The following is a 55,658-nucleotide window of genomic DNA, read 5'->3' as shown; positions in this document are numbered from 1 at the left end:
TCGGGTGGATCGACGCCGTCGAGTGGTTGATGTAGGAGATCGAGCCCGTGGGCGGGACGGCCTGCAGGTTCTGGTTGAACATGCCGTGCTCGGCCACCTGGGCCTTGAGCTCGCGCCAGTCGTCCTGCGTGGGGATGTGGATCTCCGACTGGGCGAACAGCTCGCGCACGCGCTGGGTGGCCGGCAACCACTCCTGCTCCGTGTACTTGTCGAAGTACGAGCCGTTCGCGTAGTCCGAGTTCTCGAAGTTCACGAACGTGGAGCCGCGTTCCTTGGCCAGCAGCATCGAGGCCCGCACGGCGTGGTAGGTCACGGTGTAGAAGTAGATGTTCGTGAAGTCGACACCCTCCTCCGAGCCGTAGTGGATGCGCTCGCGCCCCAGGTAGCCGTGGAGGTTCATCTGCCCCAGCCCGACGGCGTGGGACATCTCATTGCCGCGACGGATGGAAGGCACCGAGTCGATCTGCGAGAGCTCGGAGACGCTGGTGAGTCCGCGGATGGCGGTCTCGATGGTCTGCCCGAAGTCCGGGGAGTCCATGGTCAGCGCGATGTTCAGCGATCCCAGGTTGCAGGAGATGTCCTTGCCCACCGTCTCGTAGGTGAGGTCGTCGTGGTACGTGGAGGGCTCTGAGACCTGCAGGATCTCGGAGCACAGGTTGGACATGATGATCTTGCCCTCGATGGGGTTGGCCTTGTTGACCGTGTCCTCGAACATCACGTACGGGTAGCCCGACTCGAACTGGACCTCCGCCAGGGTCTGGAAGAAGTCGCGCGCCTTGATCTTGGTCTTGGTGATCCGGGCGTCGTCGACCATCTCGTGGTACTTCTCGGTGACGTTGACGTCCGAGAACGGCATGCCGTAGACGCGCTCGACGTCGTAGGGCGAGAACAAGTACATGTCCTGGTTGTTCTTGGCCAGCTCGAAGGTGATGTCCGGGATGACGACGCCCAGCGACAGGGTCTTGATGCGGATCTTCTCGTCCGCGTTCTCGCGCTTGGTGTCCAGGAACTTGTTGATGTCCGGGTGGTGCGCGTGCAGGTAGACCGCACCGGCGCCCTGGCGAGCCCCGAGCTGGTTGGCGTAGGAGAACGAGTCCTCCAGCAGCTTCATGACGGGGATGATGCCCGAGGACTGGTTCTGGATCTTCTTGATCGGGGCACCGGACTCGCGGATGTTGGTCAGCGCGAACGCCACGCCGCCGCCGCGCTTGGACAGCTGAAGTGCGGAGTTGATCGAGCGGCCGATCGACTCCATGTTGTCCTCGATGCGCAGCAGGAAGCACGAGACCATCTCGCCGCGCTGCTTCTTGCCCGCGTTCAGGAACGTGGGGGTCGCCGGCTGGAAGCGCCCGGAGATGATCTCCTCGACCAGGTGCTCGGCCAGCTCGCGGTCGCCGTCGGCCAGGTAGAGGGCGACCATGACCACGCGGTCCTCGAAGCGCTCGAGGTAGCGCTGGCCGTCGAAGGTCTTGAGCGTGTACGAGGTGTAGTACTTGAACGCGCCCAGGAACGTCTTGAAGCGGAACTTGTGCCCGTAGGCGAGCTTGGACAGCTTCTTCACGAACTCGAAGTCGTACTTCTCCAGGACCTCGGGCTCGTAGTACTGGTGCTCCACCAGGTAGTCGAGCTTCTCCTTCAGGTCGTGGAAGAAGACGGTGTTCTCGTTGACGTGCTGCAGGAAGTACTGGCGCACGGCGTGGCGATCGGCGTCGAACTGGATGTTGCCGTCGGCGTCGTACAGGTTCAGCACGGCGTTGAGCTCGTGATAGCCCATGCCGCGGAACTTCTCGGGGACCTTGGGATCTTCGTGGCTCCAGCCGGAGACGCCGGCGTGGGAGGTATGGGTGGTCACTGCCACAGCTTCATCAGTCCTTCGTTCACATTGGCGACGTCCTGCTCGGTGCCCATCAGCTCGAATCGGTAGAGCAGCGGGGCATCGCACTTGACGGCGATCTTCTGGGCGGCGAGGCAGAAATGCTCGCCGAAGTTGGTGTTGCCGGCCCCCAGGACCCCGCGCAGCTGACGGCGGTTCTCCCCGAGGTTGAGGAACTTCACGACTTGCGGGGGCACTGCCCCCGAGCCGCCGGGGCGGCCGTAGGTGGGCACAGCCAGCACGTAGGGCTCCCGGACGACGGGGGCCTCCTCGTGGGTGCGCAGCGGCAGGCGCAGCGAGCGGGCGCTGAGCTTCTCGACGAACTTGTGCGTGTTGCCCGAGATCGACGAGAAGTAGACGACGAGGGGGTCGCCCGAGCTCGTCGACGTGCGATCGGTGGTCTCGGCGGCCAGCCGGTCGCGCTCAGCGGCCGCGCGGCGCAGATCAGCGATGAGTGCGGACAAGGCAGTCACTCACTTCTCAAGCGGTACGACGGGTCCCGGACGAGCCGGGGTGCGGGGGCGACCATGGTGCTCGACGGCCGGACCGGGCACCGATCCCCCTCTCGGGAGACGAGCGCCGCGCGGTCCGGCCGTCGTGGTCGGAGAGCTTCAGGCGGAGACGCGCACCGCGAGCTGGGAGATCATGTCCGGGCGGTAGCCGGACCAGTGGTCCTCACCGGTCTCCACGACCGGGACCTGCTGGTAGCCCAGGCTCACGACGTGCTCGTAGGCGGCCTGGTCCTCGGTCACATCGACGACGCTGTAGTCGATGCCCTTCTTGGCGAGCGCACGGTAGGTGGCGTTGCACTGGACGCAGGAGGGCTTGCTGTAGACGGTCACTGACATGTCGGTGATCCCTTCCTGTTCTTAGGGGTGAGTGGCGTGGGGAGAAGAGCCGCTCCGAGGCCTCCGGAAGGTGTCCGGTGCTCGGTGCAGGACCGCCGTTCCGGGGGCTCCGATCGGTCCGCGTCACCCGGGCCGCTCTGTTTCCTGCGCTGGATAGAGATACTACATCTAGTGCCGCGCCCACGGCACGACCCCAAGATGATGTGTGACGGTCAGATTCGTCACCATCGGGCCCCCTCCCCAGGATGTCCACAGACCGGGTGTCCTCACCGGCCGCTGCGGACCGCGTCCCCACGCGCATCGGGCATGACGAAGGGGGCGTCATCCACACCTGGGGACGCCCCCTTCGAGCAGCCTGTGCACCGGCGAAATCTCTTGCGGCGCGGCGTGTCATGACGTCATCGGACCTGATCGGCCCCTTCCGCCAGCTCCGCCCCGATCTCCCGGCCGATCTCGACCAGCAGCGTCCGGGACAGCTCGGTGTCCCGCGCGCAGTCGGCCTGTGTGCGCTCGCTCAGCGAGCGGATGCGCGCGATGCCCGCCTCCGGGGCGGTGTCCGCGCCCAGGGCGTTGTGCCCCACGACGGCCTCCACCCGCGCGGGGGCGGCTCGATGGGCGACGACGGCGGGCAGCTTGCCGGACAGGGTCTGGCTGTCGATCCGGCCCTCGCCGGTGATCACCAGATCGCAGCCGGCCGCGGCGCGGTCGAAGCCCAGCAGGTCCAGGAAGTGATCCGCGCCGGAGGCGATCCGGGCCCCGAGCAGCATGGCCGCGAACCCGAGCCTCGCCGGCGGCACCCGCCGCCGGGCGCTCGGCCAGCTCGGCGGCATCGGGGCGGATCCCGGCCAGCTGCCGGACCAGGTGCTGCAGGCCGGATTCGAGCTGCTGGACCTCCTGCGGGTCCGCGCCCTTCTGCGGTGCGTAGACCGCAGCGGCGCCGTCGGAGCCGAGCAGGGGGTTCTGGACATCGCTGGCGGCCACGAGCTCGATGCCCGTGAGATCCACCGCGCCCGTCGCCTCGATCCGACGGATCTCCGCCAGCCCCAGGCCGCTGGGGTCCACGGGGGCGCCGTCGGCGTTCAGGAATCGCCACCCCAGTGCGGTGAGCATGCCGATGCCGCCGTCGGTCGAGGCGCTTCCGCCCAGGGCCAGGACGATGCGCTCGGCGCCGAGCTCGAGCGCCGCACGCACCGCCTCCCCCAGGCCGCGACTGCTCGCCGCACCGGCATTGCGGCGGTCGTCGGGCACCATCTGCAGCCCGCTCGTGGTGGCCGCCTCCACGATCGCGGTGGCCTCCCGCACAGCGATGGCGGTGACGGCCGGATCCCCGAGCGGGCCCGTCACAGGCGCCTCATGCGCGGCGAAGCCCGCCGAGAGGCCGGCCTCCACGCTGCCGTCGCCGCCGTCGGCCAGAGGCAGCTCGCGCACCTGCGCCCGCGGCACGACGGCCCGGATCCCCTCAGCCAGCGCAGCGGCCACCTCGCGGGCGGTCAGGCTGCCCTTGAACTTGTCCGGAGCGATGAGCACGTTCGGCGATGGCATGAGGGGACCTCGGTTCTCAGTGGTGCGGTCGGCGGCAGATCCGGTGGGTGCGGCTCAGACCGTCTCGTAGGCGGCGTCGGCCTCGGGCTTGGACTGCGCGCTGGCCAGTGCCTCGATGATCGCCTGCGTGACCTCGTCCGTCGAGCTCGTGCCGCCGATGTCGCGGGTCAGGTGGCCGGCCCCCGTCGTGGCCTCGATCGCGGCCTCCAGGCGGCGCGCCTGATCGGAGAGGCCGAACTGGTCGAGCATCAGCGCCGCGGAGGCGATCGCACCGATCGGATTGGAGATCTCCTGACCGGCGATATCCGGAGCGGAGCCGTGGACCGGCTCGAACATCGACGGGAAGCGCCGCTCCGGGTTGAGGTTGGCACTGGCGGCCAGGCCGAGACTGCCCGCGAGCGCCGAGCCCAGGTCCGAGAGGATGTCGGCGTTGAGGTTCGAGGCCACCACGACCGAGAGGTCCTCCGGGTGCAGGATGAACTTGGCGCTCATGGCATCCACCAGCACCGACTCGTTCGCCACGTCCGGGTACTCGGCGGCCACGCGCTGGAAGACCTCGTCCCACAGGACCATGCCGTACTGCTGGGCGTTCGACTTGGTCACCGAGGAGACCTTCTTCACCCGACGGGTGCGCGCCAGGTCGAAGGCGAAGCGGATGATCCGCTCGCAGCCCTTCTCAGTGAACAGCGACGACTGGATCGCGACCTCCTCGCCGGGGCCGCGGCCCGAGAGGTTGCGTCCGCCCAGTCCGGCGTACTCCCCCTCGGAGTTCTCGCGCACCACGATCCAGTCGAGGTCCTCGGAATCGGCCTTGCGCAGCGGCGACTGCACGCCGGGCAGGAACTTCACGGGGCGGATGTTGGCCCACTGATCGAAGTTCTGCGTGATGTTCAGGCGCAGGCCCCACAGGCTCACGTGATCCGGCACGGACTCCCAGCCCACGGCGCCGAAATAGATCGCGTCGAAGTCGCGCAGCTGCTCCAGGCCGTCCTCGGCCATCATCACGCCGTGCTCGGCGTAGTAGGCCGAGCCCCAGGGGAACTCCTGCCACTCGAAGGCGAAGGATCCGTCGGAGGCCTCGGCCATCGCGTTGAGGACGCGGCGCCCGGCGGCGACGACCTCCTTGCCCACGCCGTCGGCGGGGATGGAGGCGATGCGGAAAGTCTGCTCAGCCATGGTCGGCCTTTCGTCGAGGTGCGGCGCCGCGGGAGTCTGCGGCTGGGATCCAGTAGAGACCGCGACGACTCGATCGGTCCAAGACCGCATTGCGATCCCCTCCATAGGAAGGGCCTATCCAAGTTCCGGGGTCGGGAGCTCGTCTCCGTCCGGGCCCTCCTCATGAGCGTGCTCGCGGGCATGGCCCAGGAAGGCGACGGCCAGCGGGGTCAGATCGGCGGTGCGGCTGATCAGCGAGATGTGCAGCGGCGGCCGCGGATCCAGAGGCAGCGCCGTCAGGCCCATCGCCCGGGCCATGGGCATCCACGACGACGGCAGGATCGCGTGTCCCGCATCGGCCATGACCAGCGGCAGGATCGAGGTCCGGTGCGCGGCTTCCACCACGATGCGCAGGTCGATGCCCTCGGCCAGCGCCTCGTCCAGGACCTGGCGCATGAGCGAGCCGCGCTGCGACGCGATCATCGGCTGTCCGGACAGCTTCGCCAGAGGCACGGCCTCGAGACCATCGAAGGCCCGCGAATGCCGAGACAGGACGATCACCAGGTCTTGCCGCGGCAGCGGCTGCACATCCACCGCGGCACTGCGGAACGGCTCGGGGGTGCCCAGCAGGCCGAGCTCGGCCGAGCCCTGGCGCACCGCGTCGACGACCTGCTCCGGGGTGAAGGCCGCCTCCACAGCGATCCGCACGCTCGGGCGCTCGGCGGTGAATCCCGCCACGAGCGTGGTCAGCGGCTCCATGGCCGGCGACGGCATGGCGATCAACTCGAGCCTGCCCGTCAGCGTCTCCGACAGCTCCGCGGCCGCCCTGCGCGCCACCTCGAGATCCCGCAGCACGATCCGCGCGGGTCCCACGAGCGCCTTCCCGGCCTCGCTGAGCACCACGCCTCGGCCGATCCGGTGGAACAGGGGCACACCCAGCTCGGACTCCATCCCCTTGATCGTCTGGGACAGCGACGGCTGGGCGAGGTACAGGTGCTCGGCGGCCCGGGTGAATCCGCCGTGGTCGACCACGGCCAGAAAGCAGGTCAGCTGACGGATGTCCATGGAAGCAGCCTCATCTCTCGGGGGTCGCGGAAACGACTCATCGGCCCTGCCTATGCGAATGGTAGCTATCCGGACTTGGACGTGGCCTGCGTCACAGGCGCAGAGTGAGGGGACCCTCGTGAGGAAGGACCTCCAGTGACCGACACCAGCCCCACCTCCTGGGCCCGGGATGCCTCCCGGCGCACGGATGTGCGCTCCGCCCTGCTCGGCGGCAAGACGTTCCGCAGCCTGAGCGAGCAGAAGCTCTCCCCGCGGGAGGAGAAGTTCGAGCGAGCCCGCCAGACGGCCGGCTTCTTCGTCGCTCCCGCCATCGCGATCCTGTTCGCGCTGCTGCCCGTGAACCTCGAGCCGGATCAGCATCTGCTGGCCTCCGTGCTGCTGGGCGTGATCGTGCTGTGGATCTGCGAGCCGGTGCCCATCCCCGTGGGCGGCCTGATCGGCGTCGGCGCGATCGTCGTGCTGGGCGTGGCCCCGGCCGGCGACGTGCTCGCGCCCTTCGGGTCGACCACGATCTTCACGTTCATCGGCGCGTTCATCCTGGCCCAGGCCATGCTCAAGCACGGGATCGCCCAGCGCGTGGCCCTGTTCGTGCTCTCACTGCCGGGCGTGGGGCGCTCGACCTACCGGGTGATCATCGCGTTCGGCGTGATCACCTGCATCCTCTCGGCCTTCGTCTCCAACACCGCGACGGTGGCCATGCTCATGCCGACCGCTCTGGGCATCCTGGCGGTGATCGCCCAGCTGATGCAGGACCGCGGAATCGTCAAGGAGGACTTCGATCCGCTGCGCCTGCGCGTGGGCGCAGCACTCATGCTCATGCTGGCCTACGGAGCCAGCGTCGGCGGCCTGCTGACACCGGTCGGCTCCCCGCCCAACCTGATCGGCCGCGGCCTGATCGAGGAGGCCATGGGCATCCGGATCTCGTTCGCGCAGTGGATGGTCATGGCCTTCCCGATCTGCCTGGGGATGTTCATCGTTCTCGCCGCGACCATGTTCCTGCTCAACCGGCCCGAGGTCCGTCGCCTGGACGGCGTGGAGGACTACGTCCGCGAGCAGCGCGAAGCCCAGGGCCCCATGGATCGCGCGGCCAAGAACACGATCATCGCCTTCGGCGTGACCATCACCCTGTGGCTGCTGCCGGCCGTGGTCAGCCTGTTCGCGGGCACCGACTCCGAGCTCTACATCTTCATGGACGACCGCCTGGACGAGGGCATCGTGGCGGTGCTCGGCGCCTCCCTGCTGTTCATCCTGCCCAAGGACTGGGCCAAGCGGGAGCCCACCCTCACCTGGTCCGAGGCCGCCAAGATCGACTGGGGCACGATCCTGCTCTTCGGCACGGGCATCATCTTCGGCTCCATGCTGGCCGACACCGGCCTGGCCGAGACCATCGGCACCGGCGCCTCCGAGAACCTGGGGGTCACGAGCCTGGCCGCGATCACGGTGTTCTCCGCAGTGCTGGCCGTGCTGATCTCGGAGACGACCTCCAACACGGCCGCCGCCGCGGTGATCGTCCCGATCGTCATCCCCCTGTGCCAGGCCATGGAGGTCGATCCGTTGGTGCCCGCCATGGCGGCCACGTTCGCGGCGTCGTTCGGGTTCATGCTGCCGGTCTCCACGCCGCAGAACGCGATCGTCTACGGCACCGGCGCAGTGCCCATGGTGCGGATGATCCGCACGGGCGCGGTGTTCGATGTCCTGGGCATCATCCTCATCGTGACCATGGTGCCGGTGATGGTGGGGCTGGTCGGGCTCTCCGGCTGAGGCCCCCGGTCTGATCCGCCGAGGGCGCGGCCCCCGAAGCCATCCCGGCTCGGAGGCCGTGCTCCTGCGGGGGCCGTCGTGGACGGCGGAAGGCTCAGTCCCGCGTGCGCCCGCCCCGACGGCGGCGCAGACGATGCACCAGCTCGGACGGCGTGGGCGCGGACATGAGCTGTCGCGCTGCCCAAGCCCGCGCACCGCTGTACGGCGGGAAGGTGACGCTGAGGGTCTCCGGGCTCAGGGGCTTGGCCAGCACCGAGCGGTGATGGCTGAACGTGTCGAAGCTGGCGCGCCCGTGATAGGCGCCCATGCCGGAATCGCCCACTCCGCCGAAGGGCAGCTGCGGGTGGATGAGATGGACCATGGGGGCCTCGAACGTCATGCCGCCGGAGGAGGTCCGCTCGCTGAAGTCGGCGCGCACCTGCTCGTCCCGGCTCATGACGTAGAGCGCCAGGGGCTTTTCCCCGACCTGGACGACGTCGATCGCCTGGCCGTGGTCCTCCACCGCCACGAGCGGCAGGACGGGCCCGAAGATCTCCTGCTCCATGAGCGGACCATCCGGTGCGCTGCGCACGATCGTGGGCTCCAGGTACCGGTCCTCGAGGTCGTGGCGCCCACCGGTCAGGACGTCCGCTGCCGGCACCCGCTCGAGCAGCTGCGTCAGGCGCTGCAGGTGCCGCGCGCTCACGATCCGCCCGTAGGAGGGGCTGGACTGCGGATCCTCGCCGTAGAACTCGCGGATGGCCTCCGCGAGCAGCGGCATGAGCTGCTCCAGCACGCTGGCCGGAGCCATGACATAGTCCGGGGCCACGCAGGTCTGCCCGGCGTTGACCAGCTTGGCCCAGGCCAGGCGCCGGGCGGCTGCCTGCAGATCGACGGTGGCATCGATCCACACGGGCGACTTGCCGCCGAGCTCCAGCGTCACGGGCGTGAGGTGCTCGGCTGCGGCCCGCATGACCACGCGCCCCACGGCCGAGTTGCCGGTGAAGAAGAGGTGGTCGAAGCGGTGCTGCAGCAGCCGCGTGGTCTCCGGTACACCGCCTTGGACCACGCCCACGCAGTCGGGCAGCTCCTGCTCCAGGGCCCGGCTCAGCGCCTGGGACACGTGCGGGGTGTGCTCGGAGGGCTTGACCACGGCGGTGTTGCCGGCCGCGAGCGCGCCCACCAGCGGAGACAGCAGCAGCTGCACCGGGTAGTTCCACGGAGCGATGATCAGCACGGTGCCCAGGGGCTGCGCCTGGACCCAGCCGCTGGAGGGACTCAGCACCGCAGCCGATCCCACGGACCGCGGCGCCATCCAGGAGGCCAGGCTGCGACGGACGTGGCGCAGCTCGGTGAGCGTCACGCCGATCTCGGTGAGCTCGGACTCGGTCTGCGACTTGCCCAGGTCCTGGGCCAGCGCCGCCTGCAGCGCCTCACGGTGCCCGGTCAGCACGCGCTCGAGCCGGTCCAGGCGCTCCAGCCGCAGCTCGAGCGGCGCCGGGGCGCTGAAGGCCGCCTGAGTGCGCTCCACGAGGCGATCGATCTGCCGGGCGCTGTCTGCGGGCAGATCCTCGACCGCGCTGAGCTGCGGCTCGCGCCGCCGGAACGAAGGGGCCGTGGGCAGGGACTCGGACTGGGTGCCTCGCTCGGTCATAGGTCCACGGTAGAGGCCCTCCCCGACAGCACAGCGTCCTGCCTCAGAGCAGCCCGTGCTCCTCGAGCTGCTCCGAGATCGAGGCACCGTCGTTCGCGCGGATCAGCGGGATCCCCTCCGGCAGCTCGGGGCCGTCGGCGGTGAGCAGGCGACCGGAGGCCAGCACGGCCTCGGTGGGCGAGAGCGTGCGGATCACGACGGCGGCCACGTTCTGCGGGTAGCGCTGCGCGAAGCCCCCGTAGATCTCCGGGTCGTGCTGGCCGTCGTCGCCGATCAGGATCCACTTCATGTGCGGGAACTCGCGGGCCAGCTGCTCGAGGTTCTCGACCTTGTGCCGGGGCCCCGAGCGGAACCAGCGATCCGTGGTGGGTCCCCAGTCGGTGAGCAGCAGCGTTCCGGGTGGGTAGGCGTTGCGGCTCAGGAAGCGGCGCAGCGTGGGCGCCACGTTCCAGGCCCCGGTCGAGAGGTAGATGAAGGGCAGGCCGCGGTGGCGGCGGCGCAGGCGCTCCAGCAGCACCGGCATGCCGGGGGTGGCGTCGCGGGCGTGCTCGTTGAGCACGAAAGAGTTCCAGGCCGCCAGCATGGGCCGCGGCAGGGCGGTGACCATGACGGTGTCGTCGATATCGGAGACCACGCCGATGCGCTGGGAGTCGTCGACCACCCAGATCCGGGAGGTGGCCCAGGCCGAGCCGGCGGTGCGCAGCCGCGCGGTGTGCACGCCGGGCTCCAGGCTGATCTCCACGTCGGCATCGATCACCCCGCCCTTGTCCGCCACCAGCCGGAACTGCACGCCCTCGATCTCGACATCCACGTGGGCGAAGCTGATGGGGATCGAGGTGAAGGAGCGCCAGCCGCGGATCGAGGTCTCGTCCTCGGCGGTGGGGTCCTCCGGCCCGTGCGTCTTGTAGAGGGCACGGCCCAGGATGCGCACGTGGTCGGTGGTTCCGTAGCAGTCGAAGGCGATCATGACGGGTCGGTCCCCGCGCCGCTCCGCGCTGCGCTGCCGGAACTGGGTGAAGCCCTGCTCGATCCGGTACCCGAAGTTCAGTGCATCCTGCGTGACCTGGTCCATGGTCTGGAGCAGATCGGTGGCCAGGTCGACGGGCTGCTGGTCCTGTTCCGGACGGGTCTGCGACATGGCGCTCAGTCTGGCACAGCCCTCCAGGCTCACCACGCACGACGCCGGCCCAGCCGTCGTCGTGCCGCAGCCGTCGGCTGCGCGGACTGTGATGCGGCGCCCGCTCCACGGCGGCGCCTGGAGGACGCGTCCAGCCTGATGCGGTGCAATGGGGGCATGTCGAGCGACCCGAACCCCCGCACCACCGGTCCGAGCACCGGCCCCACGACGGCCCCCGCCGCGCCTTCGCCGCACGCGGACCCCGTCACGCCGCACCGGCTCTTCAGCGTCCTGGCGCTGGCCGAGGCGGTGACCTGGACACTGCTGATCCTGGGAATGATCGGCAAGTACGCGCTGCATCTGGGCGACTGGCCGGTGTCCGTGGGCGGCGGCATCCACGGCTTCGTGTTCCTGAGCTACTGCGCGGTCGTCGTGATCGTATGGATCGACGCCCGCTGGTCCTTGACCGACGGGCTGCTCGCCCTGCTCAGCGCCGTGATCCCCTACGCCACGATCCCGGTGGAGCGCCGTGCCCTGCGCCGCGGTCTGCTCCCCCACCGCTGGCGCCTGCGCGGCGGGAACGACGGCGACGAGCCCGCGCGCGGACCGCTCGAGAAGCTGCTGGCCGCCCTGCTGCGGCATCCGGTGGTCTCGACGGTCGTGGTCATCGTCGTGGTGGCGGCTCTCTACCTGACCCTGCTGGCCATGGGTCCGCCCGTGGAGGTCTCCCCGGAGTGATCCTGCGCAGCGCTGAAAGGGGCGCCCGGTCCATATGGGCCGGGCGCCCCTTCGCGTGACGGCAAGTTGCCCGTCCCGACTGAGTGATCTGTTTCACAGCTGGCTATCGTCGTGGCATGACCAAGACGAAGCTCATGGACAAGTCCCTGTACGAGGCGGAGCTGCTGCGGCTGCAGGCCGAGCTCGTGGAGATGCAGCAGTGGGTGAAGTCGACCGGCAATCGCGTCGTGATCGTCTTCGAGGGCCGTGATGCGGCGGGCAAGGGCGGGGCGATCAAGCGCCTGACCGAGTACCTCAATCCCCGCACCGCCCGCATCGTGGCGCTGCCGGCGCCCACCGAGCGGCAGAAGACGCAGTGGTACTTCCAGCGCTACATCGAGCATCTGCCGGCCGCGGGCGAGATCGTGATCTTCGACCGCTCCTGGTACAACCGCGCCGGGGTCGAGCGGGTCATGGGCTTCTGCACCCCGGAGGAGCATCAGCGCTTCCTGCGCCAGTGCCCGATCTTCGAGCAGATGCTGATCGAGGACGGGATCATCCTGCGCAAGTACTGGTTCTCGGTCTCCGGCAAGGAGCAGGAGAAGCGCTTCCAGTCCCGGCTCTCCGATCCCATGCGCCACTGGAAGCTCTCGCCCATGGACCTCGAGTCGCTGACCCGCTGGGAGGACTACTCACGGGCCCGCGACGAGATGCTCGTGCACACCGACCTCCCCTATTCGCGATGGAACATCGTGGAGGCCGAGGACAAGCGGCGGGCGCGGATCAACATGATCGCCGACCTGCTGCACACCATCCAGTGGGAGCACATCGAGCGCCCGGAGCTGGAGCTGCCCAAGCGCCCGCCCTCCTCGGGCTATCAGCGCCCGCCGCGCGAGCTGCAGCGCGCCGTCCCGGACCACTCCGCCGAGGTGGAGGCCGAGGCCGAGAAGAAGCCCTCCCTGAAGAAGAAACGCGGGGCCAAGAAGGGCTGAGCCTCGTCGGACAGGCGGGGGTTCAGTCGGCGACGGCGGTGCTGACCACCATCTTGCCGACGTTGCGGCCCTGCATCATGCCCAGGAAGGCGTCGAAGGCCTGGTCGATCCCGTCCTCGACAGTCTCATCGGCCACGATCTCCCCTGCCGCGAGCCAGGGACCTATCTCGGCCAGGAAGTCGCCCATGGCCTCGGTGTAGAAGCCCTGGATGAACCCCTGCAGCATCAGCCGCTTGGTGACCAGCATCCCCATGTTGCGCGGACCCGGGGCGGGCTGATCGTCGTTGTACTGGCTGATCGCACCGCACAGTGCGGCGCGGCCGTCGTCGTTGAAGTGCTGGATCGCAGCCTCCAGGTGATCGCCGCCGACGTTGTCGAAGTAGACGTCGATGCCGTTCGGAGCGGCCTCCCCGAGCTGGCCCATGACGTCGCCGCGCTTGTAGTCCAGGCAGGCGTCGAAGCCGTAGCGCTCGGTCACGATGCGGTTCTTCTCAGGACCGCCCGCCGAGCCGATGACGCGGGCGGCGCCCTTGAGCCGGGCGATCTGCCCCACGGCCGAGCCGACGGTGCCGGCGGCACCCGAGACGAACACCGTGTCGCCCTCCTGCATGGCCGCGATCCGCGTCAGACCCAGCCACGCCGTGAAGCCGGGCATCCCGGCGATCCCCAGGAACTTCGAGGCGGCCAGCGGGCCGTCGGCATCGCGCAGGTCGGGCAGCTGCTGCGCCTTGGCCGCGGGCAGCTGGGCCACATCGCGCCAGCCCTGTCCGTGCAGCACGCGGGTGCCCTCGGGGACCTCGTCCGACCGGGAGGCGACCACGACACCCACCGCCGCGCCGTCCATCGGCTCGCCGAGCTCGAAGGGCGGGACGTAGGAGGGGCCGTCGTTCATGCGACCGCGCATGTAGGGATCCACGGAGATGGCCTCGTTGACCACGCGGATCTCGCCGTCGGACAGCTCCGGCAGCTCCACGGTCTCCTGGCGGACGTCGTCCTCGGTGGGCCAGCCGCTGGGTCGAGCGGCCAACACCCAACGGGTGCTGCGGGCGGAGGCGGCAAGATCGTTCACAGTGGGAATGCTCATGGACACCACTGTCCGCCTGCCGGCCCCGGTGCGTCCACCGCAGCGCTCAGCCCGTGGCGAAATGCGCTGTCAGCGGCGGATCGGGAAGACGGTGCGGGGGCGCTGCAGCTGCCACGGATCCTCCAGAGCATCGCGGGAGAGGATCTCCAGCCACTCGACCTCGCGGCGGATGCCGTGGTCGGTGTGCTCCCCGGCGCCGAGTCGACCCCGCAGCACCGGCTCGTGCAGACCCTCCTGCGCCTCATCTCGTTCACGCCCGAACGCGGGTCCCTCGGCGGAGGCCGAGGACAGCGGGATGAGCACCTCCTCACCGGGCTGGGCCTCGGTGCGCAGGCGCTCCAGCTGCCCCGGGCGGCGTCGACGCTGGGCTGCGGTGTCCCCGGGCGCGGGCTCGGCGGGCAGCAGCAGGGCATCGTGCTCCAGCACGGGACCGGCCACGACCCAGGCGCGCCGACCCGGGCCGGGTTCGAACGGCTTCTCGTGCGGACTGGGCGGACTCGGCCAGACGGCCTCCAGGCCCATGGGGGTCTCGGGCCACAGCGGGCGATAGTGCTGCTCGTCCTTGGCGATCAGCGACGAGCGGTGCGCCGCGTGGAACTCCAGGTCGCCCACCCACGGCGGCAGGGCCGCCGGGCTGCGGGCCGCCTCCGGAGCGAACTCGGCGATCTTCCAGCGCGTGGAATCCCGCCCGCCGCGGGCCTCCCACTCATCGACCATGGCCAGTCCGTAGGACACCAGCCCGGGCACATGTCCGGACCACATCAGCACGGCCGGGTGCGTGCCCCAGCCGTAGTCCGGCAGGCACAGCGCACGCAGGATCTGCAGCGTCTCGACGCGCTGCTTGCCCAGGCGACGGCGGTCCAGAGCGCGGGCGGAGTCAGCCGGGCTCGGCAGCGGGAGGAAGGTCTGCACAGCGGCTCAGCCTACCGGCGGGAGACGACGAGACAGCCCGACTGGCCCCGACAGCCGCGGCTCCGACATGCTGAGCCCATGACCGCCACCACCCCGATGAGCCCGTCCTCGTGAGCGCGCAGTCGACTGCCCGCTCCACCGGCCCCGGGGCCGCGATGGTCCTCTCCGCCTGTCTGTCGATCCAGGTCGGCGCGGCAGCCGCCGCCCAGCTCTTCGACGACCTCGGCTCGTGGGGCGCCAGCGCGCTGCGGCTGCTGCTGGCCGCCGGTCTCATGCTGCTGGCCGCCCGCCCGAGGATCCGGGCGTGGGACCGGCTGCAGTGGCGCTCCGTGATCGCCCTGGGACTCGCCCTGGCCGGGATGAACGGCTTCATCTACGCCGCCATCCAGCGCATCCCGCTGGGGACGGCAGTGGCCATCGAGTTCCTGGGCCCCCTGGTGCTGGCGGCGTGCCTGTCCCGACGCTCCCGCGATCTGCTCTGGGTCGCGCTGGCCTTCATCGGCATGGCCCTGCTGGGCGTCGAGTCCGCTGTCACCGCGGCTTCCCTGGATCCGCTGGGCGTCGTGTTCGGCCTGCTCGCCGGGGCGTTCTGGGCCCTCTACATCCTGGCCAGCGCGGAGACGGGCAAGCAGGTCCCCGGACTCGGCGGGCTCAGTGCGGCCATGATCATCGCCGCAGTCGTCGTGGTGCCGATCGGCGCCTCGGGAGCGGTGCGGGTTGTCGAGGAGCCCGGGCTGCTGCTCTTCGCCCTGGCGGCCGCGCTGCTGTCCTCGGTGCTCCCGTACTCGCTGGAGATCGCTGCGCTGCGCCGCCTGCCCAGCGACGTCTTCTCCGTGCTGCTGAGCCTGGAGCCCGCGATCGCGGCGGTGGTCGGCTGGGTCCTGCTCGGCCAGGGTGCTGGAGTGCTGAGCATCGCGGCGGTGAGCCTGGTGGTCCTGGCCAGCATGGGCGTCACCCTGGGCCAGGGGCGCACACGCGCCGACCCCGAGCCCTCGGCCGCCTGAGGCACCGGTCACAGCGGGTCCGCACCGCGTCACACACGAGTGAGGCAGCCGACCCTGTCGCCGGGAGATCTATGCTTACGCAACCACCCCCGACGACAGGAGCCCCCCGATGGCACTCTTCGCCTCCAACGGCACCCTCAGCAAGGACCTTCCCGCGCCTCTGGATCGCGTCCGCGAGGCGATCGAGTCCACGGCCCGATCGGAGGGCCACCACATCGACGCCGTCAGCAGCGATCGGCTGCGCTTCGACATCACCACCAAGCGCACAGCCCTGAGCTGGGGCACCCATCTGGCGATCACCCTGGAGGAGGCCGGCGGCGGAACGCGGATGACGGTCGACTACGACAACAGCCCGGGCTCCCCCAAGGCGCTGATGGACAAGAAGAAGAACACCAAGTCCGCCCAGACCTTCGCCGATCAGGTCGAAGCCGCGCTCTGAGCCGGGATCGCCCCGTTCTGGCAGCGATCACGGCGACGACGAGGGGGGGTGCGACGCCATCGCGGCGTCGCACCCCCCTCGGTGCTGCCGGCCCCGGGCAGACCTGTTCAGCTCAGACGGAGTCCGCGAGCGCCTGCGCGATCGTGGTGGCCGGGCGCCCGAGCAGGGTCTGCAGATCCCTGCTGTCCGACTCCAGGGCGCCGTCGGCGATCCCGCGGTCCATCTCGGCGACGAACCCGGCGACCTGCTCCGGCAGACCGGCCTGCTGCAGCACCTGCGCGTACTCCTCGACGGTCTGATCGATGTAGTCGACCTCGCGCTCGAGCAGCCCGCCGATGCGCGCAGCGATCTCGGGGTAGCTCAGGGCAGGGTCGCCGGCCAGCTCGTAGACTCGGCCCTCCTGGGCCTCCATCGTGATCACGGCCGCGGCGGCCTCGGCGTAGTCCCTGCGCGAGGCTCCGTTCACACGGGCCGTTCCGGCGGCCCCGAACATCTTCCCGTACTCGCGGGCCGGGGCGATCGCCGAGGCGTAGTTCTCCCAGTACCAGCCGTTGCGCAGCAGCACGTGGCCGATGCCGGACTCGGCCAGCAGCTGCTCGGTCTCCCGATGCTCGGGGGCCAGGTTCAGGGTCGAGGTCTCGACACCCAGCAGCGACGTGTAGGCGATCAGCTGCACACCGGCCGCCTGAGCAGCCTGGATGACGTTGGAGTGCTGCGCCACGCGCTTGCCGATCTCGCTGCCGGAGACCATCACCAGGCGCTGCACGCCCTCCAGAGCGGCCTTCAGGGCGTCGGCGTCCTCGTAGGCGGCGACGGCGATCCGAATGCCGCGCTCGGCGAGGTCCTGCGCCTTGTCGGCATTGCGCACGACGGCGACGATCTCCTCCGGCGCGACCTGGCGCTCGATGAGGGATTCGATGACCTGATGGCCCAGCTGTCCGGTGGCTCCGGTGACGGCGATGCTCATGATGCTCTCCTTCGGTTCGGTGTTCTTGCACACCGTAGCACTTACTTTTCGTAAGCACTGCGTATCTTCACGTGCCGACATATTCGAAAGTGCACTCGCTACAGTGGAGGACATGGCAGCGCAGAAGACGACACCAGGAACCGAGCACGGGCAGGCCGCGCAGCCGTCGGCCGAGCTCGGCGCGGACGTCATGGCGAAGGCCTGCGCGTCGCGCTCCGTGCTGCATCACGTCACGGGCCGATGGGGCGCCCTGACCATGGTCGCGCTCTCTCGCAACGAGGGCCCTGCGCGCTTCGGCGAGCTGCGCCGGGCCATCGAGGGGATCAGCGACCGCATGCTCTCCCAGACTCTCAGCGAGCTCGAGCGCGACGGCCTGGTGGTGCGAACCGTGCACAGCGCCATCCCGCCGCACGTGGACTACGCCCTGACGGAACTCGGCGCGGCCGTGGCCGAGCCTCTCATTGCGCTCATCACCACGATCGAGGCGGATCTGCCCGCCGTGCTGGAGGCCCGGAAGGTGCACGACGACTGCGCGTGACCAGCCCGCGCAGTCGTCGTCGGCAGCCGTCGATCTCGGCCCCACAGGCCTGGGACCGTCAGGCCACCTGCCGGCCCGTCGCCGATCTGCGCTTCACAGACCGGCGCTGTCCGCTCCTGCGGCGGCCTCCTCATGCGTGTACCCCTCGTAGATCAGCTGATCCACGAGCTCCGCGCGCGACATCGGCATCAGATCCAGATAGCTCTGTGCCGACCGGCCCGCCTGTTCCGAGTAGTCCACGCTCAGGCTGCTCACCCCGGATTCGGCCTGGTCAGGGGTGTATCCCTCATAGACGAGCTGATCGACCAGCCCGGAGCGGCTGAAGCCGGTCATGTCGAGGTAGCTCTGTGCACTTCCAGCGGCCTGCTGGGCGTAATCCACGTTCAGCCCGTCCACCGCCGCCGTGGCCTCAGAGTTCGAGTAGCCCTCGTACTCGAGCTGCTCGATCAGGCCGCTGCGGGAGAAGTTCGTGAAGTCCAGATAGTTCTGCGCCGCCGCCGTCGCCGTGCCCTGCGGCACAGCCCCGGGGCCGCCTGCGGAGGCGTCCTCGCCGAACGGGTTCTGACCGACGTCCGCCGGCACCGGGACCTCACCCGGGGCCGGACCGACGCCCGACTCCTCGGCGAAGGGGTCCTGCCCGACGTCCGCCGGGACAGGAGTCTCGTCCGGAGTCGGCCCGGCGGAAGGATCCTGAGCTTCAGCCGGGGTTTCCGCCGGCTGCTCGGCGGCAGGCTGATCGGTCGGCGCGGAGGATGCCTCCGTGGCGGTCTCGGTGGGCGTCTCGATCTCGGTCGGCTCAGCGCTCGGCAAGGCAGATGCGGAGGCGGAGGCGGAGGACGTCGAGTCCTTCTCGGCGTCCTCCCCCGAGCCGCAGGCGCTGAGCAGCAGCACGGCGGCCAGTCCCGTTGCGATCCCTGCGGTGGTCCTGCGGACGCGCTGTCCCATGGCTGCTGTGCTCCTCGGCGATGAAGTGAGGCCTCGGATCGCACCGAAGATCGGCACCCCGTAGCAGATGATATGAATTACATCACATCTTCAGGGGGCAGGCAGGCGCGCCTGCCCAGCGATCCTCCGCGGTACGTCGGCGGCCCCGCGTAGCGTTCGGAGCATGACGAACGATCACTTCGCAGGTGACGACCGCAGCCACTGGCAGCGCATGCTCGACGGCGACCCCTACATCGCCGATGGCCCCGAGTTCGCTGAAGCCTCCCGCCGCGCCACGCGCCTCTCCGATGCCTTCCACCGCGCCGTCGTCAACGTCGATCCCGGCTCCCGCGAGCTGCTCGAGGAGCTGCTCGGGCACCTCGGTGAGGACGCGGACGTGCGCCCGCCGCTCTTTGTGGACTACGGCAGCCGCATCAGCATCGGCGCCCGGTCCTTCGTGAACTTCAACCTCACTGCCCTGGACGTCGCGCCGATCACCATCGGTGAGGACTGCCAGCTCGGACCCAACGTCCAGCTGCTGACGCCCACCCACCCCGTGGAGCCCGGCCCTCGACGGGACAAGCTCGAGGATGCCGAGCCGATCACGCTGGGGGACAACGTCTGGCTCGGCGGCGGCGTGATCGTGTGCCCCGGCGTGAGCATCGGCGAGAACACCGTGGTGGGTGCAGGATCCGTGGTCACCAGGGATCTGCCCGCGAACGTGATCGCCGTCGGCAACCCCGCCAAGGTCATCCGCGAGATCCAGGCCGACTGACCCCCATTCCCCCAGAAGGAGCACGTCCATGAGCTCAGAGCTGTCCGTCGAACTGCTGGTGATCGGCTGGGGCAAGGCGGGCAAGACGCTCGCCAAGCGCTGGGCCGCGACCGGCAGGTCCGTGGCCATGGTGGAGAAGAGCCCTTAGATGTACGGCGGCACCTGCATCAACATCGCCTGCGTTCCCACCAAGGATCTGATCGTCTCGGCGCAGCGGCGCCGCCCGCAGGATGATCCGCAGGAGTACTTCACGCAGGCTGTGGCCGGGCGCGACTCGCTGATCGGCAAGCTCAATGCGGCCAACCACAGGATGCTCGAGGGCCAGGCAGAACTGGTGGACGGAACCGCTCGGTTCATCGGCCCGCGGAAGGTCGCGGTGGACACGGCCGACGGCGAGCTGATCATCACCGCGGAGACGGTCGTGCTGGGCACCGGTGCCGTGCCCGCGCACCCGGACATCCCCGGCATCGATCTGCCGCGGGTCTACGACTCGACGTCCATCCAGCACGCGGATCCCCTGCCGCAACGCCTGGCGATCATCGGCGGCGGGTTCATCGGACTGGAGTTCGCCCAGATGTTCCAGCACTTCGGATCCCAGGTCACCGTGCTGGATTCCGGCGAGCATTTCCTGCGCCGCGCCGAGCCTGTCGTGGCGGAGTCGGTGCACCAGGTGCTCACGGAGGCCGGCGTCGTCGTGCGGCAGAGCGCCCGAGTGCAGCAGATCCGGCAGGACGGCGAGGCCCTCGTGCTGGAGCTGGCCGACGGCCAGGTCCAGGCCGATGCCGTGCTGGTGGCAGCAGGCCGCACCCCGACCACCGCCGACCTGAACCTGGAGGCAGCCGGCATCGAGACCGACGACCGGGGCTTCGTGGCGGTCGATGATGAGCTGCGCACGAGCGCGGAAGGCGTGTACGCGGTGGGCGACGTCAACGGCGGCCCGCAGTTCACCTACATCTCCCTGGACGACCACCGCATCGTCTGGGATCAGCTCATCGGCTCCGGGCAGCGCAGCCGCGCCGACCGCGTGGCCGTGCCGAGCACGAGATTCCTCACTCCCCCGCTGTCCCAGGTGGGCATGGGCCCGGAGGAAGCCGTGCGTGCAGGGCACTCGGTTCTCTACGCGGCCAAGGACGTGGCCTCGATCGCCGCTATGCCGCGGCCCAAGATCGTGGGCGAGACCGACGGCGTCATCACCTTCACTGTGGACGCGCAGACCCGGCAGGTGCTGGGCGCCTCGCTGTTCTGCCTCGACTCGCAGGAGGTGATCAACCTGGTGGCCCTGGCCATCCGCGCGGGTGTCACCGCCGACGAGCTGCTGAACGGCATCTGGACCCATCCCTCCAGCACGGAGGCGCTCAACGAGGTGCTCGGCGAGCTGAAGCCCTATCCGGGCGAGAGCGCCTGAGACAGCGGCAACCCTGTCGGCGCACCGGCGCCCCCGGAAGATCAGTCAGACGCCAGGAGCTCCTCCACGGCCTCCAGCGCCTCCGTCGACTCCAGGTGCGGGCAGTGGCGCTGTCCCTCCAGGATCCGCAGCTGGGCACTCGGAATGAGCTCGGCGAGGCGCCGGGCGCTGTCAGGAGGTGTCACCTGGTCGTCGGCTCCGTGCAGCACCAGCGTGGGCGGCTGAATCCGGGGCAGGTCGCCCCAGGCGTCGTGGCCGCGGCTGGCCTGGAAGTGCCTTCGGCGTGCGGTGAGATCGGCGTCGCGGGCGAAGAACTGCTCGACGACATCTGGATGCTGGGCTGCGAAGCCGTCGGTGAAGAACAGCGGCGTCATGGTCCTGCGGTCACCGGAGGCCAGGGCGGCGTCGATCCCCGGTCCGCGAGGGCCGTCCCGACGGTCGCCTCCGGTGGTGCTGGCCAGGACCAGCCGACGCACGCGCTCGGGCGCATCGATCGCCAGCCACTGACCGATGCGCCCGCCCATCGAATGGCCGTAGACATCCGCGCGCTCCAGACCGGCGTCCGTCATCACGGCGAGCGCGTCCTGGGCCAGCGCCCGAGTGCTGAGCCCGTCGGGCTCCCCCAGCGTGCTGCGCCCCACGCCGCGATGATCGAAGACCACAACCCGCCGTCTGCGCGCCAGCTGCGGCAGCACATGCAGCCAGCTGACGTGGGTGGTGGCCTGACCCGCGATCAGCACCAGACCGGGGCCCTCGCCATACGACGCCCACTGCAGCCGCGCGCCGTCTGCGGTCTCCACGGTCCCGATCCGCTTGTCAGCCTGCTGCGGCTCCTCGCTCATGACAGACCACCGTACTCCGGCGGGGCCGAGAGCCAAGACCGTCCTCTGAGAGGAACGCCTCAGCTGCCCGGATGCAGAGATGCGCCGGTGTCCGGCTCCTGAGCTGCGCCCGTGGCGTGCCAGCTCGCCAAGAGCCTGAGCCGCTCCTCGTGCGCCGTCCCCGGCTCCGCGGTGCAGAAGGTCAGGTCGTGCCAGGCCCGCTGAGCGAGGGGATCTCCGTGGACTGGTAGGTCAGCTCGAGCTCCCCGACGGCGGGGTGCTGGAGCCCCTTCCGCCCCTCATGGCGGATGAGGATGTCGTGGGAGCCCCAGTACGCGCTGAACTGCTCGCTGACCGTGGAGAGCTCTCCGATCAGCTCCCGCAGCGCCATGTCGTACGGCGCAGGCCCCGCCTTGGCCCGCAGCAGCGCGACAGTCGCGACGGCACCGCCCTCCCAGTTGACGAAGAACTCCCGAGAACCGGGGTCCAGGAAGTGGTAGCGCGCGAAGTTCGCCCGCCCCCCCCCTGGCCGTGGGGCTGTCGAACATGGGCGCGTGCAGGGCCCTGCCCAGCGCATTCACGCCGATCACGTCCAGGCGCAGAGCATCGGCGACGGCGGCCAGGACCTCCTCCGAGACCCCTGCGATGTGGCCCTTCTCGAGCTTCGTGTACGACTCGGTGCTGACCCCCGCGAGCACCGCGACCTCCTCGCGCCGCAGGCCGGGGACCCAGAGACGGGCGCTGGTGGGCAGGCCGACGTCGGCAGGCGTGAGCTTGGCCCGCCGAGTGGCGAGGAAGTCCCGGATGTCGTCGCGAATGTCCATGCCCCCCCCCGATAGGAGGACCGGCCGAGCGAAGGGGGCCTGCTCAGCACCCCGCTGAGGGAACGTCTCACGGCGCCGACGATGCCTGCTCCATCGCCTGCGGTGGGATTCACGAGCTCCGCAATGAGCGGAGAAGAGGTGTGGAGGCAGGCATGGCTGTCCCCGAAAAGGATCTGCCGCGCATCCAGCGCTTGTGCCGTGAGCAAGTGCCCGAGCATCTGCGCGATCAGGTGCGCGTCGAGGTGGACGCAGCCGAGCGCCACGTCACGATCTTCGAGACGAGACCCCCGTGGGACGGCCAGGGTGATTGGGCACGCTTCGCCATCTTCTGGCGCTGAGGGCTTCCGACGCCGGAATCCGTCGATCAGCCCCGCTGCATGAGCGCCACAATCTGATGGCCCGTGGTGTCGCTCGGCAGGTGGGCACCCACCGCTGCTGAGGGGACTCATCGGCCGTGCCTCAGGCCCCGAAGGCCTTCAGATGCGTCCCCTCGGCGCCCTCCTGCCTCTGGCCCGATGGTCCAGAACGACATCATCAGGACAACGACGAAGGGCCGCACCTCCCGGTGCGGCCCTTCGTATTCCTTCGGTGGAGCTGAGGGGACTCGAACCCCTGACCCTCTGCATGCCATGCAGATGCGCTACCAGCTGCGCCACAGCCCCTTGCCGTTTCCGACCCGGAAACTCTACCACGTTCCCGAGCTGAATCCCTCATCGAGAGTTCCTGCTCGTTCCCGCTGAGTTGGTCTCCTGTTCGGCAACGCGTTAAATAGTAGGGGACGCTCGGCGGCCGTGCAAATCGGCCGCCGCTCCCCCGCCGGTTCAGCCTGCCGACGGCTCTGCCGCGGCCTCGGCCAGGCCCAGGTCGATCGCGGGAGCATCGCCCCACAGGCGCTCGAGCGCGTAGAACGCCCGCTCCTCGTCGTGCTGGACGTGCACGACGACGTCGCCGAAGTCGAGCAGCACCCAGCGGCCCTCGGCGCGGCCTTCGCGGCGGAGGGGCTTCAGATCGTGCTTGTCCTGCAGCTCATCCTCGATCGCATCGACGATCGAGGCCACCTGGCGCTCGTTGGGAGCCGAGGCGATCAGGAACGAATCGACGATGGCCAGCGCCTCGCTCACGTCGATGGCCACGATGTTCTCGGCCTTCTTGTCATCAGCAGCGCGCGCCGCCGTGCGGAGGTACTCCAGGGAGGTCTCGGGAATGCTCATGCAGTGCTTCCTCTCGATCGCCAGCGGCGATGGATGGTGGTGTGTCTCAGGTTCAGAGGATGAAGAAGATGATCAGGACCGCGAGCAGCGCCAGGACCAGGATCGCCGCGATCGTCAGCACCGGCGTGCGCCAATCCGACGGCGTGCGGTAGTCCTTGGGGTCCATCAGCTGCAGGCCCTGGGCATTGACGGCGCGCACGGGCTCCGACGGCGCCTGCTCGTCATCGCTCGCAGCGGCACCGGCAGCCCCTGCTGCGTCCTGCGGCGAGCTCTGCTCGGACGCGTTCGCCTCCGCGCCCTCCGAGGACTCCAGGGAGGACGCGTGCTCCTCGACCGCCTCGGCGGAGTCGCTCGGCTGAGCAGTCTCCGACGACTCCTCGAGGTCATCGCGGGCCGGTTCCTCGGCGGGCTCAGATGCCGGCACGACCGGAACGGGCTCGCTCCACGGCGTCGCCTGGATCGCGGGGTCGCTCGGAGCCTCATCAGAGGCCCGGTCCGGCTGCTCGACCTGCTCCGAGACCTCTTCGGGCGCCTCCTCGAGAGAGGACGTCCCGGGCTGGGTCTCGTGGGCCTCCTGGTCGTCGAGGGAGGCCAGGTACTCGTCCGTGATGGGCTGGATGCTCTGCGTCTGGGCGATCGCCTCGTCGGCGAGCCGGCGGTCCTCCTCGGAGGAGATCGCGGCACGAGAGGCGAGCTCGGCCATGCGCCGCTGCTTCTGCGCCAGCACGGGATCCACGTGCGCGGGGTCCTCCGCGCCGGAGCGCTCGATCTCCTGCTGGTGCTCGGCCATCTGCTCGCGCAGCAGCGCCAGGCGCCGTGGGCCCAGCGGGCGGCTCGGGCCCACGGCGATGTCGCCGCCCAGGTCGATGACCGGCGCCGGCGGGTTCAGGCCCTGCTGATCAGGGTCGGTGGGATCCGGGATGGTGATGTCATCCGGTGCAGCGTCGCTGTCCTGTGCGAACCGGCCGTCGCTCATCGGTGCCTCGAATCTGCTCGCCCGTATGAGCGGGCGGCGGGATGAATGTACGCGTGGGGGGTCTTCAAGCGGTGCCGAGGGTATCGGCGGGCCAGCGGTGGTCGTCACCGGGACGGTAGAGACCGTACTTGCCGATGTACTGGACCACGCCGTCCGGCACCAGATACCAGACGGGCTGACCGCTGCGCACCCTGGCGCGGCAGTCCGTGGACGAGATCGCCATGGCGGGGACCTCCAGCAGGACGACATCGCCGGCGCCCTCGGGGACGCTGAGCTCGTGGCCGGGCCTCGTGACGCCGACGAAGTGCGCCAGCTCCCAGATGTCCTCCGCGCCGTGCCAGGAGAGGATCTCGCTGAGGACGTCCGCGCCGGTGATGAAGAACAGGTCCGAATCCGGACGCAGCTCATGCAGATCCCGCAGGGTGTCCACGGTGTACGTGGGCCCGTGGCGATCGATGTCCACGCGCGAGACGCTGAAGCGAGGGTTGGCCGCCGTGGCGACCACGGTCATCAGATAGCGGTGCTCGGCGTCCGAGACCTCGGAGCCGGACTTCTGCCAGGGCTGGCCGGTCGGCACGAACACGACCTCATCCAGATCGAACACTGCGGCCACCTCGGAGGCGGCGACCAGGTGCCCGTGGTGGATGGGGTCGAACGTGCCGCCCATGACGCCGAGCCTGGTGCGCCCGGGGCGCCGCGGCGGCACCTGGATCCCCTGCGGGACCCGAGCGCGCGCTGGATCCTGCGACTGGCGCTCGGCCACGATGCTCAGCTCGGAGGTCTCCGACACGGGGTGTCCGGGATGTCCTGCTGCGCTCAGTGCCCGCGCTTGGCCGAGTAGCTGGCCAGCATGGCGGCCTCGTCAGCCGGCAGCTGGGCCGGATCCACGTGGTGGTCGGTCTCATCCGGCGACTGGCTGCGGGGTCCGAAGGTCAGGGTGGTGATCAGCAGCAGCATGAACACGATGAAGGCCACGATGCCGAACCACGGCCCGTTGACCGGCAGCTCGTTGACGATGTGGTGGCCGCCCTCGGCAGCCTGGATCAGCACTGAGGTCTGCTGCATGGTCTTCCCTTCTGTCTCCCCGCACGCGCGCGGGGCTCCTGGTCACCCACCATGGTAGCGGTCCAGGAGCCCCGTTCGCGGCTTCGGCTCAGCTTGCGCCCAGCCTGCCTCCGGCCCGCGCGGGCCGTCTCCTGCTTCAGGGACGGATGTGGCCGTCGCCCTGCACGATCCACTTGGTCGTGGTCAGCTCCTCGAGGCCCATGGGCCCGCGGGCGTGCATCTTCTGCGTGGAGATCCCGATCTCCGCGCCCAGGCCGAGCTGGCCGCCGTCGGTGAAGCGCGTGGAGGCGTTGACCATCACGGCTGCGGCGTCGATCGAGGCGATGAACTTCTCGGAAGCGGCCAGATCGTTCGTCACGATCGCCTCGGTGTGGCGGGTCGTGTACTTCTCGATGTGCTCGAGCGCCTCGTCCAGGGAGTCCACGACCTTCACGGCCATGTGCATGTCGAGGTACTCGGTCTCCCAGTCCTCCTCCGTGGCCGCCGGCTGATCCGAGCCGGAGGGCAGCAGCTGCGCGGCGCGCTCGTCGACGTGCAGCGTCACTCCGGCCTTGATCAGCGCCTCGAGCACGGCGGCACCGGCAGTGGAGTCCTTGTGCAGCAGCAGCGTCTCGGCGGTGTTGCAGGTGGAGGTGCGATGGGTCTTGGCGTTCACGGCGACCTCGACGGCCATCTTCTCGGCGGCCGAGGCATCGATGAAGACGTGCACGTTGCCCTCGCCGGTCTCGATGACCGGAACCGTGGCGTTCTGGACGACGGACTGGATGAGCCCGCGACCGCCGCGCGGGATGAGCACGTCGACCTTGCCGCGCGCCGACATCAGCGCCGTGGCTCCGTCGCGGCCGTAGTCGTCGACGGTCTGCACGATGTCCACGGGCAGCCGCTTGTCCGCCAGGGCGTCGCGGATCAGCCCGACGAGCACGCGGTTGGACTCGGCGGCAGCGGAGCCGCCGCGCAGCAGGACGGCGTTGCCCGACTTCAGGGCGATGCCGGCGATGTCGACCGTCACGTTCGGGCGCGCCTCGTAGATCGCGCCAACGACGCCCATGGGCACGCGCACCTGGCGCATGCGCAATCCGTTGGCCAGGGTCTCTCCGCGCACCATGGTGCCGACGGGATCCGGAAGCGCGGCCAGCTCGCGCAGCGAATCCGCGAGGCCCTTGATGCGGTCCTCGTCCAGCTCCAGCCGGTCCAGCAGGGCCGAGGAGGTCCCGTTCTCGCGACCGCGGTCGATATCGCGCCTGTTGGCCTCGATGATGCGCTCGGAGGACTTCTCGATGGCCTCCGCGATGTGCAGCAGCGCGGCGTCCTTGCGCGAGCGGGTGGTCGTGGCCAGCGTGCGCGCTGCCACCTTGGCGTCATCGGCCATGAGCCCGACGGCCACCTGGGGGTCCTCGCCGAAGGTCTCGTGGGTCAGGCGGACCGAGGCATCGGTCGAGGCGGTGTCGTTCGTGGTGTTCTCGCTCATCAGGGTGTGCTCCTCCTCCGCCGTCGCGGCGGGGTCGTGAATCATCCTGCTCCGGTGGTCTTCCTGCTCAGCACAGCGAACCTGCCCGGCGCATTGTTCCGCGCCGGGCAGGCCGCCGGATCACTCGCTCCTGCGCTTGCGGGGCTTGTCCGCGGCGTCGGAGGTGCTGCGCTTGCGGGAGGCGGACCTCGCGGCGGCGCCGTCCTTGGCCTTCGCCTTGGACTTCCCCTCGGCCTTGTCCTTGTCCTTGGTCTTGGCCTTGGACTTCGCGCCTGCGCCGTCCTTGGCCTTCACCTTGGGCATGGACTGGGTCCTGGCGCGGCGGCGCACCTTGGTCTTGGCCGAGCGCGGGCGGATGGTCACGAGGTTGTCCACGTGGACCAGCTCGCGCTCGAAGCGCGAGCCCAGGTCCTCCCCGATCTCCCGGGTCGTGCGGCCCAGCATGTCCGGGATGTCCTCGGAGTCGTAGTTGGACAGCCCGTGGGCGACCTCCTCGCCCTCGGAGTTCACCAACGAGACCGGCTCACCTGCCGCGAAGCGGCCGCGGACCTCGGTCACGCCGGCCGGCAGCAGCGACTTGCGCTTGCCGATGGCCTTGACGGCGCCGTCGTCGAGCACGAGCGAGCCCTTGATGTCGGCCAGGTGCGCCAGCCACAGCAGGCGGGTGTTGCGTCGCCCGCCGGTGGGCAGGAACCAGGTGCCGACGTCCTCGCCTGCCAGGGCGCGCTCGATGTTCGCGGTGGAGGTCACCAGCGCGGGCACGCCGCCGGCCGCGGCGATGCGGGCGGCCTGGACCTTGGTCACCATGCCGCCGGAGCCCACGCCGGCCCGGCCCACGGTGCCGATCTCGACGCCCTCGAGGTCCTTGAGCGGATCCTCGACGACCGGGATGCGCTCACCGCCCTCATCCGGGTGCTTGGTGTAGAGCGCGTCCACGTCCGAGAGCAGCAGCAGGACGTCGGCCTTGACCAGGTTCGCGGTCAGCGCCGCGATGCGGTCGTTGTCGCCGAACTTGATCTCCTGGGTGGCCACGGCGTCGTTCTCGTTGATGATCGGCAGCACGCCCAGGTCCAGAAGCCGCTCGATCTGGCGGTGCGTGTTCTGGTAGTGATGCCGCTTCATGAGGTCCTCGGCGGTGACCAGGACCTGGCCCACCTGGACGTCGTAGCGGGCCAGCGAGTCGATGTACCGGCCGATCAGCAGGCCCTGGCCCACGGAGGCGGCGGCCTGCTGGGCGGCCAGCTCCTTGGGGCGCTTGTCGAAGCCCAGCGGCGACAGACCGGCCGAGATCGCGCCGGAGGAGACGTAGACGATCTCCTTGCCGCGCTTCTTCTGCTGGCCCAGCGCGGCGACGATGCGCTGGATCGCGGCCTCGTCGATCGAGTTCTGGATGCTGGTCAGCGACGACGAGCCGACCTTCACGACGATCCGCTGGGCCCTGGGGATCTGCGACGGGCTCGTGATCGGCGAGACCCGGTTCTTCCCCCGGTTCTCGGAGCTGATCTGCTCGACGGACTTCTCCGCCTCCCCGCCCATGCGGTCGATGTCGTTCTTGTGCAAGACCTTCGCCATGCTTGTCCGTGTCCTTCCTGTGCCCCGCTGCGGGGCAGGTCTGAAGAGGTCAGGGGGATCGTGCGTGTCGCTAGGGTGCTGCTGTCGTGCCGCGCTGCGGCAGGGCCGGGCTCAGTCCTCGGTGGTGTCCCGGCCCTGGCTGCCGCCCTGCTGACGGGCTCGGCGCTTCTCGTCGACGGATTCGGTCCACACGCCGGCCAGGCGCTCCGATTCGAGCTCGTCGCGCGCGGCGGTCTTGGCGTCCATCCGATCGTAGAACTCCCGGCGCTTCTGCTCGCGCGTGGGACGGCTCGTGGTGTCCTGCAGTCGCGGATCCGTGCCGCGCGGTGCCGCGAGCAGCTCGGCGCCGCCGACCATGGTGGGCTCCCAGTCGAAGACCACGCCGTCCTCCTCGGGACCGATCAGCACGGCGTCGCCGGGTCGGGCCTTCTGGCGGAACAGCTCGTCCTCGATGCCGAGCTTGGCGAAGCGGTCGGCCAGGTAGCCCACCGCCTCCTCGTTGTTGAAGTCGGTCTGCAGGACCCACTTCTCGGGCTTCTCGCCGCGCACGTGCCACAGCGGCTCGAGGCCGCGCTCCTCGCGCGTGATCGTGAAGTCGGGGACCCCGACCTTCCCGCCGCGACGGGTGCGCAGCGGCTCGGGCCGCAGCACGGCCGGTGCGGTCTCATCCGGAGCCTCGGCCTCGCGGCCCTGCTCGACGAGCTCGCCCATGGCGTAGCCCAGCAGGCTCATCCCCTCGTGCGAGGCCGTGGAGACCTCGAAGACGCGGTAGCCGCGCTCCTCCAGGTCCGGGCGCACGAATTCGGCCAGCTCGCGGGCATCGGGGACATCGATCTTGTTGAGCACCACCAGGCGGGGGCGCTCCAGCAGCGGGATGGAGCGGCCGCCGTCGAGCTTGCCGTCGATCGCGTAGGCGGCCAGCTCGGCCTCGAGCGCCTCCAGATCGGAGATCGGGTCGCGGTTGGGCTCGAGGGTGGCGCAGTCGATGACGTGCACCAGGGCGGCGCAGCGCTCCACGTGGCGCAGGAACTCGAGGCCCAGGCCCTTGCCCTCGGACGCGCCGGGGATCAGGCCGGGGACGTCGGCGACGGTGTAGCGGTACTGCCCGGCCTCGACCACGCCCAGGTTGGGGACCAGGGTCGTGAACGGGTAGTCGGCGATCTTGGGCCGCGCCTTGGACATGGCCGCGATCAGCGAGGACTTTCCGGCCGACGGGTAGCCCACCAGCGCGATGTCCGCCAGGGACTTGACCTCGAGCACGATGTCCCGGGCGTCGCCGGGAAGGCCCAGCAGCGCGAAGCCGGGGGCCTTGCGCTTGGGAGAGGCCAGGGCCGCGTTGCCCAGCCCGCCCTGACCGCCTGCGGCGGCCACGAACTCGGAGCCGACGCCGACCAGATCCGCCAGGACCTCACCGTCGCGGTCCTTCACGACAGTGCCGTCCGGGACCGAGAGGATCAGGTCCTCGCCCTTGAACCCGTTGCGGTCATCGCCCATGCCCGGGCCGCCGTTGGGCGCCGAGCGGTGCGGGGAGCGGTGATACGGCAGCAGCGTGGTGGACTGGCCGTCGACCCGCAGGATCACGGAGCCGCCGTCGCCTCCGTGGCCGCCGTCCGGTCCGCCCAGCGGCTTGAACTTCTCGCGTCGGACGGACACGCAGCCGTGGCCGCCGTTGCCGCCCGCTGCGTGGAGGACCACTCGGTCGACGAACTCGGCCATGGTCTCCCTTCCTTGCCGGGCGTCCCGCGCCGGCAGCTGATCGGCGCCTGAGGGCGCCGAGATGTGCGTTCCGCCAGGCGTTCAGCCGGCGGGGTCCTGAAACGGAAGAGAGGGCGGGCGCACGTGGCACCCACCCTCTGACTCCTCATGGTGAGCGTGACGCGGATGATCCCGCGTCGAGCGACCGCTGCAGCACCCCCTCAGGGTCGCTGCAGCGGTCGCCGGGTCACTCAGCCGCTGCGAGGACGTTGACGACCTTGCGGCCGCGCTTGGTCCCGAAGGCCACCTGGCCGGTGGCCAGGGCGAACAGGGTGTCGTCCTTGCCGCGGCCCACGTTCTCACCGGGGTGGAAGTGGGTGCCGCGCTGACGCACGATGATCGAGCCGGCGTTGACGGACTCGCCGCCGAAGCGCTTGACGCCCAGGTACTGGGCGTTGGAGTCGCGGCCGTTGCGGGTGGAGCTTGCGCCCTTCTTATGTGCCATGGCTGCTGCCTGCTTTCGCTAGTCGGTCCGGTTCGAGCCGCGGAGGCTCGGGCGGACCCATGGAGTGTGGAGAGGGTGACCGGGTCGGTCAGGCCTTGATGTCGGTGACCTTCACGGTGGTCAGCTCAGAACGGTGACCCTGGCGCTTCTTGTAGCCGGTCTTGTTCTTGTACTTCATGATGCGGATCTTGGGGCCGCGGAGGTTCTCGACGACCTCGGCCGTGACCTTGACGCCCGAGAGCTTCTCGGCCTCGGAGGTCACCTTGTCGCCGTCGACGAGCAGGAGCGCGGGGAGCTCGAGGGTGCTGCCAGTCTCACCGGCGACACGGTCGAGGGTCACGAGGTCGCCGACGGCAACCTTCTCCTGGCGGCCGCCTGCGCGGACAATCGCGTAAACCACGGGGAACTCACTTCTCTCGAGTAGAAATCACTGTCTGGGGGCGCAGACGCTCCTGCCTGACTGACGACGCCGAGATCACCGTGGCGTCGGCCTGCCAGTGGGATGGAGACAGTACGGCCGACGCGGCTTCTCAGCGGTCAGGAGCTGCACCCGGGTGTGCCTTCCGAAGTCCCGCACTCATGACATGGACGGTGTCGCGAGGGGTCATGCGGCATGGCACTGAACAAGCAGATTACTCCATCGTCACCGCTGCGGACAAGGACATCGCCCCCGCGCGAGTCGTCATCCGGGTCACGCCCCGAGCATCCCGCGCAGGGCCGGTGCCAGGTGGTGCCCGTGGTGCACCGGACCGCTGCCCCGCCCCACCTCGAGCTCCTCGGCATGCTCGAGCGCTCCGCGCAGCCAGCCCCGCGCCGCCTCCACGGACTCCGGGAGACGCCCCGAGCGCGCCGCCAGCACGGCGATCGCGCTCGAGAGGGAGCAGCCCGTGCCGTGGGTGCAGCTCGTGTCGATCCGCGCTGCGTCCCACTGCGCCACCGGCTCCTCCTGCCCTGGCGCGACCAGCGCATCAGGGGTGCGCTCCCCCGGCAGGTGCCCGCCCTTGACGAGCACGGCCACGCCGAGCTGATCTGCAAGGCGCCGTCCCTGCTCGAGGGCCTCGGGCCAGTCCTGCGCCGGCGCCCGGTCCAGCAGGGAGGCGAGCTCCGTGAGATTCGGCGTCACCAGGTCGGCGGAGCCCAGCAGCTCCAGGACGGCGCCGAGCGCCTCGGACTCCAGCAGCGTCCCACCGGCGGTGGCGACCATGACGGGATCGATGACGCACAGCGGCGGCTTCTGCTCCTGCAGCCACTGCCCCACGACCTCGACCGCACCGGCGCTGCCCAGCATGCCGATCTTCACGGCATCCACGACGACGTCGTCGGAGACGGCCAGCAGCTGATCTCTCAGCACCTCCGGCGGCGGCGTGTGGATCGAGCGCACACCGCAGGTGTTCTGCGCGATGACAGCGGTGACCGCACCCATGCCGTAGCCGCCCAGGACGCTGATGGTCTTCAGATCCGCATGCAGACCGGCGCCGCCGGTCGGATCGGTGCCGGCGATCGACAGGACGCGCGGGACGGCGCGCGTGCTGGTCGTGCTCCAGGTCGTCGAGCTCATCGCTGCATCTCCCGCCGGTAGGTCTGCGCCGCCAGGCGCGGATCGGCAGCCGCGCAGATCCCGGAGACCACGGCCACGCCGTCGGCACCTGCGGCCATCAGCCCCGCGACGTCCTCCGGCCGGATCCCGCCGATGGCCACAGCAGGCAGGGGGCTCAGAGCTCGCGCCCGGGCGAAGCCGTCGATGCCCAGCGGCTGCGGGGCGTCGGGCTTGGTCTCCGTGGCCCGCACCGCGCCGATGCCCAGATAGTCCACCGTTGCCGGGGGCAGCGCCACTGCGGCGGCGATCTCGTCCTGCGAGGCGGCGGAGAGGCCGATGATCGCCTCCGGGCCGCACAGGCGCCGGGCGTCCTCCGGGGGCAGATCCGACTGGCCGATGTGGACGCCGTCGCAGGCGATCCCCCGGGCGCGTGCGGCCAGGTGGCACTCCACGCGATCGTCCACGACCACCGGGGCCGCGCCGTCGACGGCCGACACGACGGCCTCGAGCAGCTCGAGCAGCTCGCGTCCGGAGGCATCCTTGGCCCGGACCTGGATCATGCTCGCCCCGCCCTCGACAGCCAGCCGCGCGACCTCGGGGACGCTGCGAGGCCGGCTGAGCTGGGGGTCGGTGACGTGGTAGAGCGACAGTGCGGCGGGGTCGAATCGGGGGCTCATCGCCCGGCCTCCTCTGCCTGACCCGCCCCGGCGGCGGCACCGTCCGCGGCGCTCGGTGCGCCGGCCGCCTCCGCCTCGACGCGGCACCGTTCGGCGACGTCCTCGGGGCGCAGCCCGGCCAGGGCGTCGAGCAGATGCACGGCGAAGGACCCCGGGCCCTGGCAGCGATCGGCGGCGTCCTCGGCCGCCAGTCCCCAGACCAGGCTCCCGGCCGCGGCGGCGTCGGCGGGGTCCTGCGCGACGGCAGCGAAGGCCGCGATCACGGAGCCCAGGGCGCACCCTCCGCCCACCACCTGGGTCAGCAGCTCGTGACCGTGCGGCACTCGCAGCGTCCCCGACGCGGAGACGATCAGATCGACGGGCCCGGAGATGGCCACGGCATCGGCGCAACCGGTCGACACGAGCTGCCGAGCGGCCTGCACCGCGGCCTCCGGGGCATCCGTCGTGTCGACGCCGCGGCCCCCGGCCCCTCCGGTCAGAGCCAGGACCTCCGAGGGGTTGCCGCGGATCACCGCGGGACGGGACTCCAGCAGCTCGGCGGCAAGGGCGGTGCGGATCGGCAGCGAACCGATCGCCACCGGGTCCAGCACCCAGTGTCGGCCTCCGGCCTGCCGGGCGGCAGCGGCCTCGCGCATGGCGCCGCGCTGCTCGGGATCGGGAGTGCCCAGATTGATCAGCATGCCGTCGGCGATCTCGGCGAACGGCCCGGCCTCCCCCTGGATGTCCGTCATGGCCGGAGCGGCGCCGAGGGCCAGCAGGGCGTTGGCGGTGAAGTTGGAGACCACCGTGTTGGTCAGGCACTGCACCAGGGGGCGCGTGCTGCGCAGCTGCTCGAGCAGCTGGGCCATCCGGGCCGAGACCGGCCCGGAGGCGTCGTGCGATGGATTCAGGGTGCGACTGTGCGTCATGGCGACAATCCCTCCGCTAGTGCGAACTAGTTCAGGTTCGACGGGTGTGCTCTCAGCCGCCTGCTCGGGCGGCACCCCGTGTCGTGCCTGCCCAGTCTACGCCTTATCCGACTGCCCGGGCGAAGGCGACGACGGCCGCCTCCCCTTCTCGGGGAGACGGCCGTCATGCGATCGGGTCGTCCCGTCGGCGCCGGCCGATCACCGGCGCCGACTGCGCTCAGGAGCGCTCGAGCTCACCCTGCGAGGCGTCCCCGCCATCCTGCGCCGGACCCGCCTGGGGTGCGGCCTCCGGGGCGCTGGCGCGGCGCGAGCGGCGCGGGCGACGGCGCGGACCGGCGGCACCGGGCTCGCGCTCGCCCAGCGAGCTGGCCAGCGACTCGAGCTGCGAGCCGGACGAGCCCCGGCGCCCAGCGCCTCGGCGGCGCTCTGGCCCTGCGGCAGCTCGATGACCTCGCCGTTGATCGTCACCTGCGAGGCTCCCTCGGAGGTCGAGACCACCGAGGCGCTGCCTGCGGTCACGGTCGGCGAGGCGGCCGGAGCCGCAGGAGCCGACTGCGGGACCGCGGGCGTGCCCGCCGGAGCCGCCGCACGACGCGAGCGACGCGCCCGCTGGCGCATCGGGGCGGCCTGCTCCGCGTCCGCATCGCGCACCGTCGCCGTGCCCTGAGCGGCCGGGGCCGTCGGTGCGGCCGAGGCCTGGACCGGCTCCGGCGCCGCCTGGGCAGCGGCCGCGGTGCGGCTGCGACGCTTCTGCTGAGCGGCAGCCGCCTGCTCGCCCTGGGAAGCACCCTGGGCCGCCTCCTGCGACTCGGCTCGCGCCGTGCGCGATCGCCGCTCACGTCGTCCCTGGGGGCCCTGAGCGGCGTCCCGGCGCTTCGGCTCCGATGCCTCTCGCGGCATGGACTCGCCGTCGGCCTCCTTCTCCGGGGCCGGCTGATCCGCCGCGTCCTCGCGCGGGGCGCTCGCCTCGGGAGCCTCGCCGGAGGCCGCACGGATGCGCGCCTCGATCAGGGAGCGGGTCTCGTCCTCGGAGCGGGCCCCGGACTGCGCCTCGGACCGGCCGCGGCCGCCACGGCCGGAGGATCGCTCACCGCGCTGCCGGCGCTGCCCGGAGCGGCCGTCCGACTCACCGCGGCCCCGCTCTGCCTGGGCGCCGGTGTCCTGGCCCTGCCCCGGATCGGCCTGCGGGGGAGTCCTGCCGGTCGCTCTGGGCCTGGTCGCTGCGGTCCTGATCGTTCTGGTCCTGCGGGGCCTGGCCGTCCTGACCGCGGCCGCGCGAGCGCTTGCCGCGGCGCTTGCGACGACGCTTGCCGCTCTCGCGGGAGTCCTGGGACTCCTGCGGGCGCTGGCCCTGGGACTCCTGGTCCCCGGCGGACTCGCTCGCAGAGGCTGCCTCCGTCCGCTCTCCTGCCGAGGCGGAGGAGTCGGTGTCGTGGCCGCTGGCCGAGGCGATCGCGGCCAGGGCGCTTCGGGTGGCCTGTGCGCGCTTGGCCTGCTCCGGATCCTCGGCGCGCGGACGCTGCTCGTCCTGAGCGCCCGGGAGACGACGGCTGCGCTTGCGGTCGTTGCGACCCTGCCGGTTGTCCGAGGAGCCCGAGCTGCGGCCCTTGAGCGGGTGATCGTGGACGACCACGCCGCGGCCGTCGCAGGCCTCGCAGTCCTCCGAGAAGACCTCGAGCAGGCCGGTGCCCATGCGCTTGCGGGTCATCTGCACGAGCCCCAGCGAGGTGACCTCGGCGACCTGGTGCTTGGTGCGGTCGCGACCCAGGCACTCGACCAGGCGCCGCAGCACGAGGTCGCGGTTGGCCTCGAGCACCATGTCGATGAAGTCGATGACCACGATGCCGCCGATATCGCGCAGGCGCAGCTGCCGCACGATCTCCTCGGCCGCCTCGAGGTTGTTCTTGGTGACGGTCTCCTCGAGATTGCCGCCGGAGCCGGTGAACTTGCCCGTGTTGACGTCGACGACGGTCATGGCCTCGGTGCGGTCGATCACCAGGGAGCCGCCCGAGGGCAGCATGACCTTGCGCTCCAGTGCCTTGAAGATCTGATCGTCCACCCGGTAGTGGGCGAAGAGATCCTCGTCCCTCTCCCAGCGGTGGACGCGGTCCAGCAGGTCAGGTGCCACGTAGGTCACGTAGGCCTCGATGCCGTCCCAGGCCTCCTGGCCCTGGACGTGCATGGCGGTGAAATCCTCGTTGAAGACGTCGCGCACGGTCTTGATGGTCAGATCCGGCTCGGCGTACAGCAGCTCCGGCGCAAGCGTCTTGCCCTGGGCCGCCTTCTCCTGGATCTGCTCCCACTGGGTGCGCAGGCGGTTGATGTCGTTGGTCAGCTCCTCCTCCGAAGCCCCCTCGGCGGCGGTGCGCACGATGACGCCCGCACCCTCCGGGAGGTGGTCCTTGAGGATCTTCTTCAGCCGCTGGCGCTCGACGTCGGGCAGCTTGCGGGAGATGCCGGTCATCGAGCCGCCGGGCACGAACACGAGGTAGCGCCCCGGCAGGGAGATCTGGCTGGTCAGGCGCGCGCCCTTGTGCCCCACCGGGTCCTTGGTGGCCTGCACCAGCACCGGGTCTCCGGGCTTCAGCGCATTCTCGATGCGCTTGGCCGCACCGTTGAGGCTCGCCTTGTCCCAGTCGACCTCGCCGGCGTAGAGGACGGCGTTGCGGCCGCGGCCGATGTCCACGAAGGCGGCCTCCATGGACGGCAGCACGTTCTGGACCTTGCCCAGGTAGACGCTGCCGATCAGCGAGTCCTGCTGGGTGTGCGAGACGAAGTGCTCCGCGAGGATCCCGTCCTCGAGCACGCCGATCTGGATGCGGTCGTTCTTCTGCCGCACCACCATGGTCCGCTCGACCGATTCCCGACGAGCCAGGAACTCCGCCTCGGTGATCACCTGGCGGCGGCGCCCGGTTTGACGCGACTCGCGACGACGCTGCTTCTTGGCCTCCAGGCGCGTGGAGCCCTTGACCGACTGCACGGTGGTGGGCGCGGAGCCGTCGACCACGCGCGCGGTGCGGATGCGCGTGATGGTCTGCTCCGGGTCGCCGTCGTCCCCGCCGATCAGCTCCAGATCCTCCGAGCCGCGACGGCGCCTGCGCCGACGTCGGCTCGTGACCCCCGCACCGGGCTCCGGGTCCTCGTACTCGGCCTCCTCGGCCTGCTCCTCCTCCTGCACCTCGCGCAGACGAGCCTCCTCGCGCTCGCGCTCGGCGCGCTCCGTGCCGCGGCGACGTCCTCCGGGGCCGGGGCGTGGAAGAGCAGCGAGGTGGCCGAAGCCGCGCCGAACGCGGCGAACGGATCCGCCGCCGGCTGCTCGTCCTTGGTCTCCTCGTCCTTGCCCTGCTGCGGCGGCTCCTGCTGGGCCGGCTGCTGCTGGCTCTGCGCCTCCTGGGTCTGCTCGCTGCCGCCCAGCGGCGCGGTGCGCAGGATCGTGGTGCTGGCCTGCTCCTGCGTGTGCTCTGCGGACTCGAGCGCCTCGAAGGCGGTCTGCGCCGGATCTGCCTGCTCGGCGGCCTGGCCCTCGGTCTCGACGCGCTCGCCCTCCTGCTGGGACTCCTCGTCCTGCGCCGACTCCGTCTGCTCGGTCTGGTCTGTCAGGCTCTTCTTGCCGCCGGCCTCGGCCTGCTCGGTCCCGGCGTCCGCCGACGGGGCGGGATCCGTCGAGGCCGGCTCAGCGGATGCCGTCTCAGCGGTGGTCGCCCGGGGTTCCGTGGGGGTGTCCTGAGCCGCTGCGCCCAGGTCGATCTCGGTCTGGGCCGACGGGTCAGCGGAATCGGTGGAGGGGTTCTCCGCCGGGACGTTCGCGCCCTCCGGCGAGGAGTCCGACTCGGGCTGTGCCTGCTCTGATGCCATGTGTGCTGTGCTCCTGCGGGTACCAGCCGTCCGCACCCGGCGGTCCCCCGGTCGTGAGCGCCGTGCGTGGCCCCGAGGGGTCGCGCGGCTGCTGCAAGAAGTCGTGTGTGTGCGCTGCGCGGGGGCGCTGATCGCCGGGCGCGCAGGCCGTCACGGATCCGAGTCGCCGGGGCGGGCCCTGTAGGACCCTGCTCACGGCCGATCTTGTCCGGGCGGCGGACGCGCTCGATCCTTCCGAGAGCTGCGGCCGCGCCGACCGGGTCGGAGCCGTCGACGGACCCTCCCACGGGTGCGGCCGAAGGAGGACCGCTCTCATTCTGACACAGCGCTCCCCCGGAATGAGGCACATCACGTCCGGGCCCGGGGTGATCGCCGCGACCCTCACCACCCATCGGCGCGCCCGTAGGATCGGGAGGGTGAACACTCGAGACACTCTGGACTCCCCCACTGACGAGCCGGGCCGCGCTCACGCCGCCGCGCGCGGCTCCGAGCCAACCTCCCCCCGCCCGGCAGGCGAGACCGGCTGGGCGATCCTGGCCCTGATCACTGCGGCCGCCGGGCTGTACGCCTCGATCTCGCTCGTCGGGGAGAAGCTGCAGATCCTGGAGAACCCGCTGCACACCACGGCCTGCGACATCAATGCGGTGCTCTCGTGCGGCACCGTGATCCGCACCGACCAGGCGGCGGTCTTCGGATTCCCGAACCCACTGATCGGCCTGGTCGCCTACGCGGTCGTGATCGTGGTCGCGGTCGCCGTGCTGGCCGGTGCACGCTTCCGCAGCTGGTTCTGGTGGGGCCTGATCGCAGGTCTGGTGCTGGGGCAGGTCTTCCTGATCTGGCTCTGGTTCGAGGCCACCTTCCAGATCAACGCCCTGTGCCTGTACTGCATGCTCGTGTGGCTCGTGCACCCGTTCCTGCTGATGTCCACGATCGGGCGCGGCGTGCGCACAGGGGCGCTGCCGGGTTCGGCTGCCGCCCGCTCCAGCGCGGGCCTGTGGAGCATCGGGCTGGCCGTGCTGATCGTGGTGATCATCTTCGGCGCCGTGCTGGTGCGCTTCTCCGGCACCATGTTCGGCTGAATCCCCGCAGTACCCGTCCAGCGGGTGCCGCCCTGAGAGAGGACGAACGCCCCGGAAGAGGACTTCCGGGGCGTTCGCACTGTCATTCCCCCGCATCTGCGCGGGCCGCGGAACGGCCCGTCTGCGACCGGGAGGGACTCCCAGCCTAGGGCTGCGCCCGAACCTCCGCAATCCGCTCAGGGGACTTCCCAGTGCTCAGCGCGGCGGCATGCGCAGCGCGCCGTCCATGCGCACCGTCTCGCCGTTGAGGTAGTCGTGCTCGACGAGCATGCTCACCAGGCGCGCGTACTCCTCCGGGCGGGCCAGGCGCGCCGGGAACGGGACGGTGGCCTCCAGCCCGGCGCGGAAGTCCGGGTCGATTCCGGCCATCATGGGCGTCTCGACGATTCCCGGGGCGATCGTGCACACACGGATGCCCTTCGAGGCCAGGTCTCGGGCCGCCGAGATCGTCAGCGCGTGGACGCCGCCCTTCGAGGCCGCGTAGGCGGCCTGCCCGATCTGGCCCTCGAAGGCCGCGACGGAGGCGGTGGAGACGATCAGGCCGCGCTGGCCGTCGTCGTCGACCGGCTCGAGCTCGGCCATGGCGGCCGCCGCAGCTGTCATGACGCTGAAGGTGCCGATCAGGTTGATCTCCACGACCTTCTGGAACAGCCCGATGTCGTGGGGGCCCTTCTTGCTGAGGATGCGCTGGCCCGGGGCGATGCCCGCACAGTTCACGGCCAGGCGCAGCGGGCCGGCCGCTGCCGCCTCCTGCACGGCGGCCTGCACGGCCTCGGGGTCGGTGACGTCCGCGGCGATCAGGTGCACGCCGTCCTGGGCCTCGGCCTTGTCGATCGAGGGCTGCAGGTCCACGCCGTACACGGTGGCTCCTTGGGCGACGAGCGCGGCCGCGGTGGCCGCGCCGAGTCCTGAGGCCGCTCCGGTGACGAGGGCGACGGTGTCCTTCAGCTGCATGGTCTCTCCTTGGGGTTCTCGTTCAGGTTCGGGTCTCGATGTGCGCTGGCCGCGGGATCGGGATTCAGGAGCGCTCGCCGATCCCGGCGCCCTGCTCCTTGCGCTGGGCGCGCAGCACATTGCGCTGGACCTTGCCCGACGGGGTCTTGGGAAGCTCGTCGACCAGGTGGACCCGGCGCGGGAAGGCATGCGCGGCGTACTCGGTCTTCACGAACCGGGCGATCTCCTCGCCCAGGCCGTCCGCCCGCTGCACGTCGTCGCGCAGCACGACGAAGGCCTCCACGACCTCTCCGCGCAGCTCGTCGGGCACGCCGATCACGGCTGCCTCGGCCACGGCCGGGTGGCCCATCAGCGCCGACTCGACCTCGAGCGGGCCCACCCGGTACCCGGCCATGAGGATGACGTCGTCGTCGCGCGAGGTGAAGGCGAACGCCCCCGAGGACAGCCTGCGGGCCAGATCCCCGGTCAGATACAGGCTCCCGTCGCGCGAATAGCGCTGCGCTGTGCGCTCGGGCTCGTCCACGTAGCCGGTGAACCACATCAGGGGGCTGTCCGGCAGGACGATCGCCAGGCGGCCGGGCTCGTCGTCAGGGGCGGGCCGATCCGCCTCGAGCTCGAGGACCTGCGCTGCGAATCCGGGCAGAGGCCGGCCCATGGAGCCGAGCTCGATCGGGCGCAGCACATCCGGGTGCCAGCCGTTGACGATGCACATGCCCATCTCGGTCTGGCCGTAGTCGTCGCGGATGGCCGTGCCCAGATGCTGCTCGGCCCATTCGACCAGCTGCGGGTTCAGGGGCTCTCCGGCAGACGAGGCCACGCGCACGCTCAGAGGCTGGTCCGGAGCGGACCCGGAGCGCAGCACCCGGTACACGGTCGGAGCCGCCGCGAGGTTGGTGACGCCGAGCTCGGCGATCAGCCGCCAGGTCAGCTCGGGGCTGAAGCGGCCGCGCAGCAGGATGTTGGCCCGCCCCATGAACAGCGGGCCCATGAGCCCGTAGTACAGGCCGTAGGCCCATCCGGGATCGGCGGCGTTCCAGAAGACGTCGTCCGCGCGCACGTCGAGCCCGTACTCGAGGTAGATGCCGAACGCGGCCAGCGCGCGCACTGGGACCGGGACCGCCTTGGGCGATCCCGTGGTTCCGGAGGTGTAGATGTGCACCAGGTGATCGTCGCCGTCGCGAAGCGCTGCCGCCAGGCCTGCCTGCTGCTGCTCGATCAGCTGCTCCAGCGCCGGGGCCACGACGGGCTCGCCGGAGCCGTCGTCGGCCGTCACGACGGTCCAGCCGGCGTCCTCGCCGCGCAGCTGCTCGGAGTCCAGCTTGGAGCGCTGGGAGGCGTCGCACACCACCACATGAGGCTGGCTGGGCAGCAGCCGCTGGGCGATCGCGGATGGGGCGAAGGCTGTGAACAGCGGGATGTGGATCGCGCCCAGGCGCCAGATGCCCAGCAGCGTCACCACCAGGTCCTCGCCCTTGCCCATCAGGGTCGCCACACGGTCCCCGGGACCCACGCCGAGCTCCGCCAGCGCGGCAGCGGCGCGCTGAGAGCGCTCGGTGAGGTGCCCGTAGGTCAGATCGCGGCGGGAGAGGTCCTGCTCGACGACCGTGAAGGCCACGGCCTGCGGATCGTGGCGGTCGCACAGCAGCTGCGCGACCGGGATGCCGGTGCCGCTGACCTGCTCCAGCAGGTCCTGAGCCCTGCGCTCCGGGGTGCTCACGGCGTCTCCTTCGGGGGTGGGATCGTCTTCCGTGCGCGCGTGCACGGGGCCTTCAGCAACCTACTGGTGCGCCCCGTGAGTGTGCAACGGCTCACACCCCACCGGCGCGTCGCGGCGCGGCAGGTACGACGACGGCCGCACCGAGCGGACCGGTGCGGCCGTCGTGATGCTGCGGAGGACTTCAGCTCAGGCGAACCAGATGCCGATCTCGCGCTCGGCGGACTCGGAGGAGTCGGAGCCGTGCACGATGTTCTTCTGGACCTTCTCGCCCCAGTCGCGGGCCAGGTCGCCGCGGATGGTCCCGGCGGCGGCCTTGACCGGATCGGACACCCCGGCCATGGCGCGGAAGGACTCGATCACGGACTCTCCCTCGAACACGGCGGCCACCACGGGCCCGGACATCATGAACTCGACGAGCGGCTCGAAGAACGGCTTGCCCTGGTGCTCGGCGTAGTGCTGCTCCAGGATCTCGCGGGTGGCGTCGAGCTTCTTGAGCTCGGCCAGGCGGAAGCCGCGGGCCTCGACCCGGGCCAGGACCTGGCCGGTCAGGCCGCGCTCGACGCCGTCGGGCTTGACCAGGATGAGGGTGCGCTCGGTCATTCGGTGCTTCTCCGTCTCTGCCGTGCGCCCTGGACGGGCGCGGTGTTCAGGTCTCCAGGACCACCCTAGGTGTTGTGGGGCATGAGGTTCTTGTCACCAACGGCGTGCTCAGATGAGGCGAGCGGGCTCTTCGCCGCAGGATGGAAGTTCCTACACGACCCATCCACGGAAAGACAGAGCCCGCTCATGCCCCACGCTAATGCACCACTGACCCCTACCGGGCGTCTGCGCATGGTCGAACGCCACCTGCACGACGGCATCCCGATCGCTCACGTGGCCGCCGAGTTCCGTGTCTCGCGCCCGACCGTCACGACCTGGGTGGCCCGCTATCGCGCCGAAGGGCGGCCGGGGTTGAAGGACCGCTCCAGTCGTCCGCACACGGCCACCAGCCAGCTCGATCCGCGGCTCATCGTCCGGATCGAAGAGCTGCGGCGGGAACGGAAGTGGCCAGCCCGGCGCATCCATTACCATCTGCGCGCCGAAGGCCATCAGCTGCATCTGCGCACCGTGGGCCGGTGGCTGCACCGACTCGGGATCTCCCGACTGCGCGACCTCACCCCGGCCGGGGAACAGCTGCGCCGAGCCCCGCAGCGCATCCGTACGAGCAGGCCCGGGCAGATGGTGCACCTGGACGTGAAGAAGCTCGGGCGCATCCCCGATGGCGGGGGCTGGTGGGCCCATGGCCGCGGCAGCCAGGCGGCCCTGGCCTCCAAGCGCCAGGGCCGTGTCGGCTATACGTACCTGCACTCGGCAATCGATGCGCACACGCGCTTGACCTACACCGAGGCCCTGCCCGATGAGAAGGCCGGGACCACGATCGGGTTCTTCTCCCGGGCCAGGGTGTTCTTCGCTGCGCACGGGATCACCGAGCTGGAGCGGGTGGTCACGGACAACGGGAACAACTACCGTGCCGCCGACTTCACCCGTACGGTGCAGGCCCTGGCGGGTCGGCATCAGCGGATCCTCCCGTACACGCCGCGGCATAACGGCAAGATCGAGCGCTACAACCGGCTGATGGTCGATGAAGTCCTCTACGCGAGGGCCTATGACTCCGAGCAGGCCCGCCGGCAGGCCGTGCAGGTCTGGGTGCATCACTACAACTACCATCGCCCGCATACAGCCTGTGGTGATCAGCCCCCGGCCTCACGCACACCGGCTCGAGTCAACAACGTCATGCCCTCCTACACCTAATTAGTTGAACTAGTGATTGCGAGGCTTGTTGCCTTGCAGTGGTTCAGTTTGTGGTGCTCAGATGAGGATGCTGTTGGTGATATTTGGAGCGTCAGTGCCGCTGCTGGGTGTAGCAGTTGCCGATGGCTCGGCTGTCGCCGACGGAGTTTCGCGTGCCGAGGTGGGTTCGGGCGTTGGGCTCGGTGCTGCGGTCGGTGTGTTGGTGTCGGTTTTCGGGGTGTCCATGTCTGTCCTTCCGTTGGGGTGTTCGGGTGCATATGACGGATGGGGTTACAGGCGTAGAGGACCGCGTTGTATGGTTTCCAGCTTGCCGTCGACCGTTACCCGACGCAGTGAATGTGTTGTCAGGGATTGCGAGCAGGCGGTGTATCCGATGGTGGCCTGGAAATAGGGCTGGCCTGTGGCGATCTTTGCGGCGTTCGTTGCGGAGTATGTGAAGGCGCCAGAGTACCGCATGGTGTACGCGGTGAGGTTCGCGATCTGCGGCACTGCGGTGTCCACGACTGGGCGGGACCAGTTGCTGTTCGTGTTCATCGCTTGCCAGGCGATGGTTCCCAAAGCGGTCGGGAAGTACAGCGTGATGCTCGGTGACGTGATGGTCGTGGAGCTGGTGGCGCCTTCGACCCACAGCCCGCGGTCGGGGTAGCTCCCGCGGCCGTCGATCGTCAGCAGACTGCCAGGGGCGGTAGTGCTGCAGGACTTCCGTACCGTCACGACCCCCTGCAGACCTGGCCGGGGTGATGCAGCCACGGCAGGAGCAGGAGTCGTGAGGGCAATGACGGGCGCGGACCAGGCTGCCGCGGTCAGCGCAGTTCTGCGGGGCATCTGGGGGGCGGAGTGGGTCACGGAGGCTCCTCGAGCTGCGGGGCCGTGGCTCTGTCATCAGAGCCTCGGTAAGTACATGCTGAAGAATGCACCAACTGTCACGCCTGGCGCAAAAAACGTGACAGGTCTCACAAGAGCACGGCCGTGGCGCGGGTTGAAGCGCCCTGGGTTTCGTTCCGAGGTCAGGGCACCGCGGGCGCGGTCACCTCGGCCTCAGTGTAAGCAGCCTCGACCTCGACCGGGGTCCGGTACCCCAGTCGTTCGTGGAGCCGAGCCGTGTTCCACCAATGGACCCAGTCCAACGTCGCGATCTCCACCGCAGTAGCCGAGGGCCAGACGCGCTTGGAGTAGATGATCTCGGTCTTATAGAGACCATTGACCGTTTCTGCCAGGGCATTGTCGTAAGAATCCCCGACCGTACCGACCGAAGCAGTCACACCTGCAGCAATCAGCGCATCCGAGTAGGCCAGCGACACATATTGAGACCCTCGATCCGAGTGATGCGTCAAGCCAGAAGAATCCCGACGGGCACCAGTCGTCAATAATGCCTGTTCCAGAGCCAGAAGCGGCAGGCGATCTGTGTGCAGCGTTGAAGCGACCGACCAGCCGACGATCTTGCGGGTGCAGACATCCGTGATGAATGCGACATAGCAGAATCCCGACACGAGACGCACATAAGTGATGTCGGCGACCCAGAGCTCATGCGGAGCCGCGGCCGTGAAGTCGCGCTGGACCAGGTCCGGGCGATGATCATCTGCCTGGGCTGGACGGGTGGTGTTGGGCTTGCGGCCCCGGCGGACCCCGTGCAACCCGGCGCTACGCATCAAACGAGCGACCTGATCGCGGCCCAGGTCCCAGCCTGCTCGGCGCATCGCATGCCACATCTTCCGCGCCCCGTAGACGCTGTAGTTCTGCGCATGGACGCGCTGTATTTCCGGGATCAATGATTGATCACGCAGAGCACGAGCTGAGGCCGGCCGTGTTTTCGCAGCCCGGTAGGCACGAGAGGTGATGAACCCACATTCTGTTTCGCGCATCACGCGGCAGATGGCCTCGACCCCGAAATCGTCGCGGTTCATGTCGATGAACCGGATCATCTCGTCGTGGGGCGGTCGAGTTCCGCTGCGAAAAAAGCCGAGGCCTTTTTCAGGATCTCATTGGCGCGGCGGGCTTCGGCGAGTTCTCGACGCAGCCTGCGGTTCTCTTCGCCCAGGCTCTCGTCAGTGGCGGGTGCCGGTGTCGCCTTGCTTGCTGTGATGGCTTGGTTGCACCAGGCGCGCAGGGTCTCGGGGCCACAGCCCAGCGACTCGGCCACGACTCGGATGGAGGCCGCGCGTGGTCCGCCCTCGGTGGCTTGGCGGTCGAAGACCATCCGCACGGCGCGTTCGCGGAACTCGGGGGTGAACTTCTTGGGCATGATCCGATTCTCCTTCAGGAAGCTCGGAACCAAACCCAGGGCGCTTCACTATGCACCTCACGGCGGCCGCAACGCATGCGTCGCCGACTTCGATGGCCACTGGTGGAACATCGATTCCTACCCGGGAGCCGGAGCCGGGAAGCCGCCCTCGGCGGCGGCTGATGTCAAGGCCCACGAGGTCCCACACACCCGTTGCCCTTCACCCAAACAATCTCGCCGCCCGCGGCGGCATCTGGCCTTCCTGGGCGGCACATGCCCCCAGGAAGGCTCAGTCATGTCCCACGCCAACGCGGCACTCACCCCACGGCATCGCCTGATCGTCGCGCGCATGGTTGTTGACGACGGTTGGCCGATCAGCGAGGTCGCCGCCCGATTCCAAGTCTCCTGGCCTACCGTCAAGCGTTGGGCCGACCGCTAGCGAGACGGCGAATCCAGGCAAGACCGGTCTTCCCGGCCGCGTCGCTCCCCGAACAAGACGAGTCAGAAGACCACTCGGCGCTGCATCAATCTGCGGCTGCGCCTGAGGGAGGGGCCGGTGCAGTTGGCGTGCCGACTCGGGATCGCCCCGTCCACTGTCCACCGCATCCTGGTCCACGCGCACCTAGAGCGTGTCTCCCAAATCCCGATGCCGTATCGGCGAGGCTAGGCCGTGTTGATCAAGAGTCTGAGACCGGATACGGCCAGGAATCCCATCCGTCAAGACCCGATCAGTCGGCGGGTTCCCACTGGGCGCGATCGAGCGCCAGCGCAGCGCGAGCGGCAGCGTCGGCTTCGCTCTTCGGAGCGCCCGCTTCCTGGTGCGCCCGCGACCACTCTTCAGACCCGCGTCTAGCGAACTCGGCACCTTCTTCTGACCCCATGATGCGGCTGACGGCATCGAGGTCAGCACGCGGATCGTCGAGATGAAGCGCGAGCCCCAGGAGCCCCGCGTCCCACCCGCCACCGCCGGCAGCAGGACCGTACTCGCGCCAGTGGTCGTTGCTCTCTCCAAAGTGACGCACGGTGAGCGCGGCTGCCCCGGTGCCATGTCCTTCGATCGACGCGGTGACGCGAGAGACCTCGCCCTCGTACTCCCACGTTATCGTCAACGCGCGCGGCGCCTCGCACGTCTCGATCGTGCCGACCGTGCCACTGTCCAAAAGGCGATACCGACCACCCCGGCGCAGGTCTCCGGTCAGGGGCTCGAACCAGCGCGCCAGGCGGTCGGGATTCGTGCACGCGTCCCACAGGTCGTCAGGGGTCGTCGGGAAGGTCTGGGTCAGGGTGATCACGTTCCGCTCGTCGTCGAACTCGACGTGACGTAGAACCTCGTTGATCTGACTGGCGATGTTCACTGCTGGCTTCCTTTCGACTCATAGCGACGGTCACGCTGACCGCGCGCGATCTCGGTGCCCAGCGCCGAGAGCGAACCGCCCCACAGCTGCCGCAGCCGGTCCGCCCACTCGCCGATGGCCTCGACACCGTCGCGGTCCAGGCTGTAGATGCGACGCGATCCCTCGACGCGCGAACGTACGAGGCCGACCTCACGCAGCACGCGAAGATGCCGAGACGCTGCGGGCTGACTCACTCCGAACTCTTCACGAACTACGGCGCTCAGCTCGCCGGCCGTACGATCACCCTCGGCAAGCTGCTCCACCATCCGCAGACGAGTGGCGTCTCCCAAGGCACCGAAATGATTCACAGATCTGTTATATAACGAAAAACGGAATCAATCAACAATGCTTGTGATTCGAGGACGGCTGCAAGCAGGACGGGGCCCCGCTCCTGCTATGTCGGCTGGCAATCACCGGCGCATCAGGTCGCGCTGTGCAGGGTGGTGTCGATCTGACAGTTGATCACGGCACCGTCAGCATCGCGGACACCGGTCCGTGCTCAGGCCGGAGGAGGCAGGTCCGTCTTGATCCAGATCAGCGTCGCGGCGAGGCTGACGGCGGCCCGATAGTTGCGGGCGAGCTTGTCGGAGCGCATCGCGATTCCGCGCCACTGCTTGAGTCGGTTGAAGCAACGCTCCACGACGTTGCGGCCCTTGTATCGCCCCTGCTGCTGATCGCCGAAGTCGATCGGTCGGCCCGGCTTCTTGCGGCGGTGCGCGATCTGATCGTTACGTTCCGGGATCGTTGCCGCGATCCTCCGATCGCGCAGCCAGGCCCGGTTCGCCTTCGATGGATACCCCTTGTCCGCCAGGACGCGGTCGGGACGGGTGCGAGGCCGGCCCTTCCCGGCGCGCGGAACGCGGACATTCTCGAGCACGGCGGTCATCATCGCGGTGTCGTTGATGTTCCCGCTGGTGATCATCATGCCTAGTGGCCGGCCACGGCCGTCGCAGACCAGGTGCAGCTTGGTCGTCAGCCCTCCCCGGGAGCGGCCGATCCCGTGATCAGGCGGCTCGAACCGCGGATTCTTGTGATTCCGCAGAGCCCCCTGTGTCCCGCTTCAGGGTCGCGCCGTGCTGATGAACACGCGCGATGGTCGAGTCGATCGAGACGACCCAGTCGATCTTCCCAGCAGCGTCCGCCTGCTTCTGCACCTCGGCCAGCAGCATCTCCCACGTGCCATCTTCAGCCCACCGGTTGAACCTCTTGTAGATCGAATTCCACTTCCCGAACCGCTCCGGCACATCCCGCCACGGCGCCCCAGTCCGGTATTTCCACGCGATCCCCTCAACAGCGAGCCGATGATCCGTCCACGGCCGCGAGCGGCCAGTGGTCGACGGCATCAACGGCTCTATCACGGCCCACAACCCGTCAGAGATCTCCTGTCGCGTCACCGTTCAAGGCTCACCCAGCCGAGGTCGAAACCTCTTGATCAACACGGCCTAGTGGGGCCCGGAGCTCGCTTCAGCGCGCGGGCGTCCCGACAACGGACCACAGCAGCTGCGCGGCCTCGACCAGCGCCTCGGCGAAGCCGTCGGGGTCCTCGGCCGTGTCGGCGCGGAAGCTGAGGCAGAACTCGAACTCGCGCTCGCCCTTGGTGTAGGCGATGCCGAGACCGGCCGCGGAGGTGGGGGCGAAGGCGTAGCGCACGATGGACTGCGCCCCGCCCACCGAGGTGGTCGACAGGAGGTCCTCCGATAGCGCCTCCAGCGATGGATCCCCGAGCAGCCCCTCCCGCACCTGATCCTCATCCGCCATGAGCCGAAGGCCGGTGACGTGGCGCTGCGGGCCGTGCCCGGCCTTGCACGCCTTGATCCAGTCCTTGTGCGCCTCGATCGCAGCGCGCAGCTGCTCCTGGGTCGCGGTGCCCTCCACGGCGGCGGCCGCGAGCTCGACGGCCTGGGCCGTCACCGGGCGCAGGCACTCGGTGCGCCCGGCCTGGAACTCGCGGACGTCGACCGACTCGTAGACGCTGCGCACCCGCCCGAAGGCCAGCTGCTGGGCGATCGTGAAGATCAGCTGCTGGACGGCGTCGTCGCTCATCTTGAACGGGCGCTCCTGTGCTGACATGCGCGGCACCGTGACGAGGCGCACCGACAGCGGCTCGGCGGCCTGAGACACGCCCTCCAGCCCGGTGCGCACGCGCCGGGCCTGCTCCGCAGTCATCGACCAGGCGAGCTCCGGGGCCTCGATGACCAGCTCCGGAACGGCGGCGGGGGCGTCGTGGATCTCGACCTGCTGCATGCGGCCCACGGCCGCCAGCACCGTGGCCCCGTCGATCGTGCTGTGCTCCACGTGCACGCCCGTGAAGGAGTCGTGCAGCGCGATCTCGTAGGACATGGGCTTGCGCACCCAGGCGTCGTGGAAGCCGAAGGCCAGGTGCTGCAGGTGCTGCTCATCCGTGAGCTGCTGCTCCTGCAGGTCCACCGTGTACACCAAGCGGGACAGCCGGTCGTAGGTCCGCGCGTTCGCCGAGTCCTGCAGCAGCTCCTCGAGGATCTCGGCGGCGTCGTCGGCGGGCAGCCAGGAGACCGCGCCGAAGGGCAGCTCGTCCCGGGCTCCGCCCGGCGCGGCGACGATCGTGCGCAGCGCCTGCGCTATCCAGGCGGCGCTGCGGGGCTGGCCGTCGGCATCGGCGATCGGCAGCACTCGGAGGTGCCCGCGGTGGAGGATGCCGATCTCGGCGTCGGCGGCCTCGACCCGCGGCCGGCGGATCTCGTCCATGCCCGCCTGCGGGTGCCGCAGCCCGCCGCCCAGGGCCTCCCACTGCTGCATGCACAGGTGCGCACCGCGCGGGCTGACCTCCACCGGGGTCTCACCGCGCAGCTGCTGCAGGTGGACGGCGGCCGCGCGGTGGATAAACCGGGCTGCGCGGTCGAGGCCGGGAGTCCCGGGCTCGTCGGCCAGCTGGAAGCCCACGCTCGTGCTCAGCGGCAGGGACTCGCGCGTGCGCAGGTAGCCGCGCAGCCACTCCCGCGACAGCCAGCTGCGACCGGCGGCGTCCTCCCGCCGGGCGAAGTCCAGCAGGCGCTGCTGCAGCACGGGGGCGTCGCCGGCCAGCCACTGCCGGGCGGTCTCGCGGGTGCGCTCGGCCTCGGCGTCGTCCTGGAGGGGTCGAAGCGCGCTGAGCAGCCGCTGCACGGTCGGCTCGAGCTCGGGCACAGGCAGGACGGTTGTGGTCATGGGTGTCCTCTGGGAGAAGGCGGCGGCGATGACGGCCTCTCGATTCTCGCAGGCGGCGAGCAGGCCCGGCAGAGCGCGTCAGCGACTGTGATCAGGGCCACGTCACCCGGACTCGCTGCGGCTCGCGGCAGGTGCCGCGGGTGGTCGCGCCCTAGAATCGGGCGAGCCCCGCGGCACCGAACTCGGGGCCACGATGATGCGAGGAGGGTCGGCGCCTTGGAGCTGGATCTGCTGCACGTGCGCGCCGGCGGCCAGGGGTGGGGCCCGGTGGACGCCCTCGTCCAGCTGAGCGCGCGTCTGCTGGACGCACGGCTGATCACCATCGATGAGCGCGCCCGCCCCACGGCGCTGCAGCGCGGCGCCTCCGCGATCCCCCGGCTGCTCTCCGCCTCCTCGCGTCGTCTGCTGGTCATCGCCCCGAATCCGGCGCACCTGGCCCAGGCCGCGCGGATGCGGCACTGGCTGCCCGGCTATGCCTCGACCGCGGCCTGGGTGATCGACTCGTTCTGGACCGAGCGCATCGCGCGCTTCGCCCGTACCGGACGGCACTTCGATCACCTGTTCATCACGGACCCCGGACTTCGCCAGGAGTGGGCAACGCTGACGGATGCTGCCGTCTCCGTGCTGCCCTGGGGCGCCGACACCCTCGCCTTCCCGCTGCAGGACGGCAGCCGGAGCACCGATCTGCTGCGGGTCGGACGCCAGCCCTCAGCCTGGGACGACGACGCCGCCATTGCGCGCCTGGCCTCAGCGCGTGGGCTGCGCTTCGAGGGACGCCCACCGCTGGATCCTGCGGACCCCGCCGGCAGCTATGAGCAGGTGCGGTCGGCACTGCTGCGCACGCGCTTCATGCTGGCGTTCTCCAACCTGGTCAGCCCCGCGACCTACACCCACCCGACGCGGGACTACCTCACGGGCCGCTGGACCGATGCGCTGGCGGCCGGCGCGGTCGTCGTCGGGGCGGCGCCGAGCAGCGCCGCGCAGCTGCTGTGGGAGACGGCCACGGCGGAGGTCTCCCCCACGGATCCGGTCGTCGGACTCGAGCGCATTGCCGAGCTCAGCGCGCAGTGGACCCCGGGCTCGGCACGAGCCCAGCAGCTGCTGGCCCGGCAGAGTCTGGACTGGCGGCATCGTCTCCGCACGCTGTCCGAGGTCCTGGGGCTGCCAGAGCCCCCGGAGCTCACCCGGGAGCTGAGCCAGCTGGTGCCGCCGCGATGAGCGCCGATCCGCTGCGCCGCCTCAAGCACCGGGCCTTCCTGGCCCGCCGGGACGCCGGGCTGGTGGGAAGCAGCCTGCTCAGCCGCCGGACCGGAGCACTGGCCCAGCAGCTGCGGATCGCCCGTGCGGGTCTGGACCTGCCGCCCCTGGCGGCTCACCGGGGCCTGTGGGCCGTGGGCATGGTCCGCGATGAGGCCGATGTCGCGGCCGAGACGATCCGGCATCTGCTCGAGCAGGGAGTGGAGCGAGTGCTCGTAGCGGACAACCTCTCCACGGACGGCACCGGTCGGATCCTGCGCGAGCTGGCCACCGAGCATCCTCAGGTCCTGGTGGCCCGGGACGCGGAGCCGGCCTACGTGCAGTCCGCCAAGATGACGATGCTGGCCGATGCCGCGGCCCGTGCGGGTGCCAGGTGGGTCATCCCGTTCGACGCCGACGAGCTCTGGTACGGCGCTGAGGGCACTCTTGCCGAGACGCTGTCATCCGCACGCGCTCCGATCGCCCGGGCCGTGGTGCACAACGTGTTCCCCTCCCCCGACTCCGAGCACGAGCTCCGGGTGGATCGGACCCCCCACTACGACGACAAGGTCGCCTTCCGCCCCTTCCCCGGGGCCGTGGTGGCCATGGGCAACCACGAGGTCAGCCGACCGGGCAGATCCGAGTCGTCGCTGCGGATCCTGCACCGCCCCTGGCGCAGCTACGAGCAGTTCGTCCGCAAGGCCCGCGGCGGAGCCTCGGCCCTTGCACTGACGCAGCTGCCGGCCGAGAAGGGGTACCACTGGCGAGCCCTGGGCGCACTGTCGGACGACGAGCTGGGCAGGGCATGGGAGTCGCTGCTCCAGGGCACGGCATCGCAGGAGATCGCATGGCGGCCCCGGGGGAGCCTGGTGCCGCTGGGGCCGCGGCTGCCGCGCTTGTGGGACGAGGTCCGGCGAGCGCTGTGAGGCACTGCCTGCCAGAGCACGGACGTCGTCCACGATCCAGAGGCGCCAGCGGCCCTCAGCGCCCGACGAGTCGGCGCAGTGGCGCCTCCGCGGCCGGGACCCTCTTGAGCAGAGGGCGGACGGTGCGCTTGGCACGCGACCAGGCGCGCGCCCGAGCTGCGCGTGCGAGCCGCTCCGGGCGGGTCATCGGGCTGCGCACGCGGACGCTGTAGCGATCCAGCAGGTGCTCGGGCACGAGCTCCTCCCCCACCCCGAAGCGCTCCGCGAAGCGGACGACGCCCAGCGGCTTGTCGCCGTGGCCGCAGAAGTGCATGACCAGCGCGTCCGAGAGGGAATCCTCGTAGTAGTGGCCCCGGGAGTTCAGCGCGCGGTGTCCGACGATCTGCGTGCGCTCGAGCAGATCGGTCGTGGAGAGGGCCCACCACATCTGGTCCTGGTCGCCGCCGGTGAACAGCCCATCGCGCTGCGGATCCCACCACTCGCGCACGGCATCGAGTTCGGCGTCCTCCATGAGCCGCAGCAGCCTGTTCGCGTCGTCGCCGCGGCGCAGCAGGAAGACGCCCGTGTTGATGCGGGACCAGAAGCCATTGGGCTCCTCGGGCCCTTCTGCGATGACCAGGAACTTCCCGTCCTGCTCTGCGTCCTGGGCAAGACGGCGGATGCCGTCGGAGTCGAAGTCCGTGAAGTAGGCGTCGTCGTCGATCCACACCAGCCAGTCGTAGTGCTCCAGGAGACGGCGGATGATGGCTGTGGAATAGAGGAAGGGGTTGTCGATCCCCTCGTCCAGTCCGATCTCCAGCCGGTAGTCCAGACCGTGCTCCCGGGCATAGATCAGGTGATTGACGTAGGAGCGGAAGCGGATCTCGTCTCCGCCGGATACCAGGCCGATGGACAGCTCCTGCTCGCGGCCGTGCCCGTGGGTCATCGTGACTGCTCCTTGAACGTGCGCGTATAGGCGCTCAGGCTCTCCATCGCCTGAGGCAGGGTGCCCTCGGCTCCCAGCAGGGAGTTCCTGGGACGCGGCGCCGCACCGGGGCGGTCCCGGAAGAAGTCCGCCGTGCTGACGGGGCTCACCCGCTGCGGGTCGTGGCCCGTGAGCTCGAAGACCGCGCGCGCCACCTGGAACCAGCTCATGGCCGGTCCCGCGTTGGTGACGTGCCGGGTGCCGTAGGGGGCCTGCTCGACCACGAGGTCCAGCAGGACCTCGGCCAGGTCGGCGGCGAAGGTGAGACGGCCGTGCTGATCATCCACGACGGCGGGGTCGATCCCCCGCTCGGCCAGCGAGGCCATGGTCCGCACGAAGTTCGCGCCGTCGCCGATCACCCAGCTCGTGCGCACGATCCAGTGCTTCGGCCAGGTGCGCACCGCGGCCTCCCCGGCCGCCTTGGACTGGCCGTAGACGGACAGCGGGGCCACGGGGTGCTCGGGGGCGTGCTCCTGATCCAGCGGCAGGGAGCCGTCGAAGACGTAGTCGGTCGACACGTGCGTCAGGGGGACGTCGTGATCGCGGCAGGCGGCGGCAAGCGCGCCCACGGCCGTGGCGTTGACCTGCCAGGCTCGGGAGCGGCCCTCGGCGGTCTCGGCCTCGTCGACCGCAGTGAACGCCGACGCGTTGAGCACCGCGCGGGCGGTCTCCAGCTCGCTGAGCGGCCAGCTGCCCGGGTCCTCCATGTCCCATTCGCCCCGGGTCAGGGCCCGGTGCGCGATCCCGCGACGACGGCAGGCCGCCACCAGGGCACGGCCGAGCTGCCCAGCGGCACCGAGGATGAGCACGGGCGAGGCCCGCACCGGTGCCACCTGCGCCAGACGCGGATGCTCGCGGTCCTTGTCCGAGAGCTCCGCCTGCTCGAGCGGGACCGGCCAGTCGATCGCCGCGGTCTCGTCGGCGAGGTCCAGGAACGTGTAGCGCGACTGCGCCTCGGGCGACCAGTGCGCGGTGACCAGATAGGTGTAGGCGGTCGAAGGCTCCAGGGTCTGGAAGCCGTTGGCCACCCCCCGCGGGACGAAGACCGCGGTGTCCGGTCCGATCTCCTGCGTCACGACGGCGCCGAAGCTCTCCCCCTCGCGCAGGTCGACCCACGCGCCGAAGACCCGGCCGGTCGCAACGGACACGTACTTCTCCCACGGCTCGGCGTGCAGGCCGCGCGTGGTCCCGATCGCGCCGTTGAAGGAGATGTTGTTCTGCACCGGTTGGATGTCAGGCAGCCCGGCCTCGGTCATCTTCTGCCGCTGCCAGTTCTCCTTGAACCAGCCGCGGCTGTCGCCGTGGACGTCGAGCTGCACGATCAGCAGTCCCGGGATCGCTGTCTCGGTGATCTTCACGGGCGGGACCTTTCCAGAAGAGAGAGCCATGGCACGGACACGGAGGGCGGCTGCCCCGCGAGGCTCATCGGTAGCCGCCGACGGTGTAGTCGAAGTGCATCTGCGGCCAAGGCTCGAAGCGATGCGCGTATCGCAGGGCCAGAGGCGAGAACACATGCCCCATCAGAGCGCTCCACGGTACCGGGTAGTCGCCCTCCAACCCGTACGGGTCCTGGGCCGGGTGCTGCGCGAGCAGTCCCTGGAAGTAGTCCAGGCGCCGCTCGACCTCGCACAGCCACTGCTCGGTCCAGCTGGAGCCGGGCTTGAAGGCGAAGGCCGCCTGGAAGGCCGTCCTCGTGTAGTAGAGCCGCTGCTGCCTCCCGAGGGGGCCCATGGCGGGGCACGTGTTCCGCGAGCTCATCTCATGCGGTCCGGCGGCCCACAGATGATCGGCCGAGTTCAGCCTCTCGAGCACCGGGGCCCACGGCTGGCGCATGACCTTGAGATCCGCGTAGGCGCCCCCGTGATGGTGCATCAGGTAGCAGCAGAGGTAGTCCGAGCGATGTACGGGGCTCAGGAACGAGAAGGCAGGGTGCAGCGGCGAGCCCTTGACGAGGACGTCGTCGAGGTTCTCCAGCGTGATCAGCGCGATCTCGAGCCCGGCGTTGACCTCCCGCATCACCTGCAGGGCCGTCCGGCGCGGGGCCGTCAGCTCGTTGGCGCCCAGCCAGGCCGCATAGACGACCCGCGGAGCCTCGCCGCGCGGCCCGTGCTCCACATGGGGGAACCGGAGATGGTCGATCTGGAACGTCGAGGAGGCGGGCACCACCACGTCGCCGACGTGCTGCTCATGCTCACTCGGGTCATACCGGTACTCGATGTGCGCTGCCCAGTGCCGACGGGCGGCATCAGGCGCCCGCTTCAGCCGCCGACGGGTCAGCCACAGCCCGTGCTTGATCCGCCGCAGCGGCCGCAGCAGGTCCCTCGGCGT

The 55,658-nt window shown here is 70.0% G+C and carries 52 protein-coding genes, 1 tRNA gene, 4 pseudogenes, 1 riboswitch and 1 other annotated feature (2 of these 59 only partly in view); of the genes and pseudogenes, 14 read left to right on the top strand and 43 right to left on the bottom strand.

Annotation, left to right across the window (positions count from 1 at the left end):
• The 7 genes and pseudogenes from nrdE to OVA15_RS03445 all read right to left on the bottom strand — a co-directional run.
• On the bottom strand, window positions 1–1,774 hold the 5' portion of the coding sequence (gene nrdE, locus OVA15_RS03475) for a class 1b ribonucleoside-diphosphate reductase subunit alpha (RefSeq protein WP_053448241.1). It extends 332 nt beyond the left edge of the window; only the first 1,774 of its 2,106 coding nucleotides appear in the window; it begins with the start codon at window positions 1,772–1,774; its stop codon lies off the left edge, out of view.
• A gap of 74 nt (window positions 1,775–1,848) precedes the next feature.
• Window positions 1,849–2,337, bottom strand: coding sequence for a class Ib ribonucleoside-diphosphate reductase assembly flavoprotein NrdI (nrdI, locus tag OVA15_RS03470; RefSeq protein WP_442786720.1), 489 nt, complete (start codon window positions 2,335–2,337; stop codon window positions 1,849–1,851).
• 147 nt (window positions 2,338–2,484) lie between these two features.
• Window positions 2,485–2,721: a glutaredoxin-like protein NrdH gene (gene nrdH / locus OVA15_RS03465; RefSeq protein ID WP_006213334.1), complete on the bottom strand. Its 237-nt coding sequence runs from the start codon at window positions 2,719–2,721 to the stop codon at window positions 2,485–2,487.
• Window positions 2,722–3,119: 398 nt separating this feature from the next.
• Window positions 3,120–3,488 (bottom strand): glycerate kinase, encoded by a 369-nt coding sequence (locus OVA15_RS03460; protein ID WP_268143093.1) that lies wholly within the window; start codon window positions 3,486–3,488, stop codon window positions 3,120–3,122.
• 79 nt (window positions 3,489–3,567) lie between these two features.
• Window positions 3,568–4,263 (bottom strand): annotated as a pseudogene (locus OVA15_RS03455) (glycerate kinase); the annotation flags it as partial.
• A 54-nt stretch (window positions 4,264–4,317) separates the two neighbouring features.
• On the bottom strand, window positions 4,318–5,439 hold the full coding sequence (locus OVA15_RS03450) for a tartrate dehydrogenase (protein ID WP_268143090.1): 1,122 nt from the start codon (window positions 5,437–5,439) through the stop codon (window positions 4,318–4,320).
• Window positions 5,440–5,553: 114 nt separating this feature from the next.
• The gene (locus OVA15_RS03445; RefSeq protein WP_268143088.1) at window positions 5,554–6,483 is read right to left on the bottom strand and encodes a LysR family transcriptional regulator; all 930 of its coding nucleotides are present in this window, start codon (window positions 6,481–6,483) and stop codon (window positions 5,554–5,556) included.
• A 135-nt stretch (window positions 6,484–6,618) separates the two neighbouring features.
• Between OVA15_RS03445 and OVA15_RS03440 the strand changes: the two genes are divergently transcribed.
• The gene (locus OVA15_RS03440; protein WP_268143085.1) at window positions 6,619–8,244 is read left to right on the top strand and encodes an SLC13 family permease; all 1,626 of its coding nucleotides are present in this window, start codon (window positions 6,619–6,621) and stop codon (window positions 8,242–8,244) included.
• A gap of 94 nt (window positions 8,245–8,338) precedes the next feature.
• Here the strand turns inward: OVA15_RS03440 and OVA15_RS03435 are convergent, their stop codons facing one another.
• Complete coding sequence (locus OVA15_RS03435; RefSeq protein ID WP_268143083.1) at window positions 8,339–9,877, bottom strand: aldehyde dehydrogenase family protein; 1,539 nt, start codon at window positions 9,875–9,877, stop codon at window positions 8,339–8,341.
• A gap of 43 nt (window positions 9,878–9,920) precedes the next feature.
• On the bottom strand, window positions 9,921–11,015 hold the full coding sequence (locus OVA15_RS03430) for an App1 family protein (RefSeq protein WP_061711273.1): 1,095 nt from the start codon (window positions 11,013–11,015) through the stop codon (window positions 9,921–9,923).
• A 156-nt stretch (window positions 11,016–11,171) separates the two neighbouring features.
• On the opposite strand from OVA15_RS03430, the gene OVA15_RS03425 reads away from it, so the two are divergent.
• The gene (locus tag OVA15_RS03425; protein WP_268143081.1) at window positions 11,172–11,732 is read left to right on the top strand and encodes a DUF3817 domain-containing protein; all 561 of its coding nucleotides are present in this window, start codon (window positions 11,172–11,174) and stop codon (window positions 11,730–11,732) included.
• A gap of 116 nt (window positions 11,733–11,848) precedes the next feature.
• A complete protein-coding gene (ppk2, locus tag OVA15_RS03420; protein ID WP_268143078.1) occupies window positions 11,849–12,703 on the top strand; it encodes a polyphosphate kinase 2 in 855 nt (284 codons plus the stop codon).
• A 22-nt stretch (window positions 12,704–12,725) separates the two neighbouring features.
• On the opposite strand, the gene OVA15_RS03415 is transcribed toward ppk2, so the two are convergent.
• Window positions 12,726–13,787 carry an NADP-dependent oxidoreductase gene (locus OVA15_RS03415; RefSeq protein ID WP_268143075.1) on the bottom strand — a complete coding sequence of 354 codons (1,062 nt, stop codon included), beginning with the start codon at window positions 13,785–13,787 and terminating at the stop codon, window positions 12,726–12,728.
• A 69-nt stretch (window positions 13,788–13,856) separates the two neighbouring features.
• Entirely contained in the window at window positions 13,857–14,699 is an 843-nt protein-coding gene (locus OVA15_RS03410; RefSeq protein WP_268143072.1) for an MSMEG_6728 family protein, read from the bottom strand.
• Between the two features lie 110 nt (window positions 14,700–14,809).
• Here OVA15_RS03410 and OVA15_RS03405 point away from each other — a divergent pair, with 110 nt between their 5' ends.
• A complete protein-coding gene (locus OVA15_RS03405) occupies window positions 14,810–15,703 on the top strand; it encodes an EamA family transporter (RefSeq protein ID WP_268143070.1) in 894 nt (297 codons plus the stop codon).
• Between the two features lie 109 nt (window positions 15,704–15,812).
• Window positions 15,813–16,142: a hypothetical protein gene (locus tag OVA15_RS03400; protein WP_024290587.1), complete on the top strand. Its 330-nt coding sequence runs from the start codon at window positions 15,813–15,815 to the stop codon at window positions 16,140–16,142.
• 112 nt (window positions 16,143–16,254) lie between these two features.
• On the opposite strand, the gene OVA15_RS03395 is transcribed toward OVA15_RS03400, so the two are convergent.
• Window positions 16,255–17,109 carry an SDR family oxidoreductase gene (locus OVA15_RS03395; protein WP_206390093.1) on the bottom strand — a complete coding sequence of 285 codons (855 nt, stop codon included), beginning with the start codon at window positions 17,107–17,109 and terminating at the stop codon, window positions 16,255–16,257.
• A gap of 112 nt (window positions 17,110–17,221) precedes the next feature.
• Here OVA15_RS03395 and OVA15_RS03390 point away from each other — a divergent pair, with 112 nt between their 5' ends.
• Window positions 17,222–17,647 carry a winged helix-turn-helix transcriptional regulator gene (locus tag OVA15_RS03390; RefSeq protein WP_268143066.1) on the top strand — a complete coding sequence of 142 codons (426 nt, stop codon included), beginning with the start codon at window positions 17,222–17,224 and terminating at the stop codon, window positions 17,645–17,647.
• 93 nt (window positions 17,648–17,740) lie between these two features.
• Here OVA15_RS03390 and OVA15_RS03385 read toward each other — a convergent pair whose 3' ends face one another.
• Window positions 17,741–18,592, bottom strand: coding sequence for an Ltp family lipoprotein (locus OVA15_RS03385; protein ID WP_268143064.1), 852 nt, complete (start codon window positions 18,590–18,592; stop codon window positions 17,741–17,743).
• 163 nt (window positions 18,593–18,755) lie between these two features.
• Here OVA15_RS03385 and OVA15_RS03380 point away from each other — a divergent pair, with 163 nt between their 5' ends.
• Together OVA15_RS03380 and OVA15_RS03375 are read left to right on the top strand one after the other, a co-directional pair.
• Window positions 18,756–19,346, top strand: a complete 591-nt coding sequence (locus OVA15_RS03380) for a sugar O-acetyltransferase (protein ID WP_268143062.1) — start codon at window positions 18,756–18,758, stop codon at window positions 19,344–19,346.
• A 148-nt stretch (window positions 19,347–19,494) separates the two neighbouring features.
• Complete coding sequence (locus tag OVA15_RS03375) at window positions 19,495–20,751, top strand: FAD-dependent oxidoreductase (protein WP_326493258.1); 1,257 nt, start codon at window positions 19,495–19,497, stop codon at window positions 20,749–20,751.
• Window positions 20,752–20,792: 41 nt separating this feature from the next.
• Here OVA15_RS03375 and OVA15_RS03370 read toward each other — a convergent pair whose 3' ends face one another.
• The 3 genes and pseudogenes from OVA15_RS03370 to OVA15_RS13215 form a co-directional block, all read right to left on the bottom strand.
• Window positions 20,793–21,593, bottom strand: a complete 801-nt coding sequence (locus tag OVA15_RS03370; protein WP_268143060.1) for an alpha/beta fold hydrolase — start codon at window positions 21,591–21,593, stop codon at window positions 20,793–20,795.
• 181 nt (window positions 21,594–21,774) lie between these two features.
• Window positions 21,775–22,149 (bottom strand): MmyB family transcriptional regulator, encoded by a 375-nt coding sequence (locus OVA15_RS13220; protein ID WP_326493257.1) that lies wholly within the window; start codon window positions 22,147–22,149, stop codon window positions 21,775–21,777.
• A 25-nt stretch (window positions 22,150–22,174) separates the two neighbouring features.
• Window positions 22,175–22,396 (bottom strand): annotated as a pseudogene (locus OVA15_RS13215) (helix-turn-helix domain-containing protein); the annotation flags it as partial.
• Between the two features lie 152 nt (window positions 22,397–22,548).
• Here OVA15_RS13215 and OVA15_RS03360 point away from each other — a divergent pair.
• Window positions 22,549–22,734: a DUF3024 domain-containing protein gene (locus OVA15_RS03360; RefSeq protein ID WP_235586730.1), complete on the top strand. Its 186-nt coding sequence runs from the start codon at window positions 22,549–22,551 to the stop codon at window positions 22,732–22,734.
• Between the two features lie 251 nt (window positions 22,735–22,985).
• On the opposite strand, the gene OVA15_RS03355 is transcribed toward OVA15_RS03360, so the two are convergent.
• From OVA15_RS03355 to OVA15_RS13390, 15 genes and pseudogenes are all read right to left on the bottom strand, one after another.
• A tRNA-Ala gene (locus tag OVA15_RS03355) sits at window positions 22,986–23,058 on the bottom strand.
• Between the two features lie 159 nt (window positions 23,059–23,217).
• Window positions 23,218–23,607: a ribosome silencing factor gene (gene rsfS, locus OVA15_RS03350; protein WP_268143058.1), complete on the bottom strand. Its 390-nt coding sequence runs from the start codon at window positions 23,605–23,607 to the stop codon at window positions 23,218–23,220.
• 52 nt (window positions 23,608–23,659) lie between these two features.
• On the bottom strand, window positions 23,660–24,583 hold the full coding sequence (locus OVA15_RS03345; protein ID WP_268143056.1) for a hypothetical protein: 924 nt from the start codon (window positions 24,581–24,583) through the stop codon (window positions 23,660–23,662).
• Between the two features lie 64 nt (window positions 24,584–24,647).
• Window positions 24,648–25,250, bottom strand: a complete 603-nt coding sequence (gene nadD / locus OVA15_RS03340; protein ID WP_235444616.1) for a nicotinate-nucleotide adenylyltransferase — start codon at window positions 25,248–25,250, stop codon at window positions 24,648–24,650.
• 149 nt (window positions 25,251–25,399) lie between these two features.
• Complete coding sequence (locus OVA15_RS03335) at window positions 25,400–25,648, bottom strand: hypothetical protein (RefSeq protein WP_251715414.1); 249 nt, start codon at window positions 25,646–25,648, stop codon at window positions 25,400–25,402.
• Between the two features lie 136 nt (window positions 25,649–25,784).
• On the bottom strand, window positions 25,785–27,116 hold the full coding sequence (locus OVA15_RS03330; RefSeq protein WP_442786719.1) for a glutamate-5-semialdehyde dehydrogenase: 1,332 nt from the start codon (window positions 27,114–27,116) through the stop codon (window positions 25,785–25,787).
• A gap of 120 nt (window positions 27,117–27,236) precedes the next feature.
• Complete coding sequence (proB, locus tag OVA15_RS03325) at window positions 27,237–28,688, bottom strand: glutamate 5-kinase (RefSeq protein WP_206390086.1); 1,452 nt, start codon at window positions 28,686–28,688, stop codon at window positions 27,237–27,239.
• Between the two features lie 111 nt (window positions 28,689–28,799).
• The gene (gene obgE / locus OVA15_RS03320) at window positions 28,800–30,404 is read right to left on the bottom strand and encodes a GTPase ObgE (RefSeq protein WP_206390085.1); all 1,605 of its coding nucleotides are present in this window, start codon (window positions 30,402–30,404) and stop codon (window positions 28,800–28,802) included.
• Window positions 30,405–30,630: 226 nt separating this feature from the next.
• The gene (gene rpmA / locus OVA15_RS03315; protein WP_006214639.1) at window positions 30,631–30,888 is read right to left on the bottom strand and encodes a 50S ribosomal protein L27; all 258 of its coding nucleotides are present in this window, start codon (window positions 30,886–30,888) and stop codon (window positions 30,631–30,633) included.
• 88 nt (window positions 30,889–30,976) lie between these two features.
• On the bottom strand, window positions 30,977–31,288 hold the full coding sequence (gene rplU, locus OVA15_RS03310) for a 50S ribosomal protein L21 (protein ID WP_006214638.1): 312 nt from the start codon (window positions 31,286–31,288) through the stop codon (window positions 30,977–30,979).
• A gap of 291 nt (window positions 31,289–31,579) precedes the next feature.
• On the bottom strand, window positions 31,580–32,446 hold the full coding sequence (gene thiD / locus OVA15_RS03305; protein WP_268143051.1) for a bifunctional hydroxymethylpyrimidine kinase/phosphomethylpyrimidine kinase: 867 nt from the start codon (window positions 32,444–32,446) through the stop codon (window positions 31,580–31,582).
• Window positions 32,443–33,102: a thiamine phosphate synthase gene (thiE, locus tag OVA15_RS03300; protein WP_268143049.1), complete on the bottom strand. Its 660-nt coding sequence runs from the start codon at window positions 33,100–33,102 to the stop codon at window positions 32,443–32,445. Before thiE ends, thiD begins: the two co-directional genes overlap by 4 nt.
• A complete protein-coding gene (gene thiM, locus OVA15_RS03295; protein ID WP_268143047.1) occupies window positions 33,099–34,010 on the bottom strand; it encodes a hydroxyethylthiazole kinase in 912 nt (303 codons plus the stop codon). The genes thiE and thiM overlap by 4 nt, the downstream gene beginning before the upstream one ends.
• Window positions 34,001–34,099, bottom strand: a riboswitch (TPP riboswitch). Its footprint overlaps the gene before it by 10 nt.
• Before the next feature lie 109 nt (window positions 34,100–34,208).
• Window positions 34,209–34,910 (bottom strand): hypothetical protein, encoded by a 702-nt coding sequence (locus OVA15_RS03290; RefSeq protein WP_268143045.1) that lies wholly within the window; start codon window positions 34,908–34,910, stop codon window positions 34,209–34,211.
• Between the two features lie 642 nt (window positions 34,911–35,552).
• Window positions 35,553–37,865: pseudogene (locus tag OVA15_RS13390) on the bottom strand (Rne/Rng family ribonuclease); the annotation flags it as partial.
• A gap of 416 nt (window positions 37,866–38,281) precedes the next feature.
• On the opposite strand from OVA15_RS13390, the gene OVA15_RS03280 reads away from it, so the two are divergent.
• On the top strand, window positions 38,282–38,944 hold the full coding sequence (locus OVA15_RS03280; RefSeq protein WP_053447262.1) for a vitamin K epoxide reductase family protein: 663 nt from the start codon (window positions 38,282–38,284) through the stop codon (window positions 38,942–38,944).
• A 195-nt stretch (window positions 38,945–39,139) separates the two neighbouring features.
• On the opposite strand, the gene OVA15_RS03275 is transcribed toward OVA15_RS03280, so the two are convergent.
• From OVA15_RS03275 to ndk, 3 genes are all read right to left on the bottom strand, one after another.
• Window positions 39,140–39,898, bottom strand: a complete 759-nt coding sequence (locus OVA15_RS03275) for an SDR family NAD(P)-dependent oxidoreductase (RefSeq protein ID WP_006214632.1) — start codon at window positions 39,896–39,898, stop codon at window positions 39,140–39,142.
• A 64-nt stretch (window positions 39,899–39,962) separates the two neighbouring features.
• Complete coding sequence (locus OVA15_RS03270) at window positions 39,963–41,615, bottom strand: AMP-binding protein (protein ID WP_268143042.1); 1,653 nt, start codon at window positions 41,613–41,615, stop codon at window positions 39,963–39,965.
• A 186-nt stretch (window positions 41,616–41,801) separates the two neighbouring features.
• Entirely contained in the window at window positions 41,802–42,215 is a 414-nt protein-coding gene (gene ndk, locus OVA15_RS03265) for a nucleoside-diphosphate kinase (RefSeq protein ID WP_006214630.1), read from the bottom strand.
• A 186-nt stretch (window positions 42,216–42,401) separates the two neighbouring features.
• Between ndk and OVA15_RS03260 the strand changes: the two genes are divergently transcribed.
• Window positions 42,402–43,406, top strand: a complete 1,005-nt coding sequence (locus tag OVA15_RS03260; RefSeq protein WP_024290607.1) for an IS481 family transposase — start codon at window positions 42,402–42,404, stop codon at window positions 43,404–43,406.
• Between the two features lie 270 nt (window positions 43,407–43,676).
• On the opposite strand, the gene OVA15_RS03255 is transcribed toward OVA15_RS03260, so the two are convergent.
• Window positions 43,677–44,252, bottom strand: a complete 576-nt coding sequence (locus tag OVA15_RS03255; RefSeq protein WP_155931009.1) for a hypothetical protein — start codon at window positions 44,250–44,252, stop codon at window positions 43,677–43,679.
• Between the two features lie 161 nt (window positions 44,253–44,413).
• Window positions 44,414–45,648 (bottom strand): IS3 family transposase gene (locus OVA15_RS03250; protein ID WP_268143021.1). Its coding sequence is split into 2 segments (ribosomal slippage): window positions 44,414–45,366 and window positions 45,366–45,648, totalling 1,236 coding nucleotides; the frame shifts between segments, so codons are not numbered across the junction.
• Window positions 45,271–45,367: a sequence feature (AL1L pseudoknot), on the bottom strand. Its footprint overlaps the gene before it by 97 nt.
• Window positions 45,649–45,922: 274 nt before the next feature.
• Here OVA15_RS03250 and OVA15_RS03245 point away from each other — a divergent pair.
• Window positions 45,923–46,270: pseudogene (locus tag OVA15_RS03245) on the top strand (helix-turn-helix domain-containing protein); the annotation flags it as partial.
• Between the two features lie 85 nt (window positions 46,271–46,355).
• Here the strand turns inward: OVA15_RS03245 and OVA15_RS03240 are convergent.
• The 4 genes from OVA15_RS03240 to OVA15_RS03225 form a co-directional block, all read right to left on the bottom strand.
• On the bottom strand, window positions 46,356–46,982 hold the full coding sequence (locus tag OVA15_RS03240) for an SRPBCC domain-containing protein (protein ID WP_241445325.1): 627 nt from the start codon (window positions 46,980–46,982) through the stop codon (window positions 46,356–46,358).
• On the bottom strand, window positions 46,979–47,329 hold the full coding sequence (locus OVA15_RS03235; RefSeq protein WP_024290610.1) for an ArsR/SmtB family transcription factor: 351 nt from the start codon (window positions 47,327–47,329) through the stop codon (window positions 46,979–46,981). The genes OVA15_RS03240 and OVA15_RS03235 overlap by 4 nt, the downstream gene beginning before the upstream one ends.
• Window positions 47,330–47,520: 191 nt before the next feature.
• A protein-coding gene (locus OVA15_RS03230) for an IS5 family transposase (RefSeq protein WP_155931041.1) occupies window positions 47,521–48,364 on the bottom strand; the annotation gives its coding sequence in 2 pieces (ribosomal slippage) (window positions 47,521–48,057 and window positions 48,059–48,364; 843 coding nt in all).
• 121 nt (window positions 48,365–48,485) lie between these two features.
• A complete protein-coding gene (locus tag OVA15_RS03225; protein ID WP_268143018.1) occupies window positions 48,486–50,204 on the bottom strand; it encodes a choline/carnitine O-acyltransferase in 1,719 nt (572 codons plus the stop codon).
• A gap of 216 nt (window positions 50,205–50,420) precedes the next feature.
• Here OVA15_RS03225 and OVA15_RS03220 point away from each other — a divergent pair, with 216 nt between their 5' ends.
• Entirely contained in the window at window positions 50,421–51,422 is a 1,002-nt protein-coding gene (locus OVA15_RS03220; protein WP_024290613.1) for a hypothetical protein, read from the top strand.
• Window positions 51,419–52,366 (top strand): glycosyltransferase family 2 protein, encoded by a 948-nt coding sequence (locus OVA15_RS03215; RefSeq protein ID WP_024290614.1) that lies wholly within the window; start codon window positions 51,419–51,421, stop codon window positions 52,364–52,366. Before OVA15_RS03220 ends, OVA15_RS03215 begins: the two co-directional genes overlap by 4 nt.
• A 55-nt stretch (window positions 52,367–52,421) precedes the next feature.
• Here the strand turns inward: OVA15_RS03215 and OVA15_RS03210 are convergent, their stop codons facing one another.
• The 3 genes in view from OVA15_RS03210 to OVA15_RS03200 are tightly spaced (at most 34 nt apart) and all read right to left on the bottom strand, a layout consistent with a single transcriptional unit that may run on beyond the window.
• Window positions 52,422–53,291: a hypothetical protein gene (locus OVA15_RS03210; protein ID WP_024290615.1), complete on the bottom strand. Its 870-nt coding sequence runs from the start codon at window positions 53,289–53,291 to the stop codon at window positions 52,422–52,424.
• Window positions 53,288–54,718 (bottom strand): sugar nucleotide-binding protein, encoded by a 1,431-nt coding sequence (locus OVA15_RS03205; protein ID WP_029643843.1) that lies wholly within the window; start codon window positions 54,716–54,718, stop codon window positions 53,288–53,290. Before OVA15_RS03205 ends, OVA15_RS03210 begins: the two co-directional genes overlap by 4 nt.
• Window positions 54,719–54,752: 34 nt before the next feature.
• Window positions 54,753–55,658, bottom strand: the 3' portion of a protein-coding gene (locus OVA15_RS03200; protein ID WP_268143015.1) for a hypothetical protein. Its footprint extends 18 nt past the window's final position; only the last 906 of its 924 coding nucleotides appear in the window; its start codon lies off the right edge, out of view; its stop codon occupies window positions 54,753–54,755.

The organism is Kocuria sp. SL71 (genome assembly GCF_026672465.1).
Taxonomy (GTDB): domain Bacteria; phylum Actinomycetota; class Actinomycetes; order Actinomycetales; family Micrococcaceae; genus Kocuria; species Kocuria palustris.
This window is presented reverse-complemented; position numbering and strand designations above follow the sequence as displayed.

Excerpts from the sequence above, each read along its gene's own strand:
- nrdH (WP_006213334.1), bottom strand. The coding sequence starts at position 2,721 with ATGTCAGTGACCGTCTACAGCAAGCCCTCCTGCGTCCAGTGCAACGCC.
- OVA15_RS03460 (WP_268143093.1), bottom strand. The coding sequence starts at position 3,488 with ATGCTGCTCGGGGCCCGGATCGCCTCCGGCGCGGATCACTTCCTGGAC.
- OVA15_RS03450 (WP_268143090.1), bottom strand. The coding sequence starts at position 5,439 with ATGGCTGAGCAGACTTTCCGCATCGCCTCCATCCCCGCCGACGGCGTG.
- OVA15_RS03445 (WP_268143088.1), bottom strand. The coding sequence starts at position 6,483 with ATGGACATCCGTCAGCTGACCTGCTTTCTGGCCGTGGTCGACCACGGC.
- OVA15_RS03435 (WP_268143083.1), bottom strand. The coding sequence starts at position 9,877 with ATGACCGAGCGAGGCACCCAGTCCGAGTCCCTGCCCACGGCCCCTTCG.
- OVA15_RS03430 (WP_061711273.1), bottom strand. The coding sequence starts at position 11,015 with ATGTCGCAGACCCGTCCGGAACAGGACCAGCAGCCCGTCGACCTGGCC.
- OVA15_RS03425 (WP_268143081.1), top strand. The coding sequence starts at position 11,172 with ATGTCGAGCGACCCGAACCCCCGCACCACCGGTCCGAGCACCGGCCCC.
- ppk2 (WP_268143078.1), top strand. The coding sequence starts at position 11,849 with ATGACCAAGACGAAGCTCATGGACAAGTCCCTGTACGAGGCGGAGCTG.
- OVA15_RS03415 (WP_268143075.1), bottom strand. The coding sequence starts at position 13,787 with ATGAGCATTCCCACTGTGAACGATCTTGCCGCCTCCGCCCGCAGCACC.
- OVA15_RS03400 (WP_024290587.1), top strand. The coding sequence starts at position 15,813 with ATGGCACTCTTCGCCTCCAACGGCACCCTCAGCAAGGACCTTCCCGCG.
- OVA15_RS03395 (WP_206390093.1), bottom strand. The coding sequence starts at position 17,109 with ATGAGCATCGCCGTCACCGGAGCCACCGGACAGCTGGGCCATCAGGTC.
- OVA15_RS03390 (WP_268143066.1), top strand. The coding sequence starts at position 17,222 with ATGGCAGCGCAGAAGACGACACCAGGAACCGAGCACGGGCAGGCCGCG.
- OVA15_RS03385 (WP_268143064.1), bottom strand. The coding sequence starts at position 18,592 with ATGGGACAGCGCGTCCGCAGGACCACCGCAGGGATCGCAACGGGACTG.
- OVA15_RS03380 (WP_268143062.1), top strand. The coding sequence starts at position 18,756 with ATGACGAACGATCACTTCGCAGGTGACGACCGCAGCCACTGGCAGCGC.
- OVA15_RS03375 (WP_326493258.1), top strand. The coding sequence starts at position 19,495 with ATGTACGGCGGCACCTGCATCAACATCGCCTGCGTTCCCACCAAGGAT.
- OVA15_RS03370 (WP_268143060.1), bottom strand. The coding sequence starts at position 21,593 with ATGAGCGAGGAGCCGCAGCAGGCTGACAAGCGGATCGGGACCGTGGAG.
- OVA15_RS13220 (WP_326493257.1), bottom strand. The coding sequence starts at position 22,149 with ATGCGCTGGGCAGGGCCCTGCACGCGCCCATGTTCGACAGCCCCACGG.
- OVA15_RS03360 (WP_235586730.1), top strand. The coding sequence starts at position 22,549 with ATGGCTGTCCCCGAAAAGGATCTGCCGCGCATCCAGCGCTTGTGCCGT.
- rsfS (WP_268143058.1), bottom strand. The coding sequence starts at position 23,607 with ATGAGCATTCCCGAGACCTCCCTGGAGTACCTCCGCACGGCGGCGCGC.
- OVA15_RS03345 (WP_268143056.1), bottom strand. The coding sequence starts at position 24,583 with ATGAGCGACGGCCGGTTCGCACAGGACAGCGACGCTGCACCGGATGAC.
- nadD (WP_235444616.1), bottom strand. The coding sequence starts at position 25,250 with ATGGGCGGCACGTTCGACCCCATCCACCACGGGCACCTGGTCGCCGCC.
- OVA15_RS03335 (WP_251715414.1), bottom strand. The coding sequence starts at position 25,648 with ATGCAGCAGACCTCAGTGCTGATCCAGGCTGCCGAGGGCGGCCACCAC.
- OVA15_RS03330 (WP_442786719.1), bottom strand. The coding sequence starts at position 27,116 with ATGAGCGAGAACACCACGAACGACACCGCCTCGACCGATGCCTCGGTC.
- proB (WP_206390086.1), bottom strand. The coding sequence starts at position 28,688 with ATGGCGAAGGTCTTGCACAAGAACGACATCGACCGCATGGGCGGGGAG.
- obgE (WP_206390085.1), bottom strand. The coding sequence starts at position 30,404 with ATGGCCGAGTTCGTCGACCGAGTGGTCCTCCACGCAGCGGGCGGCAAC.
- rpmA (WP_006214639.1), bottom strand. The coding sequence starts at position 30,888 with ATGGCACATAAGAAGGGCGCAAGCTCCACCCGCAACGGCCGCGACTCC.
- thiD (WP_268143051.1), bottom strand. The coding sequence starts at position 32,446 with ATGAGCTCGACGACCTGGAGCACGACCAGCACGCGCGCCGTCCCGCGC.
- thiE (WP_268143049.1), bottom strand. The coding sequence starts at position 33,102 with ATGAGCCCCCGATTCGACCCCGCCGCACTGTCGCTCTACCACGTCACC.
- thiM (WP_268143047.1), bottom strand. The coding sequence starts at position 34,010 with ATGACGCACAGTCGCACCCTGAATCCATCGCACGACGCCTCCGGGCCG.
- OVA15_RS03290 (WP_268143045.1), bottom strand. The coding sequence starts at position 34,910 with ATGCCGCGAGAGGCATCGGAGCCGAAGCGCCGGGACGCCGCTCAGGGC.
- OVA15_RS03275 (WP_006214632.1), bottom strand. The coding sequence starts at position 39,898 with ATGCAGCTGAAGGACACCGTCGCCCTCGTCACCGGAGCGGCCTCAGGA.
- ndk (WP_006214630.1), bottom strand. The coding sequence starts at position 42,215 with ATGACCGAGCGCACCCTCATCCTGGTCAAGCCCGACGGCGTCGAGCGC.
- OVA15_RS03260 (WP_024290607.1), top strand. The coding sequence starts at position 42,402 with ATGCCCCACGCTAATGCACCACTGACCCCTACCGGGCGTCTGCGCATG.
- OVA15_RS03225 (WP_268143018.1), bottom strand. The coding sequence starts at position 50,204 with ATGACCACAACCGTCCTGCCTGTGCCCGAGCTCGAGCCGACCGTGCAG.
- OVA15_RS03215 (WP_024290614.1), top strand. The coding sequence starts at position 51,419 with ATGAGCGCCGATCCGCTGCGCCGCCTCAAGCACCGGGCCTTCCTGGCC.
- OVA15_RS03210 (WP_024290615.1), bottom strand. The coding sequence starts at position 53,291 with ATGACCCACGGGCACGGCCGCGAGCAGGAGCTGTCCATCGGCCTGGTA.
- OVA15_RS03205 (WP_029643843.1), bottom strand. The coding sequence starts at position 54,718 with ATGGCTCTCTCTTCTGGAAAGGTCCCGCCCGTGAAGATCACCGAGACA.